The organism is Terrabacter sp. MAHUQ-38 (genome assembly GCF_014518425.1).
GTDB lineage: Bacteria > Actinomycetota > Actinomycetes > Actinomycetales > Dermatophilaceae > Terrabacter.
Map to the genome: position 1 here is coordinate 1 of NZ_JACVCU010000001.1, position 55,898 is coordinate 55,898.

At 68.7% G+C, this 55,898-nt stretch carries 55 protein-coding genes and 4 tRNA genes (1 of these 59 running past the window's edge); 30 read left to right on the forward strand and 29 right to left on the reverse strand.

The genetic code is table 11. From position 1 onward, the window contains the following. Positions 1-366: 366 nt before the first annotated feature. Positions 367-456: transfer RNA gene (locus H9I49_RS00010), tRNA-Ser, on the reverse strand. A gap of 10 nt (positions 457-466) precedes the next feature. Continuing rightward, positions 467-970: a nucleoside deaminase gene (locus H9I49_RS00015; protein ID WP_188028247.1), complete on the reverse strand. Its 504-nt coding sequence runs from the start codon at positions 968-970 to the stop codon at positions 467-469. A 17-nt stretch (positions 971-987) separates the two neighbouring features. Between H9I49_RS00015 and upp the strand changes: the two genes are divergently transcribed. Beyond that, positions 988-1,626 carry a uracil phosphoribosyltransferase gene (gene upp, locus H9I49_RS00020; RefSeq protein ID WP_188028248.1) on the forward strand — a complete coding sequence of 213 codons (639 nt, stop codon included), beginning with the start codon at positions 988-990 and terminating at the stop codon, positions 1,624-1,626. A 23-nt stretch (positions 1,627-1,649) separates the two neighbouring features. Here the strand turns inward: upp and H9I49_RS00025 are convergent, their stop codons facing one another. Beyond that, on the reverse strand, positions 1,650-2,630 hold the full coding sequence (locus H9I49_RS00025; RefSeq protein WP_370587370.1) for a small ribosomal subunit Rsm22 family protein: 981 nt from the start codon (positions 2,628-2,630) through the stop codon (positions 1,650-1,652). Positions 2,631-2,788: 158 nt separating this feature from the next. Between H9I49_RS00025 and H9I49_RS00030 the strand changes: the two genes are divergently transcribed. From H9I49_RS00030 to H9I49_RS00045, 4 genes are all read left to right on the forward strand, one after another. Beyond that, positions 2,789-2,959, forward strand: a complete 171-nt coding sequence (locus H9I49_RS00030) for a TcpD family membrane protein (protein ID WP_188028249.1) — start codon at positions 2,789-2,791, stop codon at positions 2,957-2,959. An 18-nt stretch (positions 2,960-2,977) separates the two neighbouring features. Further along, positions 2,978-3,784 (forward strand): PH domain-containing protein, encoded by an 807-nt coding sequence (locus H9I49_RS00035; RefSeq protein ID WP_188028250.1) that lies wholly within the window; start codon positions 2,978-2,980, stop codon positions 3,782-3,784. Between the two features lie 82 nt (positions 3,785-3,866). Next, positions 3,867-5,366 (forward strand): amino acid permease, encoded by a 1,500-nt coding sequence (locus H9I49_RS00040; protein WP_188028251.1) that lies wholly within the window; start codon positions 3,867-3,869, stop codon positions 5,364-5,366. A 156-nt stretch (positions 5,367-5,522) separates the two neighbouring features. After that, on the forward strand, positions 5,523-6,452 hold the full coding sequence (locus tag H9I49_RS00045) for a hypothetical protein (protein ID WP_188028252.1): 930 nt from the start codon (positions 5,523-5,525) through the stop codon (positions 6,450-6,452). 110 nt (positions 6,453-6,562) lie between these two features. Here H9I49_RS00045 and pntB read toward each other — a convergent pair whose 3' ends face one another. The 3 genes from pntB to H9I49_RS00060 all read right to left on the reverse strand — a co-directional run bounded on the left by pntB (position 6,563) and on the right by H9I49_RS00060 (position 10,664). Continuing rightward, entirely contained in the window at positions 6,563-7,963 is a 1,401-nt protein-coding gene (gene pntB, locus H9I49_RS00050; protein WP_223128201.1) for a Re/Si-specific NAD(P)(+) transhydrogenase subunit beta, read from the reverse strand. 6 nt (positions 7,964-7,969) lie between these two features. Continuing rightward, on the reverse strand, positions 7,970-9,541 hold the full coding sequence (locus H9I49_RS00055) for a Re/Si-specific NAD(P)(+) transhydrogenase subunit alpha (protein ID WP_188028253.1): 1,572 nt from the start codon (positions 9,539-9,541) through the stop codon (positions 7,970-7,972). A gap of 178 nt (positions 9,542-9,719) precedes the next feature. After that, positions 9,720-10,664, reverse strand: coding sequence for a sugar-binding transcriptional regulator (locus tag H9I49_RS00060; RefSeq protein ID WP_188028254.1), 945 nt, complete (start codon positions 10,662-10,664; stop codon positions 9,720-9,722). 206 nt (positions 10,665-10,870) lie between these two features. On the opposite strand from H9I49_RS00060, the gene H9I49_RS00065 reads away from it, so the two are divergent. Genes H9I49_RS00065 through xylB form a run of 5 tightly spaced genes read left to right on the forward strand, consistent with a single transcriptional unit; the run spans position 10,871 to position 16,980 of the window. After that, positions 10,871-12,214, forward strand: a complete 1,344-nt coding sequence (locus tag H9I49_RS00065; RefSeq protein ID WP_370587461.1) for a sugar ABC transporter substrate-binding protein — start codon at positions 10,871-10,873, stop codon at positions 12,212-12,214. After that, the gene (locus H9I49_RS00070) at positions 12,211-13,167 is read left to right on the forward strand and encodes a carbohydrate ABC transporter permease (protein ID WP_188028255.1); all 957 of its coding nucleotides are present in this window, start codon (positions 12,211-12,213) and stop codon (positions 13,165-13,167) included. Before H9I49_RS00065 ends, H9I49_RS00070 begins: the two co-directional genes overlap by 4 nt. Further along, positions 13,164-14,066 carry a carbohydrate ABC transporter permease gene (locus H9I49_RS00075; protein WP_223128202.1) on the forward strand — a complete coding sequence of 301 codons (903 nt, stop codon included), beginning with the start codon at positions 13,164-13,166 and terminating at the stop codon, positions 14,064-14,066. The genes H9I49_RS00070 and H9I49_RS00075 overlap by 4 nt, the downstream gene beginning before the upstream one ends. Beyond that, positions 14,063-15,562 carry a mannitol dehydrogenase family protein gene (locus tag H9I49_RS00080; RefSeq protein WP_188028256.1) on the forward strand — a complete coding sequence of 500 codons (1,500 nt, stop codon included), beginning with the start codon at positions 14,063-14,065 and terminating at the stop codon, positions 15,560-15,562. The genes H9I49_RS00075 and H9I49_RS00080 overlap by 4 nt, the downstream gene beginning before the upstream one ends. After that, entirely contained in the window at positions 15,538-16,980 is a 1,443-nt protein-coding gene (gene xylB, locus H9I49_RS00085; protein WP_188028257.1) for a xylulokinase, read from the forward strand. Before H9I49_RS00080 ends, xylB begins: the two co-directional genes overlap by 25 nt. A 64-nt stretch (positions 16,981-17,044) precedes the next feature. Here the strand turns inward: xylB and H9I49_RS00090 are convergent, their stop codons facing one another. The 9 genes from H9I49_RS00090 to H9I49_RS00130 form a co-directional block, all read right to left on the reverse strand. Beyond that, the gene (locus tag H9I49_RS00090) at positions 17,045-17,755 is read right to left on the reverse strand and encodes a flavodoxin family protein (RefSeq protein ID WP_188028258.1); all 711 of its coding nucleotides are present in this window, start codon (positions 17,753-17,755) and stop codon (positions 17,045-17,047) included. Positions 17,756-17,898: 143 nt separating this feature from the next. Beyond that, entirely contained in the window at positions 17,899-18,459 is a 561-nt protein-coding gene (locus tag H9I49_RS00095) for an OsmC family protein (protein ID WP_188028259.1), read from the reverse strand. 72 nt (positions 18,460-18,531) lie between these two features. Then, entirely contained in the window at positions 18,532-19,770 is a 1,239-nt protein-coding gene (locus tag H9I49_RS00100; protein ID WP_188028260.1) for an NAD(P)/FAD-dependent oxidoreductase, read from the reverse strand. Positions 19,771-19,831: 61 nt separating this feature from the next. After that, a complete protein-coding gene (locus H9I49_RS00105; RefSeq protein ID WP_188028261.1) occupies positions 19,832-21,073 on the reverse strand; it encodes an alpha/beta hydrolase in 1,242 nt (413 codons plus the stop codon). A 58-nt stretch (positions 21,074-21,131) separates the two neighbouring features. Continuing rightward, positions 21,132-22,892, reverse strand: coding sequence for an arginine--tRNA ligase (argS, locus tag H9I49_RS00110; RefSeq protein ID WP_188028262.1), 1,761 nt, complete (start codon positions 22,890-22,892; stop codon positions 21,132-21,134). Positions 22,893-22,976: 84 nt separating this feature from the next. Then, positions 22,977-24,647, reverse strand: coding sequence for a hypothetical protein (locus H9I49_RS00115; RefSeq protein ID WP_188028263.1), 1,671 nt, complete (start codon positions 24,645-24,647; stop codon positions 22,977-22,979). Positions 24,648-24,888: 241 nt separating this feature from the next. Next, positions 24,889-26,529, reverse strand: coding sequence for an AMP-binding protein (locus H9I49_RS00120; protein WP_188028264.1), 1,641 nt, complete (start codon positions 26,527-26,529; stop codon positions 24,889-24,891). 101 nt (positions 26,530-26,630) lie between these two features. Beyond that, entirely contained in the window at positions 26,631-27,314 is a 684-nt protein-coding gene (locus H9I49_RS00125) for a maleylpyruvate isomerase family mycothiol-dependent enzyme (RefSeq protein WP_188028265.1), read from the reverse strand. Between the two features lie 59 nt (positions 27,315-27,373). Beyond that, complete coding sequence (locus H9I49_RS00130) at positions 27,374-27,997, reverse strand: DsbA family protein (protein WP_188028266.1); 624 nt, start codon at positions 27,995-27,997, stop codon at positions 27,374-27,376. Between the two features lie 80 nt (positions 27,998-28,077). Between H9I49_RS00130 and H9I49_RS00135 the strand changes: the two genes are divergently transcribed. The 5 genes from H9I49_RS00135 to H9I49_RS00155 all read left to right on the forward strand — a co-directional run bounded on the left by H9I49_RS00135 (position 28,078) and on the right by H9I49_RS00155 (position 32,689). Next, a complete protein-coding gene (locus H9I49_RS00135; protein WP_188028267.1) occupies positions 28,078-28,527 on the forward strand; it encodes a MarR family winged helix-turn-helix transcriptional regulator in 450 nt (149 codons plus the stop codon). A 428-nt stretch (positions 28,528-28,955) separates the two neighbouring features. Then, positions 28,956-29,477, forward strand: coding sequence for an ANTAR domain-containing protein (locus tag H9I49_RS00140; RefSeq protein WP_188028268.1), 522 nt, complete (start codon positions 28,956-28,958; stop codon positions 29,475-29,477). Between the two features lie 691 nt (positions 29,478-30,168). Further along, positions 30,169-30,738 carry a GNAT family N-acetyltransferase gene (locus H9I49_RS00145; protein WP_188028269.1) on the forward strand — a complete coding sequence of 190 codons (570 nt, stop codon included), beginning with the start codon at positions 30,169-30,171 and terminating at the stop codon, positions 30,736-30,738. A 281-nt stretch (positions 30,739-31,019) separates the two neighbouring features. After that, positions 31,020-31,946, forward strand: a complete 927-nt coding sequence (locus tag H9I49_RS00150) for a methylenetetrahydrofolate reductase (protein ID WP_188028270.1) — start codon at positions 31,020-31,022, stop codon at positions 31,944-31,946. A gap of 125 nt (positions 31,947-32,071) precedes the next feature. Then, positions 32,072-32,689: a site-specific integrase gene (locus H9I49_RS00155; protein ID WP_188028271.1), complete on the forward strand. Its 618-nt coding sequence runs from the start codon at positions 32,072-32,074 to the stop codon at positions 32,687-32,689. 138 nt (positions 32,690-32,827) lie between these two features. Here H9I49_RS00155 and H9I49_RS00160 read toward each other — a convergent pair. Beyond that, positions 32,828-32,900, reverse strand: a tRNA-Arg gene (locus tag H9I49_RS00160). Between the two features lie 468 nt (positions 32,901-33,368). On the opposite strand from H9I49_RS00160, the gene H9I49_RS00165 reads away from it, so the two are divergent. Further along, complete coding sequence (locus tag H9I49_RS00165; RefSeq protein ID WP_188029536.1) at positions 33,369-35,228, forward strand: phosphoenolpyruvate carboxykinase (GTP); 1,860 nt, start codon at positions 33,369-33,371, stop codon at positions 35,226-35,228. A 175-nt stretch (positions 35,229-35,403) separates the two neighbouring features. Then, positions 35,404-35,910: a DUF6328 family protein gene (locus H9I49_RS00170; protein ID WP_188028272.1), complete on the forward strand. Its 507-nt coding sequence runs from the start codon at positions 35,404-35,406 to the stop codon at positions 35,908-35,910. A 218-nt stretch (positions 35,911-36,128) separates the two neighbouring features. Here H9I49_RS00170 and H9I49_RS00175 read toward each other — a convergent pair. Then, positions 36,129-36,215 (reverse strand) — tRNA-Ser (locus H9I49_RS00175). 190 nt (positions 36,216-36,405) lie between these two features. Between H9I49_RS00175 and H9I49_RS00180 the strand changes: the two genes are divergently transcribed. Next, the gene (locus tag H9I49_RS00180; RefSeq protein WP_188028273.1) at positions 36,406-37,917 is read left to right on the forward strand and encodes an LCP family protein; all 1,512 of its coding nucleotides are present in this window, start codon (positions 36,406-36,408) and stop codon (positions 37,915-37,917) included. A 116-nt stretch (positions 37,918-38,033) separates the two neighbouring features. Here the strand turns inward: H9I49_RS00180 and H9I49_RS00185 are convergent, their stop codons facing one another. From H9I49_RS00185 to H9I49_RS00195, 3 genes are all read right to left on the reverse strand, one after another. Beyond that, positions 38,034-38,237 carry a cold-shock protein gene (locus H9I49_RS00185; protein WP_013491183.1) on the reverse strand — a complete coding sequence of 68 codons (204 nt, stop codon included), beginning with the start codon at positions 38,235-38,237 and terminating at the stop codon, positions 38,034-38,036. A gap of 227 nt (positions 38,238-38,464) precedes the next feature. After that, positions 38,465-39,448 carry a dihydropteroate synthase gene (gene folP / locus H9I49_RS00190; RefSeq protein WP_370587371.1) on the reverse strand — a complete coding sequence of 328 codons (984 nt, stop codon included), beginning with the start codon at positions 39,446-39,448 and terminating at the stop codon, positions 38,465-38,467. Between the two features lie 232 nt (positions 39,449-39,680). Next, positions 39,681-39,779: transfer RNA gene (locus H9I49_RS00195), tRNA-Ser, on the reverse strand. Between the two features lie 840 nt (positions 39,780-40,619). Between H9I49_RS00195 and H9I49_RS00200 the strand changes: the two genes are divergently transcribed. Next, positions 40,620-40,802 (forward strand): hypothetical protein, encoded by a 183-nt coding sequence (locus H9I49_RS00200; protein WP_188028275.1) that lies wholly within the window; start codon positions 40,620-40,622, stop codon positions 40,800-40,802. Positions 40,803-40,967: 165 nt separating this feature from the next. Here the strand turns inward: H9I49_RS00200 and H9I49_RS00205 are convergent, their stop codons facing one another. The 5 genes from H9I49_RS00205 to H9I49_RS00225 form a co-directional block, all read right to left on the reverse strand. Further along, the gene (locus H9I49_RS00205; protein WP_188028276.1) at positions 40,968-41,273 is read right to left on the reverse strand and encodes a hypothetical protein; all 306 of its coding nucleotides are present in this window, start codon (positions 41,271-41,273) and stop codon (positions 40,968-40,970) included. 477 nt (positions 41,274-41,750) lie between these two features. Continuing rightward, a complete protein-coding gene (locus H9I49_RS00210; protein WP_188028277.1) occupies positions 41,751-42,173 on the reverse strand; it encodes a hypothetical protein in 423 nt (140 codons plus the stop codon). An 892-nt stretch (positions 42,174-43,065) separates the two neighbouring features. After that, positions 43,066-44,436 carry an IS110 family transposase gene (locus H9I49_RS00215; RefSeq protein WP_188028278.1) on the reverse strand — a complete coding sequence of 457 codons (1,371 nt, stop codon included), beginning with the start codon at positions 44,434-44,436 and terminating at the stop codon, positions 43,066-43,068. A gap of 155 nt (positions 44,437-44,591) precedes the next feature. Further along, positions 44,592-44,942, reverse strand: a complete 351-nt coding sequence (locus H9I49_RS00220) for a hypothetical protein (RefSeq protein ID WP_188028279.1) — start codon at positions 44,940-44,942, stop codon at positions 44,592-44,594. Positions 44,943-45,094: 152 nt separating this feature from the next. Next, positions 45,095-45,514: a hypothetical protein gene (locus H9I49_RS00225; RefSeq protein ID WP_188028280.1), complete on the reverse strand. Its 420-nt coding sequence runs from the start codon at positions 45,512-45,514 to the stop codon at positions 45,095-45,097. Between the two features lie 147 nt (positions 45,515-45,661). Here H9I49_RS00225 and H9I49_RS00230 point away from each other — a divergent pair, with 147 nt between their 5' ends. Further along, on the forward strand, positions 45,662-45,814 hold the full coding sequence (locus H9I49_RS00230; RefSeq protein ID WP_188028281.1) for a hypothetical protein: 153 nt from the start codon (positions 45,662-45,664) through the stop codon (positions 45,812-45,814). Between the two features lie 96 nt (positions 45,815-45,910). Beyond that, on the forward strand, positions 45,911-46,291 hold the full coding sequence (locus H9I49_RS00235; protein WP_188028282.1) for a hypothetical protein: 381 nt from the start codon (positions 45,911-45,913) through the stop codon (positions 46,289-46,291). 269 nt (positions 46,292-46,560) lie between these two features. Here the strand turns inward: H9I49_RS00235 and H9I49_RS00240 are convergent, their stop codons facing one another. Beyond that, positions 46,561-47,151, reverse strand: a complete 591-nt coding sequence (locus H9I49_RS00240; RefSeq protein WP_188028283.1) for a hypothetical protein — start codon at positions 47,149-47,151, stop codon at positions 46,561-46,563. Positions 47,152-47,202: 51 nt separating this feature from the next. On the opposite strand from H9I49_RS00240, the gene H9I49_RS00245 reads away from it, so the two are divergent. Beyond that, positions 47,203-47,883 carry a response regulator transcription factor gene (locus H9I49_RS00245; RefSeq protein WP_188028284.1) on the forward strand — a complete coding sequence of 227 codons (681 nt, stop codon included), beginning with the start codon at positions 47,203-47,205 and terminating at the stop codon, positions 47,881-47,883. 141 nt (positions 47,884-48,024) lie between these two features. Here the strand turns inward: H9I49_RS00245 and H9I49_RS00250 are convergent, their stop codons facing one another. After that, positions 48,025-48,312, reverse strand: coding sequence for a hypothetical protein (locus H9I49_RS00250; RefSeq protein ID WP_188028285.1), 288 nt, complete (start codon positions 48,310-48,312; stop codon positions 48,025-48,027). Between the two features lie 569 nt (positions 48,313-48,881). On the opposite strand from H9I49_RS00250, the gene H9I49_RS00255 reads away from it, so the two are divergent. Further along, positions 48,882-49,262, forward strand: a complete 381-nt coding sequence (locus H9I49_RS00255; RefSeq protein ID WP_188028286.1) for a hypothetical protein — start codon at positions 48,882-48,884, stop codon at positions 49,260-49,262. 266 nt (positions 49,263-49,528) lie between these two features. Continuing rightward, positions 49,529-50,434: a hypothetical protein gene (locus tag H9I49_RS00260; RefSeq protein WP_188028287.1), complete on the forward strand. Its 906-nt coding sequence runs from the start codon at positions 49,529-49,531 to the stop codon at positions 50,432-50,434. Here H9I49_RS00260 and H9I49_RS00265 read toward each other — a convergent pair. Further along, positions 50,415-51,311 (reverse strand): ATP-dependent DNA ligase, encoded by an 897-nt coding sequence (locus tag H9I49_RS00265; protein ID WP_188029537.1) that lies wholly within the window; start codon positions 51,309-51,311, stop codon positions 50,415-50,417. The genes H9I49_RS00260 and H9I49_RS00265 overlap by 20 nt on opposite strands. A gap of 147 nt (positions 51,312-51,458) precedes the next feature. Between H9I49_RS00265 and H9I49_RS00270 the strand changes: the two genes are divergently transcribed. Further along, positions 51,459-51,656, forward strand: coding sequence for a histone-like nucleoid-structuring protein Lsr2 (locus H9I49_RS00270; protein ID WP_188028288.1), 198 nt, complete (start codon positions 51,459-51,461; stop codon positions 51,654-51,656). A gap of 67 nt (positions 51,657-51,723) precedes the next feature. Further along, a complete protein-coding gene (locus H9I49_RS00275; RefSeq protein ID WP_188028289.1) occupies positions 51,724-51,879 on the forward strand; it encodes a hypothetical protein in 156 nt (51 codons plus the stop codon). A 56-nt stretch (positions 51,880-51,935) separates the two neighbouring features. On the opposite strand, the gene H9I49_RS00280 is transcribed toward H9I49_RS00275, so the two are convergent. Next, complete coding sequence (locus H9I49_RS00280) at positions 51,936-52,175, reverse strand: DUF2188 domain-containing protein (protein WP_188028290.1); 240 nt, start codon at positions 52,173-52,175, stop codon at positions 51,936-51,938. Positions 52,176-52,278: 103 nt separating this feature from the next. Between H9I49_RS00280 and H9I49_RS00285 the strand changes: the two genes are divergently transcribed. The 4 genes from H9I49_RS00285 to H9I49_RS00300 all read left to right on the forward strand — a co-directional run. Then, positions 52,279-52,836: a hypothetical protein gene (locus H9I49_RS00285; RefSeq protein WP_188028291.1), complete on the forward strand. Its 558-nt coding sequence runs from the start codon at positions 52,279-52,281 to the stop codon at positions 52,834-52,836. Positions 52,837-53,055: 219 nt separating this feature from the next. Then, on the forward strand, positions 53,056-53,352 hold the full coding sequence (locus H9I49_RS00290; RefSeq protein ID WP_188028292.1) for a hypothetical protein: 297 nt from the start codon (positions 53,056-53,058) through the stop codon (positions 53,350-53,352). A gap of 11 nt (positions 53,353-53,363) precedes the next feature. Then, complete coding sequence (locus tag H9I49_RS00295) at positions 53,364-53,840, forward strand: hypothetical protein (protein ID WP_188028293.1); 477 nt, start codon at positions 53,364-53,366, stop codon at positions 53,838-53,840. A gap of 16 nt (positions 53,841-53,856) precedes the next feature. Further along, positions 53,857-55,898, forward strand: the 5' portion of a protein-coding gene (locus tag H9I49_RS00300; RefSeq protein ID WP_188028294.1) for an ATP-binding protein. The gene runs 631 nt beyond the window's last position; the window shows 2,042 of its 2,673 coding nt (coding positions 1-2,042); its start codon is at positions 53,857-53,859; its stop codon lies beyond the right edge, outside the window.

Here is a 55,898-nt window from a genome sequence, read left to right on the forward strand (position 1 = left end):
AAGGCCAGACCGGTCAAGGCCGCGAGCTCATCCCCGCAGCCGGCTTCGTCACGATCATCGTGCCGGTCCTCGTCTTCCTCTCCCTACAGCGGTACTTCATCCGCGGCATGACCTCCGGAGCCGTCAAAGGCTAGACACTCGCCGCCCCACCCGGCACGCAGGAAGGCCGTGGCCCCCACCGGGAGACGCCGGCCGGAGCTCCAAGCTCCGACCGGCGTTTCCGCAGGTGACGGTGGTGGCGGTGGGATCCGTCGTTGGTGAGCCGCCTCGTTCCTCGGCGTCTCGCACACTCCTCCCAAATCCCGCAGCGTCCAACAAAAATGACTGAGGGACCCGACGAAAAGCGTGTCGGGTCCCTCAGTCATTTGGCGGTGGCGGTGGGATTTGAACCCACGGTGGAGTCACCCCCACACACGCTTTCGAGGCGTGCTCCTTAGGCCGCTCGGACACGCCACCGGGAGAGACCTTACCCGAGCCTCCGGCCCTCGAAGAAATCGACAAGCAAGGCCGCTGACTCCTCCGCCCGCACCCCGCCGACGACGTCCACGTTGTGCGTCGCGAGGGGGTCGCGGGTCAGGTCCCAGACCGAACCGCAGGCCCCCGCCTTGGGGTCCCAGGCCCCGAACACGACCCGCTCCAGCCGGGCCGCCATGGCCGCGCCGGCGCACATCACGCACGGCTCCAGCGTCACGACGAGCGTGCATCCCTCGAGCCGCCACGACCCGGTGGCAGCCGCCGCCTCCCGCACCGCGACCACCTCGGCGTGGCCGGTCGGGTCGCCAAGCTCCTCCCGCACGTTGCGCCCGCGACCGAGGACCGCGCCGTCCGGGTCGAGCACGAGCGCGCCGACCGGCACGTCCTGCGAGCCAACCGTCGCCGCCGCTAGGTCGAGCGCCTGGCCCAGCCAGGCGGCATACGTCTCCGGCGTCGGGTCGGAGCCGTTGATGGGGGTCTCGGATCGCTTGGCCACGCGCTAAGTTTCCACCCATGGACGTCCACGTCGCAGACCACCCGCTCATCGCCCACAAGCTGACCTACCTGCGCGACAAGCGGACCGACAGCCCCACCTTCCGACGCCTGGCCGAGGAGCTCATGACGCTGCTGGCATACGAGGCGACGCGCGACGTCCGCGTCGAGCCCTTCGAGATCGAGACGCCTGTGGCACCGACGACCGGCATCAAGCTCAGCAACCCCAAGCCGCTCATCGTCCCGATCCTCCGGGCCGGCCTCGGCATGCTCGAGGGCATGGTGCGGATGCTGCCGAGCGCCGAGGTCGGGTTCCTCGGCATGCAGCGCAACGAGGAGACCCTCGAGGCCGTCACCTACGCGAACCGGCTGCCCGACGACCTCACCGGCCGTCAGGTCTTCGTCTTGGACCCGATGCTCGCCACGGGTGGCTCGATGGCCGACGCCATCAAGTTCCTCGTCGAGCGCGGCGCCCGCGACATCACCGCGGTCTGCCTGCTCGCCGCCCCCGAGGGCGTCGCCCACCTCGAGGCCGAGACGAGCAAGCTCGACGTCCCCGTCAAGGTCGTGCTCGGCACGGTCGACGAGAAGCTCAACGAGAAGGGCTACATCGTCCCCGGGCTCGGCGACGCCGGCGACCGCCTCTACGGCCTGGTCTGACGTCTTCGGCGTATGCCGTCCGCTCAGGGCAGCGGGTCGCCCCACTCGGCGTCGCGCGCCTCGCGGTAGCGCTCCCCCGCCTTCTTCGACACGACCTCGCGCCCCGCGGTGCCGTCGGGTCGACACACCTGGAACTCGACGAAACCTTTGCGTTTCAACGGATGCCGCAGAATGCGGCCCGGGCTCGCCTGCGGTTCAACGGTTCCCGGCGCTGCAGCGGCGACCCACGAGAACTTCTCGTCCTCGTACGAGAGCTCCGCACCCTTGAGACGCCGGTGCTCGGCGGACCGGTTGACGCGCGCCGCAAAGTGACACCAGTCCCCTTTCGCGAGAGGACATTCCGTCGAGTGGGGGCACGGGCCGACGAGAGTCCAGCCCGCATCGATGAAGGTGTCCCGCGCCCTCAGCACGCGGCCGTAGCCGTCCGGCGTGCCCGGCTCGACGACGACGACGGTTTGCCCCCGCCGCATCGCGTCGGAGACGAGCCCCGCCTGCGCGCTCTCGTCGAGCTCGCTGAGGACATACGACACAGTCACCAGGTCCGCATCGACATCGGGCCAGGCGCCCGCGACCGCCCGTCGGAAGGAGGCCCCCACCAGCGCCGGAACGGGCGCATGGACCACGAGCTCGCGACCGAGCGCGAGCGCGTCCTCGACCTGGTCGAGCACCGTGATCGTCTCGATCGAGTCGAAGGCGCCCGCGGCAGCCCACGCCGCCGCACCCGTGCCGCCGCCGAGGTCGAGCAGGGTGCGCGGCGCCACTCCGCGACCTGCGACGTACCCGAGCACTCGCGAGAGCGCCGCGTGGGTCGCCGGCATACGGTAGGCGGCATACGCCGCGACGTGCACCCGCGACGCGAGGATCGGCGCCGAGGCCGGCGCCACCGAGCGGTAGCGCGAGACGAGGGCCTCCGTCGCCCGGGCCAGCTCACGCTCGTCCACGCCCCGCACTGCATGCCGCAGGGCAGCGCGCAGCTCGGCGGCATACGCTGGCGTTCGCGACACGCGAGGAGGATACGGCGCGCACAGGCCCCGCACGACCACCGCAACACGCGGGTGGGGTGCGCGGCCCCACCAGCCACGTACGGCACACTGGTCCCACCCCTGTGCCGGAGGGCTGTCAGGGCAGCCCGCCGCACCTTCCCTCCAAGGAGCGACACACCATGGGCCCCAAGGCCAAGAAGATCATCACGATCATCGTGCTCGCGTTCTTCGTCTACGCCGTGTTCACCTCCCCTGACAAGGCCGCCGACATCGTGAGCAACATCTGGGGCGTCCTCGTCGACGGCTTCAACGCGATACTCCAGTTCTTCAGCTCCTTGTTGAACCGATGATGCGAGCAGACTGAGCCCATGGCACTGCGACGGAGCACGGAGGTCCCGACAGGGCTCGCCCCGATCCTGCTCCCGGGCGAGAAGCTCGTCACGGCCGTCCACGCGCACTGGGCCAAGCTCGCCGAGCCGGTGGCCACGACAACCCTCGGCTTCGCGGCCGCGATCTGGGTCGACTCCAACGTCACCAAGGCCACCCAGGCGCTCGGCACGATCTTCTGGTGGCTCTTCTTCGCGCTCCTCGCGCGGCTCGTCTGGTGCTTCCTCGACTGGAGCCACAACTGGTTCGTCGCCACCGACAAGCGGCTCCTGCTGCGCTACGGGCTGATCACGCACAAGGTCGCGATGATGCCGCTCCTCAAGGTCACCGACATGAGCTACGTCCGGTCGATCCCCGGGCAGTTCCTCGGCTACGGCAAGTTCGTCCTCGAGAGCGCGGGCCAGGACCAGGCCATGCGTGAGGTCAAGTGGGTGCCCAACCCCGACCAGACCTACCGCGACATCTGCGCGGAGATCTTCCACATCGTGCCGCCTCCGGGCGACGAGGACTTCGAGGACCTCGGTGACCTCGGCGACGGCACAGGCGGCGCCCCCGGCAGCCCCGGTGGCCCCCTCCCGCCGGTCAGCCCGATCGTCTCCGCCGTCAGCGGTGACTACCCGGACGTGCACCGGACACACAACCCGATCCAGGACCGGCTGGACTCGTACTCGCGGGCCGTCCCGATCCAGCCGCCGTCCAAGCCCGAGACGGTCTACGAGAGCGACGACATCAAGCGTCGTCGGCGCGGCGCCGACACCGGGCCGATCTGGCCGCAGCACGAGGACTGACGGACAGGACTCGCAGGGCGGCCGCGCGCACCGATAGTTTGTCGTGATCCGCCTGTTTCCGACGACCCGCTCGGAGGTCCGCATGAGCCTGTTCCGCACGAAAACGGTCGAGCAGTCCATGGCCGCGGCTGATGAGGCCGACCACCACCTGAAGCGCCGCCTCACGGCGCTCGACCTCACCGTCTTCGGTATCGGCGTCATCATCGGTGCCGGCATCTTCACCGTGACCGGCAGGGCGGCCCAGCAGTACGCCGGCCCCGCGGTCGTCTACTCCTTCGTTCTCGGTGCGGTCGTCTGTGGCCTGGCCGCCCTCTGCTACGCGGAGTTCGCGTCGACCGTTCCCGTCTCGGGATCGGCCTACACGTTCTCCTACGCGACCCTCGGTGAGATCGTCGCCTGGGCGATCGGCTGGGACCTGCTGCTCGAGCTCATGCTCGGCGCCAGTGTCGTGGCCCAGGGCTGGTCGACCTACTTCGTCACCCTGCTCAAGCAGCTCGGCGTCACGTGGCCGGCTTCGCTCGGACCGGCAGAGGGCTGGCACTTCGACCTGCCGGCGTTCCTGCTCGTCGTGGCTCTCACGCTGCTCGTCGCCAAGGGCATCAAGGAGTCGCTCCGCGTCAACCTCGTGCTCGTGGGCGTCAAGCTCTTCATCGTGCTCTTCGTCATCATCGCGGGCATCGGCTTCGTCAACCGTGACAACTGGACTCCGTTCATCCCCGCGTCCGCGCCCGGCGCGAAGGGTTCCGAGGGGATCCACGCTCCCGTCCTCCAGCTCATCACGGGCATGACCCCGGCGACCTTCGGCGTGCTCGGCATCATGTCGGCGGCCGCGCTGGTCTTCTTCGCCTACATCGGGTTCGACGTCGTCGCGACGACGGCCGAGGAGGCCAAGAACCCACAGCGCGACCTCCCCCGAGGGATCATCGGCTCGCTCGTGATCTGCACGATCCTCTACGTCGCCGTCGCCCTCGTCATCACGGGAATGCAGAAGTACAGCGAGATCGACCCGAAGGCAGCTCTCGCGAACGCCTTCATCGTCGTCGGCAAGGACGGCTTCGCCACGCTGATCTCAGCGGGCGCCGTCGCGGGTCTGACGACCGTGGTCATGACCCTGATCATCGGCGCGACCCGCGTGACGTTCGCGATGAGCCGCGACAAGCTGCTGCCGTCGGGCCTCGGTGTCACCAACCCCAACACCGGCACACCGGTCAAGCTCACCCTCATCATCGGTGGCATCGTCGCAGTGGCAGCGAGCATCACCCCGATCGGCACGCTCGAGGAGATGGTCAACATCGGCACGCTCGCGGCGTTCATCCTCGTGTCGCTGGCCGTGCCGATCCTGCGCAAGCGCCGCCCGGACCTGCACCGGGCGTTCAAGGTGCCGGGCAACCCGTGGGTGCCGTGGCTCTCGGCGGCGTTCTGCTTCTACCTGATCCTCAATCTCAGCCTCGAGACGTGGATCCGCTTCCTCATCTGGATGGGCCTGGGATTCATCATCTACTTCGCCTACTCGCGCAGCCACAGCAAGCTCGCAACAGGCGAGGAGCAGCCCGCGGAGGACGCGCTCCTCGGCGAGCGCTGACTCACCCGCCCGCCTCTGCCGATCGCCTCACCGAACGCGGCGTTCGGTCTCGAACTCAGTGTTAGAACACAGTTTTCGAGACCGAAGGCCGCGTTCGGTTGTCGAAGGTGTGGTTGTCCACAGGCCTTCTGCAGGCGGGGGCCGCATGCAGTCAGCATGGGTCGCATGCACCTGCGCCAGCTCGCCAACTCCGGAGTCTTCTCCGCAGCCACCGCTCGCGAGAACGGCATCAGCAGCGCCCTTCTGCGCAGCCTGGTGTCGCGCGGTGAGTGCCATCCGCTGCACCGCGGGTGGTACTCGGTGTTGCGGCCGACGACGGACAAGCACCGCCACAAGCTCCGAGTCACCGCGCTCCTCCAGGAGTACGGCGACGCAGTCATGGCGTCGCACTGCTCGGCCGTCGCACTGCTGGGACTTCCAGACGAAGACATCGACTGGGGCACGGTGCACCTCATGTGGCGCGACCCAGAGCGTCCGTTCCGGGCATTCAGTCGGGTGCACGTCCATGAGCGGGTCGATGGTGCGGGCCTGGACCACCGAGGCGCGACCGTCGACGTCGGCCTGGCTGCCGTCCAGGTCGGGCTTCGCAGTCAGCTCGGCATGCTGGTCGTCGCGGACCACCTGCTGGGACGCAAGCTCACGACCCCGAGGCGCCTGGCGGCGGCTCTGGGTGCGCTCGCCGGACAGCGTGGTGTAACCCGGGCCAGGACCGCCCTCCCGTGGTGCGACGGTCGGCACGAGTCGCCCGGCGAGACGCTCACTGCCCATGTCCTGCGCAGCTTGGGGTATGCATTCACACCTCAGCACGAGGTGAGGCGACGTGAGCAGCCCGGCCGCGTGTTCTACGCCGACTTCCTCATCGAGGGCAGCAACGTGCTCGTCGAGTTCGACGGCAAGGTGAAGTACGACCCGGAGCTCAATCCGGAGGCGGCCCGCGCCAACTTCCAGGAAAAGCTTCGCGAGGACGAGCTGCGGCGCCTTGGCTACGTGGTTGTTCGGCTCACGCGGGCGGACCTGGCACGGCCCGCTCTGGTGAGAGCGCGGATCGAGGCCGCCCTCCGTGACTCGCGAGGTATTCCGGCCTGATCAGTAGCGCGCCACAGCCCCGATCCCGGCCCCCAACGCGGCGTTCGGTGGCCAACTCAGTGTCCTAACAGCGCGTTCGAGAACGAACGCGGCGTTCGGCGGGGAAGTGATCAGAGGGCCTTGATGATGTCCTCGACGCGTTCCTTGGCGTCGCCGAAGAGCATGGCCGAGTTGTCCCGGAAGAAGAGCGGGTTCTGGACCCCGGCGTAGCCCGCGTTCATCGAGCGCTTGAACACGACGACGTCCTTGGCGTTCCAGACCTGCAGCACCGGCATCCCGGCGATCGGGCTGGTGGGGTCCTCGGCCGCGGACGGGTTGACAGTGTCGTTGGCGCCGATGACGAGCACGACGTCGGTGCCGGGGAAGTCGTCGTTGATCTCGTCCATCTCGAGCACGATGTCGTAGGGCACCCGGGCCTCGGCGAGCAGGACGTTCATGTGCCCGGGCAGCCGGCCGGCGACCGGGTGGATGCCGAACCGGACGTCGACGCCCTTCTCGCGCAGCTTCGCCGTCAGCTCGGCGACGGGGTACTGCGCCTGCGCGACGGCCATGCCGTAGCCGGGCGTGATGACCACAGACCCGGCGTGCGTGAGAAGGTCGGCGACCTCCTCGGCGTTGGTCTCGCGGTGCTCGCCGTAGTCGACGTCGACGTCCGAGACGGCGCCGTCGGAGCCGAAGCCGCCGGCGATGACCGACACGAACGACCGGTTCATCGCCTTGCACATGATGTAGGACAGGTACGCACCGGAGGAGCCGACGAGCGCACCGGTGACGATGAGCAGGTCGTTGCCGAGCATGAACCCGGCTGCGGCGGCGGCCCACCCGGAGTAGCTGTTGAGCATCGACACGACGACGGGCATGTCGCCGCCGCCGATGGAGGCGACGAGGTGCCAGCCGAACGCGAGGGCGATCGCGGTCATGAACCCGAGCGGCACGATGGAGTGCGAGGCGACGAACCACACCAGCAGACCGAACGAGACGACCACGGCGGCGAGGTTCAGCCAGTGCCGCGCAGGCAGCATGAGCGGCTTGCTCGAGATCCGCGCGGACAGCTTGAGGAAGGCCACGATCGAGCCGGTGAACGTGACGGCGCCGATGAAGACGCCCAGGAAGATCTCGACGAGGTGCACCCCGTCGCCGCCACCTTCACCGGCACCCGACCCCGAGGCGAGGAACGTGTTGAAGCCGACGAGGACGGCCGCGGCCCCGACGAAGCTGTGCAGCATCGCGATGAGCTCGGGCATGCCGGTCATCTCGACCCGGCGGGCGCGCCAGATGCCGATGACGGCGCCGATGGCCATGGCCACCGCGATCCCGACCGCGTTGCCCCACGCGGCTCCCCGCAACGCGAGCCACAGCGTGGCCACGAGTGCGACGCCCATGCCGATCATGCCCAGGACGTTGCCGTCCTTGGCCGTCTCGTGCTTCGACAGGCCGGCGAGCGACAGGATGAACAGGATCGCCGCGATGATGTACGCGGCCTGGATGAGTGCGGTGTCCACCCCAGTCATGTGCGGTCAGCCCTTCCGGAACATCGTGAGCATGCGGCGGGTCACGAGGAACCCGCCGAAGATGTTGATGCTGGCCACGAGGCACGCCACGAACGACAGCACCGCCACGACCGCGCCGAGCCCGCCGCCCCACTGCCCCAGCTGGATCAGGGCACCGACGACGATGATCCCACTGATCGCGTTGGTCACCGACATCAGCGGCGTGTGCAGGGCGTGGTGCACGTGCCCGATGACGTAGTAGCCCACGACGACGGCCAGGGCGAACACCGTGAAGTGACCCAGGAAGCTCGACGGCGACACCGCGGCGATGGCCGCGAACACCAGCGCACCGATCGCCAGCCCCACGTACTTGCGCCGCGGGTCCTTCGGTGGCTCAGGCTCTTTCGTGACCTGCCTACCGGATGCCGCCGGGCTCGATGATGTGCTGGCGACGGGTGCCGCGCTGACCTGGATGGCCGGCGGGGGCCACAGCAGCTCACCGTCGCGGGCGACCGTCATGTTGCGCTGCACGACGTCGTCGAAGTCGAGGACGAGCTGCCCGTCCTTGCCCGGGGTGAGCAGCTTCATCAGGTTGACGAGGTTCGTGCCGTAGAGCTGGCTCGCCTGGGTCGGCAGCCGGGCCGCGAGGTCGGTGTACCCGATGATCTTGACGCCGCCCTCGGTGACGACGAGCTCGTCGGCGACCGCCCCCTCGACGTTGCCGCCGTTGGAGGCCGCCATGTCGACGATGACCGAGCCCGGCTTCATCGACGCGACCATCTCACCGGTGATCAGGCGAGGCGCGGGCCGTCCCGGGATGAGGGCCGTCGTGATGATGATGTCCACGTCCGGCGCCTGCGACGCGTAGAGCTCGGCGGCGCGGCGGTTGTACTCCTCACCCATCTCCCGCGCGTAGCCGTCGGAGGAGGCCTGGGCCGCGTCGCGCTCGGGCATCTCGACGGCGAGGAAGTCGGCGCCCATCGACTCGACCTGCTCGGCCACCTCGGCGCGAGCATCGGTCGCACGCACGATCGCGCCCAGCGACCGTGCCGTGCCGACCGCGGCCAGCCCAGCCACGCCGGCACCCGCGACGAGGACCTTCGCCGGTGGCACCTTGCCCGCCGCAGTGACCTGACCGGTGAAGAACGAGCCGAACTCGTGCGCGGCCTCCACCACCGCCCGGTAGCCGGCGATGTTGGCCATCGACGACAACACGTCGAGCGACTGGGCCCGGCTGATGCGCGGCACCGCGTCCATCGCCATCGCCGTCACGCCCGCGGCACGCAGCCTCTCGACGAGCTCGGGACTGATCGCCGGCGCCATCAGCGAGACGAGGACGGTGCCGGGCCGCAGCCGCGCGATCTCCTCGTCCGACGGCGCGTTGACCTTGTGCACGATCGACGAGCCCCACGCCTGCTCCGCGTCGACGATGCGAGCGCCGGCGGCGGCATACGCCTCGTCGGAGAAGCTCGCCCCCTCACCCGCGCCGCTCTCCACGGCTACGTCGTAGCCGAGCCCGACGAGCTGCTCGACGGTCTTGGGCGTCGCGGCGACGCGCGTCTCACGGGCACGGGTCTCGCGGGGGACACCGATCTGCACGTTGGGCTCCTTCGCGCTCGGGTCTGGGGCACTGGTTCACGAACCTAGAGCACGACGCGGGGGTAGCGGCGTCTCTGCCGAGCACATCACACCAAAGCGTGGTGGGCGACCCCGGGACGTCTCTGATGGTGGGCAGTTCGGCAACTGGTGGGCAGCCCGGCGACGCGTCGCCGAGCTGTCAGGCGGGGCGGAGCAGCTCGTCGCACAGCGCCGCGTCGGCGACGACAGCGTTGACCAGCCCACCCGCGAGCGCCGCCCGGACGGCCTCGCCCTTGCTCTTGCCGGACACGATCGCGATGACCTCGTCGATGCCGCGGAGCGCCTCGGCGCTGATCGTCACGATGCGCTGCGAGAGGGGTGGCTCGACGAGCCGGCCCTCGGCGTCGAAGAAGACGCCGGCGAGCTCGCCGATGATGCCGAGCGCCCGGATCTCGTCGCGGTCCGTGGACGACACGGCGTCGAAGACGGTCGACATGCCGGCGCCCCATGCGCCGACGCCCATGACGGCCTTGGTGACGCGTGCGGCCTGGCCGAGGACGCGGGCGACCTGCGGTTCACGCCTCAGCGTCGCGGCCCCGGTCGCGTCGTCGAGCAGGAGCGGCGCGTAGAAGATGGACGAGCCCCCGCCCGTCGCACGCGCCGCGCGGCGGACGATGTCGACGGCGCTGCTGTCGTGGCCCTCGACCTCCATCGCACCGCTCAGCTGCACGACGTCGATGGTGGGCAGGTCGCCGAGCGCGCGGGTCATCGTGTCGACCGAGCGTGACCACGGCAGGCCGAGGACGTCGTCGTCGGTGAGGATCTCGCTCAACAGGCGCGCGGCCGCGGCGCCGAGGTGAACGGTGAGCGCCGCCGCCTCGACCCGGCTCCCGTCGACGACCACTGCGTGCCGCAGGCCGTAGCGCTCCTGGAGCTGGGCGGACCGGTCGAGGTCGAGCTCGCCGTCGGCGACGATCTCGATGCGCACGATGCCCGAGTCGCGGGCGAACTCGATGAGGCGGGCGACCTTGAACCGGCTGAGGCCGAGCTCGTCGGCGATCTCGATCTTCGACTGGCCGGCGAGGTAGTGGCGGCGTGCGACGGCAGCCGCCAGCACGAGCTCGGCCGGACCTCGTCGCTCCATCCCCGTCTCCTTCACGCCTGAAGTCTGACGCCTGCGCGCCTCGCCCGTGACCGGACCCCCGGAGTTCGGACGGACGGTTGACAGCGCTGACGTCAGTCACTTTACTCATATGTGCGCAGCAGCGCTCAAACGAGCGAACTCAAGGAGGAGACGTGCGACGAGGCGAGGTCGGGCACCGACGACGAGGTGCCGGTCGGCGCGTGCTGGTGGTGGGGCTGACGACGGGTGTCGTCGCCGGCCTGTCGGCGTGCGCCGGATGGGGCGGGGGCGGCATCGGCGGGGGCGGGCCCGACAGCATCAGCGTGCTCATGGTCAACAACCCGCAGATGGTCGACCTGCAGCAGCTCACGGCGAAGTACTTCACGGCCAAGACGGGCATCACGGTGAACTTCACGGTGCTGCCCGAGAACGACGTCCGCGACAAGATCAGCCAGGAGTTCTCGAGCCAGGCGGGGCAGTACGACGTCGCCACCGTCTCCAACTTCGAGATCCCCATCTACGCCCAGGCGAAGTGGCTCAGCCCGCTCGACGGCTTCCTGGCCCAGGACACGCAGTTCGACCAGGCCGACATCCTCAAGCCGATGCAGGTCTCGCTGTCGCATGAGGGCAAGATCTACGGAGAGCCCTTCTACGGCGAGTCGTCCTTCCTCATGTACCGCAAGGACATCCTCGAGGCCAAGGGCGTGACGATGCCGGCCAAGCCGACGTGGCAGGAGGTCGCCGACATCGCGGCCAAGGTCGACGGCGCCCAGCCCGGCATGGCCGGGATCTGCCTGCGTGGCCAGCCCGGTTGGGGCCAGGTCTTCGCGCCGCTCACGACCGTCGTCAACACGTTCGGCGGCACGTGGTTCGAGAAGGACTGGACGCCCAAGGTGAACGCCCCCGAGTTCAAGGAGGCCGTGAACTTCTACGTCGACCTCGTCCGTGAGCACGGCGAGAACGGCGCACCGCAGGCCGGCTTCACCGAGTGCCTCAACAACCTCACCCAGGGCTCCGCCGCCATGTGGTACGACGCGACGTCCGCCGCGGGATCGCTCGAGGCCAAGGACTCCCCCGTCCGCGGCAAGCTCGGCTACGCGCCCGCGCCGGTCGTGAAGACCAAGAGCGCGGGCTGGCTCTACGCATGGTCGTGGGGCATCCAGGCCGCGAGCACCAAGCAGGAGAACGCCTGGAAGTTCGTGTCCTGGGCCTCGAGCAAGGAGTACGAGCAGCTCGTCGGACAGCAGCTCGGCTGGTCGCGCGTGCCCGCCGGCAAGCGCGCTTCGACCTACGAGAACCCTGAGTACCTCGCCGAGGCCAAGGCCTTCGCCGAACCGACGAAGGCCGCCATCGAGTCGGCCGACCCGGCCAACCCGGGCGTCCAGCCGCGCCCCGCCCTCGGCGTCCAGTTCGTCGACATCCCCGAGTTCCCCGACCTCGGCACGCAGGTGAGCCAGGAGATCAGCTCTGCCATCGCCGGCAAGACGAGTGTCGACGAGGCTCTCGACAACGGCCAGGCCCTCGCCGAGGACGTGGCAGAACGCTACAAGGCACGGGAGGGTGACCAGTGAGCACGACGACCCAGGCCCCCGAGGCCACGCCACCCACTCCGTCGACCGAGTCGCGCGAGCGCTCGACGTCCCTCGCGAAAGCCGGTGACTGGGCGCGGCGCGCACCGCTGCTGCCCGCACTGGTCTTCGTCATCATCCTGACCCAGCTGCCGTTCCTGGCGACGCTGGTCGTCTCGTTCATGAACTGGAACGCCTACTACCCGGACGAGCGCGGGTTCGCCGGTCTCGACAACTTCCGTCGCGTCTTCACCGACACGAACACCCGCCAGGCCGTCGTCGTGACCGTCCTGCTGACCGTCTCGGTCGTGGTGATCAGCCTGCTGCTCGGGCTCGGCATCGCGCTGCTGCTCGACCGGAAGTTCCGGGGCCGCGGCATCGTGCGCACGCTCATGATCACACCGTTCCTCATCGTGCCGGTCGCCGCGGCGCTGCTCTGGAAGCACGCGCTCTACAACCCGGAGTACGGCCTCTTCAACGGCCTGCTCAAGGCGGTCTTCGGCGAGAACGCGCCACAGCCCGACTGGATCACGAACAACCCGCTGTGGGCGATCATCGCGGCACTCGTGTGGCAGTGGACGCCGTTCATGATGCTGATCCTGCTCGCCGGACTGCAGAGCCGCCCGCTCGACGTCGTCGAGGCCGCCCGCATCGACGGCGCCAGCAACGTGCAGATCTTCAAGAGCATGACGCTCCCGCACCTGCGCCAGTACATCGAGCTGTCCGCGCTGCTCGGTGCGATCTACGTGGTGCAGAACTTCGACCACGTCTTCACGATCACGTCCGGTGGCCTCGGCACGGCCAACCTGCCGTACTTCATCTACCAGACCTTCTACACCGCCCAGGACTACGGGCGGGCCTCTGCCGCAGGCGTCGTCGTCGTGATCGGCACGATCATCATCGCGACGCTGGCCCTCCGCACCGCGTTCAGCCTGTTCAAGGAGGAGACCCGATGAGCGCCACGCAGACGTCCACCACCTCGCGTATGCCGTCCGCCCCCGCAGGCGCCCGCGGCGCGGCCGGCGCCCAGATCGTCCACCGCAGGCCCCCCAAGAAGGCGGCGCTGCTCGGCGTGCTCGCCTGGGTCATCGGCCTGCTCTTCGCGATGCCGGTGCTGTGGATGGCGCTCACGTCGTTCCACAAGGAGACCGACGCGGCGACGAACCCGCCGAGCGTCTTCGCACCGCTCAGCCTCGAGGGCTACCAGACCTTCTTCGACGCGGGACCGTGGCCGTCGCTGCTCAACTCGCTGACGGCGAGCGTCATCTCGACGATCCTCGTGCTGCTCCTCGCGTTCCCGGCGGCGTACGCGCTGTCGATCCGCCCGGTGCGCAAGTGGACCGACGTGCTGTTCTTCTTCCTCAGCACGAAGATGCTGCCGATCGTGGCCGGCATCCTGCCGATCTACCTCTTCGCCCAGCAGGTCCGCCTGCTCGACAACATCTGGCTGCTCATCGTCCTGTACACCTCGATGAACCTCCCGATCGCCGTGTGGATGCTTCGCTCGTTCCTCGCCGAGGTGCCGGTCGAGATGCTCGAGGCGGCCCAGGTCGACGGCGCGAGCCTCACCCGGACCCTGCGTGACGTCATCGCCCCCGTCGTGATGCCGGGCATCGCGTCGGCCGCGCTCATCTGCTTCATCTTCAGCTGGAACGAGCTGCTGCTGGCGCGCGTGCTCACCGGCACGACGGCCGGCACGGCGCCGGTCTTCCTCACCGGCTTCGTGACGAGCCAGGGCCTCTTCCTCGCCAAGGTCTGCGCGGCCTCCCTCGTCGTGTCCCTGCCCGTGCTCGTGGCCGGGTTCGCGGCGCAGGACAAGCTCGTGCAGGGCCTGTCGATGGGTGCCGTCCGATGAGCGGTGCCGGTGCGACCACCCTGTCCGCGGCGACGCTCGGGGACCTGCCCGCGCAGGTGGGCCGCCCGGCATACGACCGGGAAGCGGTCACCGCCGGCATCGTCCACTTCGGCGTCGGGGGCTTCCACCGGGCGCACCAGGCCATGTACGTCGACCGGCTCATGAACGACGGGCTCGCGCTCGACTGGGGCATCTGCGGGGTCGGGGCCCTGCCGCACGACCGGCGCATCATGGACACCCTGACCGCGCAGGACGGCCTCTACACCCTCGTCGTCAAGCACCCCGACGGGCGGCGCGAGCCCCGGGTCATCGGGAGCATCGTGGAGCTGATGTTCGCGCCCGACGACCCGCAGGCGGTCGTCGACCGGCTCGCCGACCCACGCACCCGCATCGTGTCGCTGACGATCACGGAGGGCGGCTACCTCGTCAACCAGGTGACCGGCGCGTTCGATGCCGACGACCCGTCGATCCGCGCCGACCTCGAGGAGGGCGCGCTCCCGCGTACCGTCTTCGGCTACGTCGTCGCGGGCCTCGCGGCTCGACGCGCGGCAGGTGCCAAGCCGTTCACGGTCATGTCGTGCGACAACCTCCCGGGCAACGGGGACGTCGCGCGCACGATGATGACGGCGTTCGCGCGCCTGAAGGACCCGTCGCTCGCCGACTGGATGGACGAGCACGTCTTCTTCCCGAACGGCATGGTCGACCGCATCACGCCGGTGACCGCACCGGAGGACGTCGGCCACCTCTCCGAGGAGTTCGGCGTCGACGACGCGTGGCCCGTCGTGTGCGAGCCGTTCACGCAGTGGGTGCTCGAGGACCACTTCAGCGACGGCCGACCGCCCTTCGAGCAGGCCGGTGTGCAGCTCGTCGATGACGTCGTGCCGTACGAGCTGATGAAGCTGCGCCTGCTCAACGCCAGCCACCAGGCGCTCTGCTACCTCGGCTACCTCGCGGGCTACCGCTACGCCCACGAGGTCTGCCAGGACCCGCTCTTCGTCGACTTCCTCCTCGGCTACATGGAGCATGAGGGCAGCCCGACGCTCCCGGAGGTGCCGGGAGTCGATCTCGACGCGTACCGGCACGAGCTCATCACGCGGTTCGCCAACCCGGAGGTCCGCGACACGCTGGCGCGACTGTGCGCCGAGAGCTCGGACCGCATCCCGAAGTGGCTCGTGCCGGTGATCAACCGCAACCTCGAGACGGGCGGCGAGATCGACCGGTCGGCTCTCGTCGTCGCGTCGTGGGCCCGCTACGCCGAGGGTGTCGACGAGCAGGGCGACCCGATCGAGGTCGTCGACCGGGTCAAGGACCGCGTCATGGCCGCCGCCGCCAAGCACGGCGACGACCCGCTCGCCTTCCTACGCGACCGCGACCTCTTCGGCGGCCTCGTCGACGACGAGCGGTTCACCGCGGTGTTCACGGACGCACTCTCGGCCTTGCATACGAAGGGCGCACGGGAGACTCTTCAGTCATGGAGCAGCCGGGTGGACACGTGACCGACAGCCAGACCCTCGTCGCAGGGGTCGACAGCTCGACCCAGTCGACGAAGATCGTCGTCTGTGACGCGGAGACGGGGCGGGTCGTCCGCACCGCCCGGGCACCGCACCCCGACGGCACGGAGGTGCATCCCGACCGATGGTGGGAGGCCTACCAGCAGGCCAGTGACGGCGGCATCCTCGACGGGGTGGCCGCCGTCGCCGTGGGCGGCCAGCAGCACGGCATGGTGACGCTCGACGAGGACGGCACGGTCGTGCGCGACGCGCTCCTCTGGAACGACACGCGAAGCGCCGGCGCTGCCCACGACCTCACGGAGGAGCTCGGCGGCGTGGGCGCGTGGGTTGACGCGGTGGGCCTGGTGCCGGTCGCGAGCTTCACGGTGACGAAGCTGCGCTGGCTCGCCGAGAACGAGCCGGAGCTGGCCGACCGGGTCGCCCGGGTCGTCCTCCCTCACGACTGGCTCACCGGCCGAATCCTCCAGCAGGGCAACGGTTTCGAGCGCTGGACCACGGACCGCGGCGACGCGTCCGGCACCGGCTACTGGTCGGCAGCCGACGGTGACTACCGCCTCGACCTGCTCGAGCGCGCCTTCGGCCGGGTCGTCGGCGTTCCAGACGTGCTGGCACCGGCCGAGGCCGCAGGAGCTACGTCCGAGGGTGTCCTCGTCGCGGCGGGCACCGGCGACAACATGGGCGCTGCCCTCGGCCTGACGCTCCACCCCGGGGACGTCGTCGTCTCATTGGGCACGAGCGGCACGGTCTTCACGCCGCATCGCTCGGCGATCCGCGACGAGACGGGGGCCATCGCGGGGTTCGCCGACGCGACCGGGCACCACCTGCCGCTGATGTGCACCCTCAACGCCGCACGCGTCCTGACGGCCGCTGCGTCGATGCTCGGGGTCGACCTCGGCGAGCTCGACCGCCTTGCGCTGCAGGCGAGCCCGGGCGCCGGGGGCCTCAGCCTCCTGCCCTACCTCGACGGCGAGCGGACGCCCGACCTGCCCGACGCGACGGGCACGCTGAGCGGACTGACCCGGTCGAACGCGACGCCGGAGAACCTCGCCCGGGCAGCCGTCGAGGGAATGCTGTGCAACCTCGTCGCCGGCGTCGACGCGCTGCGCGACCGCGACGTCGAGGTTCGGCGGGTCCTGCTCATCGGTGGCGCAGCCGCGTCACGCGCCGTCCGTGAGATCGCGCCCGGGCTCTTCCGCGCACCGGTCGTCGTGCCGGCCCCGGCCGAGTACGTCGGCGTCGGCGCCGCGCGCCAGGCGGCGTGGGCGTTGTCCCGAGAGGCCGAGCCGCCGACGTGGACGCTCGAGATCGACTCGGAGTATGCCGTCGAGCCGGGTGACGAGCAGGCGCACGCCGACGTCGTGGCGCGCTACCAGGCCCTCGTGTCGCGCACGCACGGACTCTGAGCGTCCGGGCGCGGCGGGCGAGGACGAGCGAGCACGGACGTCTGGTCCCGACGGCGGTCGGGCGTCAGCGGTACTCGGGGTTGTGCCAGCCGAAGTGCTCGCCCTCGTTCCACCTCGAGCGCTGGTTGCCGTACGCCGGCACGCCGCCCGCGTCCTTGAGCATCCGCGCCAGGTGCATGAGGTTCCACGTCATGAACGTGGTGTTGCGGTTCGTGAAGTCGTTGTCGGGCCCCCCGCTGCCGGGGTCGAGGTACGACGGTCCGGGCCCGGCCTCGCCGATCCATCCCGCGTCGGCGTTCGGCGGGATCGTGTAGCCGACGTGCTGCAGCGAGTAGAGGACGTTCTGAGCGCAGTGCTTGATGCCGTCCTCGTTGCCCGTGATGAGGCACCCGGCCACGCGTCCGTAGAAGAGGTACTGGCCCTGCTCGTTGAGCATCCCGGAGAGTGCGTAGATGCGTTCGATCAGCCGCTTGGTGATGCTCGAGTTGTCCCCGAGCCAGATGGGCCCGGCAACGACGAGGATCTCGCTCTCGAGGATGCCCGGGTAGAGCTCGGGCCAGGCGTCGGTCTCCCAGCCGTGCTCGCGCATGTCGGGGTACACGCCGGTCGCCACGTCGTGGTCGACGAACCGGATCTCGTCGACCTGCACGCCGTGCTCGCGCATGATCGCCGCGCTCGCGTCGACGAGTCCTTGTGTATGGCTCAGCTCGGGGCTCTTCTTGAGGGTGCAGTTGACGTAGGTGGCCTTGAGGTCGCTGAAGTCCCAGTCGGTCATGAGCCGACTGTCCTCCCCGTCGGACCTCGTCACAACGCTTTCGCACATGACGATGTGCTGACGGCTCGGTGACGCCGCCGGACGGCATGCCCCGCATGGAGCCCGGTCGAATGCCGTCCGGCGCGGCCGGGCACCGAGCGCCGTCAGGCGACCTCGACCTCGATGTCGACGGGCACGCCGTTCGTGATGACGTCGTAGACGGCCGACCGCTGCCGTGACTGCTCGACGATCTGGCGCAGCACGCCCTCCGGGGCGTCGCCCTTGACGACGAACCTGACGCTCACCTGCTCGTAGCCGTTTCGGACGTCCTGGAGCCCGAGGATGCCGTTGAGGTCGATGTCGCCGGTGACCGTCGAGCGGACCTCGGTGAGGGTGACCTTGCGGGCCGAGGCGATGTTCGCGATGCCGGCGGTCAGGCAGGCGGCGAGGGCGTGGAGCACGAACTCGACGGGCGTCGGGCCGCTGTCGCGGCCGACGAGCACGGCTGGGTGATCCGCGTCGAAGACGAACTCCCTCTCGTGCGAACGCTCCTCGCCGACGCCGAAGAAGTCGGAGATGGAGCCGCGGCTGTGGGTGCCCTCGACCCACTGGTTGTGCGCCCGGAACTGGAAGCGAGCGGCGGCGGGCATCTGCTTGACGGCGTCCAGCGTCGCGAACAGCGTCGCCGTGTCGACGCCGTTGCGGTGTGCGGTGTCCGTGGTCATGTCGTGTCTTCTTTCCTTCGTGGTGGTTGCTGCCGGTGCTTCCGGCTGGTCCTCGGTTCGAGGAGGTCTGGGTCAGGCCGCGGCGGTGACGGCCCGAGGGAGGCTGCGCGCGCTGAGCTCGGCGGCGAGGTCGTCGATGGCGCCGGCGAGCCGCTTCTGCAGCTCCACGAAGCGGGGCGGCTCGGGGAACGTGGCGAGCTCGCACGTGATGTCGAAGACGTCACCGGCCATCCGGTCCCGGTCGCGCTCGTAGGCCGTGAGTGCGTCGGTCTCGCACCCCGGGTCGCACAGTGCCTCGTCGAGGGCGACGGCGAGCAGCTCCGCGTCGCGGAAGGCGTCGCTGATCCCGTGACCGGTGATGGCGTCCCGGTGGTAGCCGGCGTCGCCGACCAGGGCCCAGCCCGGCCCTGCCGCGCGCCGGAGATGGTTCGGCATGCGCAGCATGCCGCGCACGGGCGAACGCCGCGCGGAGGGGTCGAGCCGGACAGCAAGTCCGGGCACGCCGTCGGCGAGGACTCGCGCGAACGCCTCCTCCGGTGAGGCAGCAGCCCTGCGGTGCGCTCGGGCGAGGCTCTCCGGGGTGCACGCCCAGATGCAGGCCTGCCCGTCGTGGGTCGGAAAGACCCCGGCGAACACGTCGTCACCCAGGTGGTGCTCGATGGCCGTCCAGTCGCCGGCGAAGTACGCGTACTGCGCAGCACCAGAGGCGGCGCGCTCGACCGTCAGGGGAGCATGCACGGACCTCGCCATGCGCGAGCCCAGCCCGTCTGCCCCGACGACGTACCGCGCATGGACGACAAGCGGTCCGTCGTCGTCGTGCGCCCGCACGCCGACCACGCGGCCGTGCCCGTCGCGCACGACGTCCTCGACCGCCACCCCGGAAAGCAGGCGCGCGCCGGAGCCGAGGGCTGCCTCCTGCAGGATGCGGTCGAGGACGGTGCGCCGCGGCGCCAGCAGGAAGTCGACGCCGTAGCGGTCCTTGACGTCGCGGGACAGGAACCCGAGCTCGCTGCTGAACTCGACCCGACGGATCGGAGGGGCGCCGCTCGCGACGACGGCGTCGAGCAGCCCCCAGCGGCGCAGCTGCACCATGCCCGAACGGGCGATGACGTGCGTCGAGACGGTGTCGCTCGGGAAGGTGGCACGGTCGAGAACGAGGACGTCGTGGCCGGCACGGGCGAGCAGCAGGGCAGTGCCCGCGCCGGCGCAGCGTGCACCCACGACGACGACGTCGGCCGTCAGGACTCGTTCGAGACCGTGGCCGGACGCGGCGGTGGCGCGACGCGCGACAGCGTGGGATGCGGTGCTCATCAGTGGTTCTCCTCATCGGATGTGCGTTGAGGACCACGGTGGCGTGTGGGGCGGGGCCGTCCTAGGAGACGCCGTGGACTTCCCGTGGACTCGGCGTGGACTCGTCGTCGGCGAGGAACACGTCGAGCTCGCGGAGCAGCTGACCCCACGCGGGCTCGTCGGGCATCAGCAGGTGGTTGCGGGTGTCGAGCGGCACGAGCCGGCTCCCGCGGATCCGGGTGGCGAGCTCCACGCCCTGGCTGAACGGGATGCGCATGTCGTGCCGGCCGTGCACGATGAGCGTCGGCACGCTGACCCGGGCCGCCGACTCCGTGACGTCCATCGCGATGGACACGTCGTTGAGACGAAGCGCGTTCTCCGTCGAGGTGGTCCGCCGCATCAGCTCGGCGAAGTCGCTCCAGAGCTGCGGGGGTGCGTCGGCCAGGAAGGTCGACGAGAAGTAGAGCCGGAACGACGGGTCGTCCCGCCCCCAGCCCACCTGGATCAGCTCGCGCTGCAGCTCGGCCTCGCGGAGCTCCTCCGGGGTGCGCGCCCGCGCGAGACGGCCCTTCATGAAGGCGCCCACGAGGACGAGTCGGGTGACCCGTTCGGGGTGGCGGACGGCATACTCGATGGCGACCGGGCCACCCTGTGACAGGCCCATGAGCGGGAAGCGCTCCAGGCCGAGCTCGTCGACGACCGTCTCGAGGTCGCTCACGAACGCGTCGAAGGACACGTCCGCAGGGTCGGCGTCGGACAGGCCGCAGCCGCGTTCGTCGTAACGCACGAGCATCCGGTGACGCGAGAGCCCCTCCATCCAGTGGCGCCAGACGGGGCTCTCCCACTCGTAGTCGAGGTGGGTCACCCAGTGAGCCGCGCGGACGAGCGGCGGACCGTCGCCGACCGTCGCGTAGGCGAGGCGGGCTCCGTCCGGGGTCGTGCAGAACCGGATGCGCTGCTCGAGGCGGCGTGCGGCTGGTCCCGGCGCCGGCTGGCTCGCCGTCGCCGGGCCCGGCTCGACCGTCACGTCCGCCACCCACCGGTAGCCGCGGCCGTGCACGGTCTTGATGACCGTCTGCAGGATGCCGTCGTCGCCGACCGCCTGCCGCGCCACCTTGATGCGACTGGTCAGCGTCGACTCGCTCACGAACCGGTCGCCCCACACCGTGTCGAGCAGCTCGGTCTTGGGCACGACGCGCTCACGGTTGAGCACGAGGTGGCTCAGGACGTCGAACACCTGCGGCTGGACGTGCAAGGTGTCGCCGCCGCGTTCGAGCAGGAACCTGTCGGTGTCGAGGACGATGTCCCCGAACGTGAACCGCACGTTCGATTGTCGCAGAGAGTCACCGGCCGGCGCTGGACTCCGGTGCCCTCCGCAACGGTCACATCTGCTCGGGTGACTCCAGTCCGAGCAGGTCGAGACCGGTGGTCATGACCCGGAAGACGAGCGCGCACAGCGTCAGGCGCGACTCCTTGACCTCGTCGCCATCGGCCTTGAGGACAGGGCAGTTCTCGTAGAAGGCCGAGAACGCCTGGGCGAGCTCGAAGAGGTAGCCGGCGAGGCGATGCGGCTCGTACGTGGCCCCGACCTCCGCGACGACGTCACCGAACCCCAGCAGGTGCGTGGCGAGAGCCCGCTCGTGCGGCTGGCCGAGGATGAGGGTGGCGTGCTGCGCGGCGGGGTCGAGCCCGACCTGACGGAAGATCGACCGGATGCGCGCGACGACGTACTGGAGGTACGGGCCGGTGTTGCCGGTGAGCGCGACCATCCGGTCGAGGTCGAAGACGTATTCGCTGTCGTGCGCGACAGACAGGTCGGCGTACTTCACGGCGCCGATGCCGATCTGCCGGGCGATGGTGGCCCGCGTCTGCTCGTCGAGGTCGGGGCGCGTGCCGTCGATGACCGTCCGCGCCTTGTCGACGGCCTCGTCGAGCAGGGCCATGAGCCGCAGCGGCTTGCCGGAGCGGGTCTTGAGGATCTTGCGGTCCTCGCCGAGCACGTTGCCGATCATGATGTGCACCGTCGCGACGTCGGCGGGAAGCCAGCCGGCCTTGCGCGCCGTCTCCCACACCATGTTGAGGTGCAGCGCCTGCGGGGCACCGATGACGTAGAGCACGCGGTCGGCCTTGAGGTCCTCGACCCGGTGCTTGATCGTGGCGAGGTCGGTCGTGCCGTAGTTGTAGCCGCCGTCGGACTTGCGGATGATGAGCGGCACCGGCTTGCCCTCGCGGCCTGTGTAGCCGTCGAGGAAGACGCAGAGCGCGCCGTCGGAGACCTCGGCGATGCCCTTGCTCTCGAGCTCGGCGCAGATGTCCGCGAGGACGTCGTTGTAGCTCGACTCTCCGGCGAGGTCGTCGTCGGTGAGCGTGATGCCGAGCGTCGAGTAGACCTTGTTGAAGTAGATCTTCGACAGGTCCACGAGCTTGTTCCACAGCCGGAGCGTCTCGGCGTCACCGGCCTGCAGCGCGACGACGCGGGTCCGGGCCCGGGTGTGGAAGTCGCCGTTGCTGCCGGGCGGGTCGGCCTTCTCGGACCGGTCGAACTTGACCCGCGCCGCCTGGTAGAAGGCGTTGGGGTCGGTCACCAGCAGATCGGCCTCCTGGGACTGCTCGCCGACCTCGAGCATGTGCTCGATGAGCATTCCGAAGTTCGTGCCCCAGTCTCCGATGTGGTTCTGCCGGATGACGTTGTGGCCGAGGTGCTCGAGGGTGCGGGCCAGCGAGTCGCCGACGACGGTCGTGCGCAGGTGGCCGACGTGCATCTCCTTGGCGACGTTGGGCGCCGAGTAGTCGATCGGGATGTTCTGCGCCGGCTGGAGGGCGACGCCGGTGCGCTCGTCGGCCTCGACGTCGTGGAGCAGGCCGGCGAGCCACGCGTCGGAGAACGTCAGGTTGATGAACCCCGGCCCGCTCACCTCGACCGTGTCGCAGACCCCATCGAGGTCGAGCGCGTCGACAATCCTGGCTGCGACCTCGCGCGGCGGCGCGCCGACCTTCTTGGCGAGGGCGAGCGCTGCGTTGACCTGCACGTCGGCGAACTGCGACGGGCGCAGCACCGGGTCCGCCTCGCGGAACTCGTCACCGAGGGCGGTGGCGATCGCGGACTGGACCTTGGGCGTGAGCGCGACGAGCGGGGAAACCATGCCGGCAAGTCTATTTGCGCCGGCAGGGTGCCCGCGCCAAGGTTTCAGCCCACCGCGGGCGTACGCGTCCCGTGGCGTGCCCGGTCAGTCCCCCTCGCGGTGGAAGCCGGCCCGGCGGGCGGCGTCCTCGTTGTAGAACCACACGTCGGGCTCGAGGTCGTCGTAGCCGGCGTCGTCGGGAGCGAGGAAGGTCTGGCCGTCACGTGTGCCCTTGACCGCGTGGCCGAGCGGCTGCGCGCCGTCCCCGATCGGCGCGGCCGAGCCGAGACCGAACCCGCCGTCGACGACCTCGTCGAACGCCGAGACGCGTCGTCCGGACGGGCTCGCGTCCTCAGCGGTCGCGGTCTCGTCGGCGTTCGTTGCCGAGTTCACGCTCGTTCCTGCACTCGCACCCGAGTCCCGGCTCGTCGCTGCGGCAGTGTCGCTCTCCGCGCCGGCGTCGGGGCTCGCATCGGGGGTGGTGTCGGGGCGGGTGTCCGTGTCGGGGCTGGTGTCGGTGCTGGCGTCCGTGTCGGGGTAAGCGGCCGCGGCAACGTCCGGGGCGGGCTCGGCCTCCTCACGGCGAGGCTCCTGCGCCGTTGAACCGACGGCCTCGTCGGGTTCGTCGGTCTCGTCGCTCTCGTGCGAGTGCGGAGCCATGTCCACGTCGATGCCCTCATCGGCCGGTTCGGCGCTGTCTCCGGGTCCCGGCGTGCCGGGTGTCGTGGCCCACGCCTGACCGCGGTGGTCGCCGGGGTCGTCGTCGGGAGTGCCGCCGTCGGCGAGCACGTCGTCCCGGTCCTCCAACGCCGGCACCCGCACCTGCGTGGCCTCCTCGTCGGGGCCCGCAGCCGAACCGGCCCCGGCCGAACCGACAGCCGCCGCGCCGTTGTCCTCGTCGTCGGCATCGAGGGCGCTGGAAAGGTTGTCGCTCACGTCGGTGTCCCTCTCGTATCGGGCTGACTGGTCCGTCTCCTCCCCTGTACCCAAAGACCCCTCGTCGCGCTGCACATCTCCGGCCTCGTCCCCGGCGACCTGTGCCTGGTCCCCGGCGACCTGTGCCTCTTCCTCGTCCGCACCTGCCTCCGAGTCGTCGGCAGTCTCGCTCGGTGCCCAGGCAGTCTCGGCAGACGTCGGGCCGCCGGTGACCTCAGGCTCCTCGGAGGCGTAGGAGGACTCGTCGCTCCCGTGGTCCGGGGCTTCGTCGGTCACGGACGACGTGGTCTCCATCGCGGGCGCGAACGGGTTCTCGGCGTCGGCGAGGTCGTCCTCCTCGTCGTCATGGGTGAACGCGGCGGCACCCACAGCCGCCGTGCCCGCAGCGCCAGCCGCCGCACCGGCAGCGGTGCCGGACCGTGACGGCTCCTGGCCGGGGAGCCGCTCACCGCGCTCGTCGAGTCGGTACCCCTCGGCGTCCGTGGGCACGTCGGGGTCGACCCGGTCGGCTTCGCGTTCCAGAGTGACGTGCTCGGCGCGGGCCTCCTCGGCGGACGCGCGGTGCTGCTCGGCCTGCTGCTCGAGGCGCTTCGCCTCGGCCGCCTTCTGCTCGGCCTCCACGCGTGCGTCGGCGGCCATCGCTGCGGTGACCGACGCGCGGTCCTCGCTGTCCTGCAGCCGCGGCAGCCGCTCCTCGACCTTGGCGCGCAGCTCGCCCGCCTCGAAGCGTCGGGCCTCCACCTCCCGGCGACGTCCCGCTGAGACGAACAACCAGATGACCACCGCGATGACGACGGCCGCCACCACGATCCAGAGAATCATCTTGCCTGTGTCGGACATGCCATTCCCCTTACGGACTACGGGCCCTCACGACCGCTTCCCCCGAAACCTACTGCGCGAGAGCCCGTGGCGCCGCCCAGCGCGCCGCCGTTGCTCCCGTGTTCACCTCCGTACCGCGACGCCGACCGCCCTGCCAACGCGCGTATGCCGTGTGGCGAGGCCAGACGGCATACCTCCTCGGTGCGCGGTGACGGGCGCGCGGGCAAACCGTCTCGCGAATCCCGTTGCGCGGTGGACCCGCTCAGCTGAGACCGAGCTTCTTCGCTGTCGTCTCCCGCATCTCGACCTTGCGGACCTTGCCGGTGACGGTCATCGGGAACTCGTCGACGATCTCGACGTAGCGCGGGATCTTGTAGTGCGCGAGCCGGCCCGTGCAGAACTCGCGGAGCGACTCGGCGGTCAGTGGGGCCGCGCCGTCCTTCATCCGGATCCAGGCGCACAGCTCCTCGCCGTACTTCTTGTCGGGGACGCCGATGACCTGGGCGTCCAGGATGTCGGGGTGCGTGTAGAGGAACTCCTCGATCTCGCGCGGGTACACGTTCTCGCCGCCGCGGATGACCATGTCCTTGATGCGGCCGGTGATCTCGACGTAGCCGTCGTCGTGCATGACGCCGAGGTCGCCGGTGTGCATCCAGCCGTCCACGATGGCCTCGGCCGTCTTGTCGGGCTGCTCCCAGTAGCCGAGCATCACGGAGTAGCCCTTCGTCATGAACTCGCCCGCCTGGCCGCGCGGCAGTGTCTCGCCGGTGACGGGATCGGCGATCTTGATCTGGAGGTGGGGCCCGACCCGGCCCACGGTGGCCACCTTCTGCTCGAAGGTGTCGTCGGTACGGTTCTGCGTCGACACCGGCGACGTCTCGGTCATGCCGTAACAGATCGTCATCTCCTCGATGCCGGCGGCGATGAGCTTCTTCATCAGCTCCGCGGGGCAGGGCGAGCCCGCCATGATGCCGGTGCGCACGGTCGACAGGTCGTAGGACGCGAAGTCGGGCAGGTTCCACTCCGCGATGAACATCGTCGGGACGCCGTAGAGGCTCGTGCACCGCTCGTCCTGGACGGCTTGGAGCGTTGCGGCCGGGTCGAACCCGGGCGCCGGGATGACCATGCAGGCGCCGTGCGACGTGCACGCGAGGTTGCCCATGACCATGCCGAAGCAGTGGTAGAAGGGCACCGGGATGCAGACGCGGTCGACCTCCGTGTAGCCGCACAGCTCGCCGACGAGGTAGCCGTTGTTGAGGATGTTGCGGTGGCTGAGGGTCGCCCCCTTGGGGAAGCCGGTCGTGCCCGAGGTGTACTGGATGTTGACCGGGTCGGTGTTGCTGAGGCCGGCCTGGACGCGGGCCAGCTCGTCGGGGGTGACGCCGTCGGCCATGGCCACGAGCTCGTCCCAGCTCGCCGTGCCGGTGTATACGACCCGCTCGAGGCCGTCCACCTGATCGCGGACCTCGTCGATCATCTCGCGGTAGTTGCTCGTCTTGAACGACTCGGCGGCGACGAGCGTCGAGACGCCGGCCTGGCCGAGGACGTACTTCAGCTCATGGGCGCGGTAGGCCGGGTTGATGTTGACGAGGATCGCGCCGAGCTTCGCCGTGGCGTACTGCACGAGCGTCCACTGCGAGCAGTTCGGCGCCCAGATGCCGACCCGGTCACCCGTCTTCACACCGGCGGCGAGGAGCGCGCGGGCGAGCCGGTCGACGTCGTCCCGCAGCTCGGTGTAGGTCCAGCGCCGGCCCTGGGTGACGTCGACGAGGGCCTCGCGGTCGCCGAAGCGGGCGACGGTGGCGTCGAAGTTGTCGCCGATCGTCTGCTCGATGAGGGCCGGCTCCGTCTCTCCGCGCGTGTGCGACAGCGTCGGGTCGGGGGTGTCGAGAGCGTCGGTCATCAGTGCCTCCGTGCGGCAGTGGACGGTTCATCCACACCCAACCCCCGCGCTCCTGCGCGCGCAAGGGCGGCAAGCCGTTGCCGCACCGAGCACGTATGCCGTCAGGCGGGCTGCGTCTGCATCGTCAGCTGGGCGGCGCCGTCGCCCTGCAGCCACGTGAGTGCGACCCGGCGACCGGTGACCAGGAGCAGGAGGGCGCCGACGGGTCCGGTGATCTCGGGACCCGTGCCGACCGACCAGCGCGCGTCCGTGGCGACGAGGCGGTAGCCCTCGAGAGGTAGCTGCCTGAAGACCGCCCCGGTCCAGCCTTTTCGCGTGGCCCAGATGTGGTCGACGGCGATCAACGCCGCGGTCGGCCGCATTTCGAGGTCCAGTCCGAGCGGGATCGCGATGTCCTGCGCGTGCACGAGGCTGTCGGACAGGGTGCCGGGCGGCGCGATGAACGAGTTGTGTCGCCGGGACCCGATCCCGGACCGGATCCGCGTGATGATCTCGTGGGTCGGCCGCGCCGCCTCGAGCACCGCAGAGTCGTGGATCATGCGGTTCAGGCCGTGACTGCGCAGCAGGCTCGGGTGGTGTGCGAGCAGCCGCACGACATCGGTCAGGTGCTGGCGCTGGAGCGTCAGGTGCGCCGCGACATGTCGCACCGTCCATCCCTCGCAGAGCGACGGCTGCTCCCACTGCTCGTCCGTGAGCCCCTCGAGCATCGCCGCCGTGCGGAGCCGCTGGTCGTCGATCTCCGACCAGACCACGTCGAGATCCGGTGTTCCGGCGTCAGATCTCATGTCGATCCCTTTCTGTCACAGATTCTCTCGCGTCCGCGCTGGTGGCGCAGGCGCCTGGCTCAGGTGAAGACGGGCGGCCGCAGCCGCGTCCGCTTCAGCTCGAAGAACTCGGGGTAGCCTCCGAGCAGCCGCGCCCCTTCGAACACGCGCACCGCATCCTCTCCGCGCGGGATCGCGTTGAGGACCGGGCCGTAGAAGGCGACGCCGTCGATGTGGGTGATCGGGGTGCCGACGTCTCCGCCGACCGGGGCGATGCCGGCGTCGTGGCTGCGCCGCAACGGCTCGTCGTACGCGGCGTCCTCCATCGCGTCCTCGAGGTCGGCAGGCAGGCCGACCGACGCGAGCGCCGAACGCACGGCGAGGTGGTACTCGGCGCTCGTGGGACGGCGCCAGACGTCGAAGACGACGGCGCCGAACGCGGTGTAGAAGCCGTCCAGCACGCCGCCGCCGCACCGCTCCACGGCGGCGATGGCCACGCGGGACGGTCCGCGGGAGTCATCCACGTTTCGGCGGTAGGCCGGCTCGACGTCGGTGCGGTGCTCGTTGACGAGATAGAGGCTCATGACGTGGTGCCGCACATCGAGCGGCACCCGGGCCGCGACCTCCTCGAGCCAGCGGGAGGCCGTCCACGAGTACGGGCAGACCGGGTCGAACCAGAAGTCGACGACGGGTCGGGCATTCATGGGTTGGCTCCTCTCGCTATGCTCTAGTTCGATAGTCTGACCAATATAGTTCGAACATAGGACTAGTTCAAGAGGTTTCCATGACATCCCAGCTCTCCGTCGGCGTCCTCATGTTCATCGCCGCTCGCGACGTCGAGAACCGCGTCATCGAGGCGATGCGGCGGGCCGGCGTCGACGACATCACGGTCGCGCAGGGCCGGGTCGCCGCCCGTATCGGCCCGCACGGCACGCGGCTGTCCGACCTCGCCGAGCAGGCCCAGGTCACGAAGCAGACGGCGACCGCGCTGGTCGACCGACTCGAGGCCGCGGGCTACGTCGAGCGCGTGCCCGACCCTCGCGACGGCCGCGCCCGCCTGGTGCGCTTCACCGCCAAGGGCGAGGCGATGCTGCCCGTCGCCCGCGCCGAGGAGCAGCAGGTCGAGCGCGAGTGGGAGCAGCACCTGGGCGCGCGCCGGATGCGCGACCTGCGCGAGTCGCTCACGTTGCTGCGCGAGATCACTGACCCGTACCAGGAGCCCGCCGACGTCTGACGGGCGTCTCCGCCGGTCGGGCCTCCTTCCCTCACCTCGACACAGGCGGCTTCTGGATTCGAACCCCAAACCTTCTGATCCGTCGTGCCGTGCAGGGCGTCCACCTGAACCGATGTTGAACCTTTCGAGCAGAGCACCCGACTCCGGTCAGTCTGTTTTGTCGCAGCCGTTCAACCGGGAACAGGCCACGCGTTGGCACAAGCGTCAGCAGCACGATCCTCCGTCGGGGTGGTGTCCAAGCGCGCTGGCGTCCGTTCGTGTCGAGCTTGCACCGTTTTGGCCGGGAGACGAGTGACACCGAGCCGCTTGTTGACCCGGCGCCCTCCCTAAACAACTACCCGTCTACGACCGCTTCGTGCACGCGCTGGCTCGCTGTCGACCGCATCGGACTTCCCCCGTCAGCGCACCCCGTCGGCCATACTTGCCGCATGACTGACGAGCAACCGGAGAGCGACTTCGAGTCGCAGCGGCGGTTCGAGGAACTGCGTGACCAGGTCGCCGCCAATCGAATCGACCTCGACGCTCTGCAGTCCCGCGCCGATAAGGCCAACCACCGGGCAGACGCGAGTGAACACCGCGCCGATGACGACCGTCGCCGGGTCGACAAGCTGGAAGCCCGCATCGATGTGGATGAAGCGATGATCGCCGAGCTGCAGGCCGACGGAGTGCTCAGCAGGGAGCACGCAGCACAGATGGAGGAAGCCCTGCGTTCATCACGCAGAATCGGCGCCGCAATCGGCATCGTCATGGCCAACGACAAGGTGCGCGAGCAAGCAGCGTTCGAAATCTTGAGCAAGGCCAGCCAACACACCAACCGCAAGCTGCGCCTCCTCGCGGACGAGCTCGTCGAGACGGGCGACGTGAACTGCCTGTCTCCGGCCGCAAGGCTCGCGCGACGCCACGCGCCCAACGAGTCTGAAGAGACGTCCGACGATCTGCAGGAGGGCTGACCGCGACCCCACGCCTGCACCGCCGGCCAGGGGGGAGTCACTGACCCGATAGCGGAGCACAAGAGCCTGACCAAGTGGGGGTGAAGGGTGGCCGGAGGCCATCATGCAGTGACGCGTAGCGCCGTTGACGCAGCCCGGAGTCGAGCGGATGCTCCTGCGACGGGTCGGCGGCTCGGTGGTCATGTGCCTCGTGAGGTGCCCACAGCGTGCTCCCCGGTTACCGGCCGGCGTGGCCGGCGAGTGGTGGGGGTGCGCGTACGCGCGAAGCGTGGGCCAAGCAGTCGCCCGGCAGGGTCGGCGCGCGCGCTGGTATGCGGTGTCCGACGAGCTCGTCTGGGTGGTCGAGCTGGATCGCGGCCGCGCTTGGACGCCGTGGACGATGATGGTCGGCGGCGCCGTTCGTGAGTGGCCTATGTGGACGGCATTCCGGCTGTGCCTGGCTGCCATGTCCAATCGAGTACGCGCTGATGCCCTTGGGCGTTCCGGGCGCCGCCATCGGAACGCCCTTCAGCTACCACCGCTCCTTCTTTAGGATGGTTTTCGATCACGAGCACGACCTTGCTCCGGATGACGTCAGGCGTGAAGCGTTTGAGTTCATGGCCGCTGATCTGCGGGAGCTGGCGGCTCGCGTGGTGACCCTTCGTTGCAGAGCGACGGACAGCCATGCTGGGCAGCAGAAGGGATCGAACCGATGACCACTGTGCGTGTGGTGCCGGCGACCGCTGAGACATGGCCGCAACTCGGACGGGTCTTCGGCCCCGGGGAGAAGAACCCCACATCGTGCTGGTGTCAACGCTTTCGCCGGCACGACGAGCCCACGAACCGGGACGCGTTGCAACGTGAGATCCAGCAAGCAGATCCTCCGGTCGGTCTGTTGGCCTACCTCGATGGCGACGTGGTCGGCTGGACGCGAGCGGTGCCGCGGTCGACGCTGCCCGGGATAGCCGAGCACCGGGCCCTTGCCCGCATCCTCGACGATGACCCTGACGCGTGGTGGGTCTCCTGCTTCGTGGTTCGCCGCGAGCACCGGGGCACCGGCATCGGAGTCGCTCTGCTCGAGGCTGCTGTGGACTGGGCGGCGCAGCACGGCGCGTCGGTCATCGACGGCCACCCCGTTGACAGCGACCGGCTCGCCCGCACCCCCTCCCCGTCCGCAGTCTTCACGGGAACCCTCGCCATGTTCCGACGAGCGGGCTTTGCCGAGATCGGACGTAGTTACCCGACCCGACCTGTGATGAGGCGCGAGCTCGTGCGCCGCTAGCCGGTGAGATGTCCAGCTCACACATTGCGCGACCGGTCGGGGGCATGAGCGTGCGCCCGCCGACGGGCTCGGCAGAAGACTCCGCGGACCGTTGGAGGTCAGCCTGCTCAACGCCCAGCGCTCGTATTGGGCGCAACTGAACCCAGGATGACGGCACCGTTCGAGTCGGGCCAGTCCCCAGCGGGCGCCGTTCAGCACGGGCGGCGACCGGAAAATGCGCACGGAGCGGCAGATCCGTCCGGTTCGGGACGAGCCAACGCTCAGTCCGTTACGGTCGCGGCGTGGATCTTCAGCGGCGCATCGTCGAACGTCGGGGCGAGTTCCTGTTCTTTGCGCTGACACCGCCGCGTCGAGCGACGTCGCCGGAGAAGAGCCAAGAGATCGCTGACGTCACGGCCAAGCGTCTTCAGGCGCTGGACCTGGACGGCCTGGTGCTCTACGACATCGACGACGAGAGCGACCGAAACCCAGAGGAGCGGCCCTTCCCGTTTCTGCCGACCATGGACCCGGCGGAGTATCTCTCCAGGCACCTCAACGACTGGGGCATGCCGGTCGTTGTCTACCGCGCGGTCGGCAAGTACGCCGAGCCCCAGCTCCGATCATGGCTCCACGCACAGGACCCCGATCGGGTCATGTCGGTCTTCGTCGGGACCTCGTCACGCGACAAGCCGGTGGCGACGTCCTTGAGGCGCGCCCAGGAGCTGCGGTCCCAGGTGAAGCCTGACCTGCTGCTCGGCGGGGTCGCGATCCCTGAGCGCCATACGCGCCATGGCGATGAGCATCTGCGACTGCTCGCCAAGCAGGCAGCCGGCTGCGCGTTCTTCGTCACCCAAGTGGTCTACGACGTCAACGCGGCGAAGAACCTGGTCTCGGACTATCGCTACGAATGTGCCGCTCAGGGCCTGGATCCGGTCCCGATCGTGTTCACCTTCTCGGTGTGCGGGTCGATGAAGACCCTGGAGTTCCTCAGCTGGCTCGGCGTCGACGTACCGCGTTGGATCCAGAACGAACTTCGGCACGCCGACGACACCCTTGACGCGTCCTTCGAGCAAGCGCTGGCGATGGCTCGTGAGCTGATTGCTTACTGCCGACGTCTCGGCGTCCCCTTCGGACTCAACGTCGAGAGCGTCTCGATCCGGCGTGCTGAGATCGCGTCGTCGGTGCATCTCGCCGCCCGCCTGCAGGCCGAACTGCGCCGGCCGGACTGACCCGTCATAGCCATCCGTGGCCGTCCACTGATGGCAATCCGGGACGCCGCCGAGCCTCGGGCGTCCCCGGCCGGGCGGATGGGGGCACGCCGGTCAAGGGTCCGCGCGTCGAGCGTCAGGAGGTCGTGCCCTGGATTCCCGACGAGGCGGGCCAGTTCCTCGAGTCATTGGCGGGTCATCGACTGCACGCGCTGTTCGCGGTCGGCGTGGCTCTCGGTCTGCCCGAGGGCGAGTTGCTGGCCCTGCGATGGGACGACGTCGACCTCAAGGCGGGCATCCTCCGCGTCCGGGCGACGGTCCAGCGGCTTGGTAAGGGGGTGGGCCTCGTGACCGGGTCGCCGAAGACCACTCGCAGTCGCCGGACCCTGCCGCGTCCCCGGGTCCTCGTCGACACGCTCGCCGCGCACCGGGCCGCGCAGAGCCGTGAGCGCGAGGCTGCTGGACCCAGATGGCAGGACGCCGGGCTGGTCTTCGCGACCTCGCGGGGGACGACGATCGAGCCGCGCAACCTGAACCGCTTCCTTGACGAGGCCATCGCTCGCGCTGGGTTGCGCCGCATCCGGTTCCACGACCTGCGCCACACCTGCGCCTCGCTCCTGCTCGCTCAGGGCGTGTCGGCTCGCGTCGTCATGGAGGTGCTCAGGCACACCCAGTTGAGCATGACAACCGACCTCTACGGGCACGTCATGCCGTCCTCCCTGAGGTCTGCGGCCGATGCGCTCGATGGGGTGTTCGGCAAGTGATGCGGGGCCCTCACCTGGCCCGGTTGCTGTCAGCGCTGCTGTCAGTGGCCCGCCTCGTCGGCGTCTGGCCGTGCAAAACAAAGCGGCCCGACCCGCGTCTCCGCTGGTCAGGCCGCTTCCTTCTGTCTCAACACAGAGCGCACCCGTAGGGATTCGAACCCCAAACCTTCTGATCCGTAGTCAGATGCTCTATCCGTTGAGCTACGGGTGCAGGTTCGGCCCGCGACATCTGTCGTGGTCGAACGAAGAGTTACCTTAGCGCCTCGGGTCGGCTTCACGAAATCGGCCGCCGCGGGCGCCGTCAGCCTGTGACCACCCCTTGTCGAACGGCCCTCAGGCGCTCACGCCTCCAGCCGTTACACCCGTCACGGCCAAGGCGTATGCCGGCCGGCAGCGTCCCCCGACTTCTCGCCGGGCGCCCTGGCTGAAAGTTCTGCAAGAAACCGTCAGGAATGGCGCGAAATCCTTGCGCGGCGGCATGCGTTGTGAGCCGTTTCACCGCTCGTGGCCCCGCAGGCGGTCTGTGGCACCCCATCCGGCGCGTACCTTGAAATCATCACGTCATCTGTTCAGCATGTGGACACCTGGCGGTCGGCCCCATCAGGGCTCACCGGCGACCACGTGCCGAGCAGCATCACACCGGCACGACGTGGTGCCGGGCGGCACCGCGCGCGAAGGGATGGGCCCCGAGTTGACCACCACACCCGAGAAGACCCACGAGAAACAGCAGACCCCCACGACGCACGCAGGCCTGGCGGCCTGGGTCGCAGAGGTCGCCGAGCTGACGCAGCCCCGTGACATCCGCTGGATCACCGGCTCCCCCGAGGAGTGGACCGAGCTGACCGACCAGCTCGTCGAGTCCGGCACGTTCGTCCGCCTCAACGAGAGCAAGAAGCCGAACTCGTTCTACTGCGCGAGCGACCCGAGCGACGTCGCCCGCGTCGAGGACCGGACCTACATCTGCTCCGTGGACGAGAAGGATGCCGGCCCCACCAACAACTGGATGGCGCCCGACGAGATGAAGGCTCGGATGACCGAGCTGTACCGCGGCAGCATGCAGGGTCGGACGATGTACGTCATCCCGTTCGTCATGGGTCACCTCGACGCCAAGGTCCCGATGTTCGGTGTCGAGATCACCGACTCCGCCTACGTCGTCGTCTCGATGCTCGTGATGGCCCGCTGCGGCGACAAGGTGCTGCGCAAGATCGAGGAGACCGACGCGGCATACGTCCCGGCCCTCCACTCCGTCGGCGCCCCGCTCGCCGAAGGCGAGGCCGACGTCCCGTGGCCGTGCTCCGACACGAAGTACATCGTCCACTTCCCCGAGGAGCGCACCATCTGGAGCTACGGCTCCGGCTACGGCGGCAACGCCCTCCTGGGCAAGAAGTGCTACTCGCTGCGCATCGCGAGCGCCATCGCGCGCGACGAAGGCTGGATGGCCGAGCACATGCTCATCCTCAAGCTCACGTCCCCGAAGGGCTCAGTCCACTACGTCGCGGCCGCGTTCCCCTCCGCCTGCGGCAAGACGAACCTCGCCATGATCACGCCCACCGTCCCCGGCTGGAGGGCCGAGATGGTCGGCGACGACATCGCCTGGATGCGTTTCGGTGAGGACGGGCGCCTCTACGCCGTCAACCCCGAGTTCGGCCTCTTCGGCGTCGCCCCCGGCACCGGTGAGTCGACCAACCCCAACGCCATGGCCACCATCGAAAAGGGCAACTCGGTCTTCACCAACGTCGCCCTGACCGACGACGGCGACGTGTGGTGGGAGGGCATGACCGACGAGCCGCCGGCCCACCTGACCGACTGGCACGGCAACGAGTGGACGCCCGAGGACGGCAAGAACGGCGTGCTCTCGAGCCACCCGAACAGCCGCTTCTGCACCCCGGCGTCGCAGTGCCCGATGATCGCGCCGGAGTACGACAACCCCGACGGCGTCCCGATCGACGCGATCCTCTTCGGCGGCCGTCGCAAGACGACCGTGCCGCTCGTCTACGAGTCGCGCGACTGGACCCACGGCACGTTCATCGGCGCGACGCTGTCGTCCGAGACCACCGCGGCGGCGACCGGCGCTGTCGGTGTCGTGCGCCGCGACCCGATGGCGATGCTGCCCTTCATCGGCTACCACGCCGGCGACTACATGAACCACTGGCTCGAGATCGGCAAGAGCGCGGACGCGTCCAAGCTGCCCCGCATCTTCGGCGTGAACTGGTTCCGTCGTGACGAGGAGGACGGCTCCTTCCTGTGGCCCGGGTTCGGCGAGAACAGCCGCGTCCTCAAGTGGGTCATCGAGCGCCTCGACGGCGAGGCCGACGCCGTGGAGACCCCGATCGGGTTCGTGCCGACCGAGGGCTCCATCGACATCGACGGCCTCGACATGACGCCCGAGCAGGTCGCCAAGGCCATCGCGGTCAACGCGTCCGACTGGGAGAAGGAGCTGCCCCTCATCCAGGAGTGGTTCGACAAGTTCGGCGAGCAGCTCCCCACCGAGTTGTGGGCCGAGTTCGACGGCCTCAAGGCTCGCGTCAGCGAGCACTGAGAGGACGGTCCACCGCCTGCTTGCCGGCAGGCCGTGGACGACGTGATGCAGGGCCCGGCACCCCAGCGGTGCCGGGCCCTCCGTCATACCCGCGGCCGTATGCCGTCCGGCCCGTTCGACGCGCCGGGCATCCCTTGCGCTGTCGTGTCCCCGCCGGGTGGGGTACATGTTGCCCATGAGCGACCCACAGCGTTACACCCGTGACGAGTCCGAGGCCCAACGGCTCGACCGCAACTTCGGCGAGCAGCTGCAGGAGCTCCGCATCGCCCAGGCCGGCGTCCAGATCCTCTTCGCCTTCCTGCTGAGCCTCCCCTTCCAGCAGCGCTTCACGACGCTCACCGATCTGCAGCGCAACATCTACGTCTGGACGTTGATGGCCGCCGCCGTCAGCGTCATCGTCTTCACGGCACCAGTCGCCCTGCACCGGACCCTGTTCCGCGACGGGCTCAAGGACTTCATCGTCGCCTACACCGACCGCCTGATAGGTGTCGGCCTCTTCACCCTCGGCATGGGCATCATCGGTGGCGTGATCCTCATCCTCGACGTGCTGATGTCGCACACGGTGGCGTTCGCGGTCGGTGCCGTGCTGCTGGTGCTCGGGATCGCGCTGTGGCTCGGTGTGCCGCTCTCCCAGAAGGGCCGGGCCCGCAGGCGCCGCGAGACCCACGACTCCACCCCCTGACGCCCTGAGCATCCCCACCCCGTCGAGTGGCCACTTCCGTACGCCGCGCCCTCCCGACCACACGTCGAGTGGTCACTTTCGTACGCCGCGCCCTCCCGACCACACGTCGAGTGGTCACCTTCGTATGCCGGTTTCGGCGGCGGGACGCCGTCGTGCCGCCTCCATGGAAGAACGCCGAATGCCCCCGAGCTCGCTCGGGGGCATTCGGCGTTCTGGAGCGGAGGCGGCGGGATTTGAACCCGCGAGAGGTTTTATCCTCAACCCGCTTAGCAGGCGGGCGCACTAGGCCACTATGCGACGCCTCCGTGCCCGGGACGAGGCCACCGGGGCGGCGTCGGATGCACGGGCGATCACAGGCTACCGGCACCGACCGGCCCGACCCAAACCGGGGTCGCCTGCCGTGGTGCGCACTCTCAGGTCGATGCGGTATCTAACAGATAGACAGGGCACAATGTGCTGTCGGCTCGTGCGCACGGGCCGATGAGAGAGGACTCCATGACGCACCCCCACCTGCGAGGTCCGGCTGCGCCCCCGACCCGCGAGGCGCTGCGACGCGACCTTCGCACGGGCTTTCGTCGCGCCGTCGGGCTCACCGCTCTTGGCACCGTCATACCCGGAGCAGGCCTGACTCGGACACGTAGTCGCAAGGTTGGCTGGGCCCTGCTGGTGCTCGCGATCGTCGGCCTCGGTGCCGGCACCTACTACGTCCTGCGCACGGGACTGACCGCCGCAGCCCTCTCGCTCGTCGCACGCCCCCATCTGCTCATGGTCCTCGCCGGCCTCTTCATCGTCGGCGGCATCCTCTGGTGCGGCTCCATCATTCTCACGGCCGTGCAGTCCCGCCCGACCCGCCTCGACCGCACCCGCACACGGCTGCTCGCGGCGTTCACCACCCTGATGGTGTTCCTCGTTGCGGCCTCGTCGTTCAAGTTCGCCGAGTACGCCTCGATCACGCAGAGCACTGTCTCGCAGGTCTTCGGCAACACGCCGGTCAAGCCTGGCTCGGGCGCCCAGGTCGCCGAGGGCGAGGACCCCTGGGCCGACCAGCAACGCGTCAACATCCTGCTCCTCGGGTCCGACGCCGGCGCCGACCGCATCGGCACGCGCACGGACTCGATGATCCTCGCGAGCATCGACACGAAGTCCGGCCGGACGGCGCTCATCTCGCTGCCCCGCAACCTGCTCAAGGCGCCGCTCTCCCCCGAGAGCCCGCTGCGCGCCATCTACCCGTCAGGACAGTTCGGCTCCCCTGACAGCACATGCGACCAAGGGCCGGGCCAGTGCATGCTGACAAACCTCTACGTCGACGCCGAGAACTACGCCAAGGCCCATCCCGGCGCCTACCCCGCCGGCGACGCCCCCGGCCGCGTCGAGCTGCGCGGCGCCGTGCAGGAGATCACGGGGCTCGATGTCGACCAGACGGTCGTCATCGACCTCAAGGGCTTCTCGCGGCTCATCGACGCCATGGGCGGACTGGACATCAACGTCAAGCTCAGCGGCTACGGCACGAAGCTGACCATCGGCGGCGAGCACGTTGGCGACCGCGTCGTCGGCGTCAAGGGCTACTTCGAGCCCGGTCGTCAGCACCTCGACGGCTACCACTCGCTCTGGTACGCCCGCACCCGCGCCGCCGACAGCGACACCTTCCGCCAGATGCGTCAGCGCTGCGTCGTCCAGGCAATCGTCCAGCAGGTCCACCCCGCGCAGATGGTCAGGAAGTACCCCGAGGTCGCGAGCATCCTCAAGGAGAACATCTACACCGACATCCCGGTGCAGAACCTCCCGGCCTTCGTCGAGCTCGTCGAGCGAGTGCAGAAGTCGAAGATCACCAGCGTCGCCCTGACCGCGAAGCAGGAGGTCTACTCGAACGACCCCGACTACGACCTCGTCCGCAAGCTCGTCCAGAAGGGCATTGCGCCGCCCAAGGCGACCCCGCAGCCGTCGACGTCGACGTCCAAGCCGACGAAGTCGACCAGCTCGACGACCGACTCGTACGAGGAGTGCTGACAACAGCAGCGCCAGGGCGTCGGCCCGCCTGCACACAACAAAGCCCCCGGCCATCGGCCGGGGGCTTTGTCACAAACGACTGGGTGGTGTCGCTCGTTGCGGTTGATCTCGAGTGATCAGAGCGGGCGAACTGCGTCGGCCTGCGGGCCCTTCGGACCCTGCGTGACCTCGAACTCGACTCGCTGCGCCTCGTCCAGCGAACGGTAGCCGTTCGACTGAATGGCCGAGTAGTGGACGAAAACGTCGGGGCCGCCGCCGTCCTGGGCAATGAAACCAAAGCCCTTTTCGGCGTTGAACCACTTGACGGTGCCCTGTGCCATACGGGTAACTCTTCCTTCTTTAGCGTGTGGGACGACGCACCTCGCGCATCCCAAGCTGCCGCTTTGACTCCACTCGACGGGCGAACCCACCGATGTCGAAAAGAAAACCCGTCACCGTTGCGGATGACGGGCACCTACTCGACTGCGAGGAACTGCAACTGCAACCGCGACGAACTTAGCAGACTACCGACCGGTCGGCCCGCTGGAAGGAACGCTTTTTACGTCGTTCACGCACCGTTTGCCGCCTCGTCGCGCCGAGTGCCGCGCAGCGCCAGCCGCGGGGGCCGGTTGCCACGGATCGTGGCGACCATGTCGACCACGCGTCGCGTCGCGCGGACGTCGTGCGCGCGGAACACCGTGGCACCCAGCCAGGCCGCGACCGCGGTCGCCGCGAGGGAGCCTTCGAGGCGCTCCGCCGGGGGTAGGTCGAGCGCCTCCCCGATGAAGTCCTTGCGTGACATCGCTTGCAGCACAGGGTAGTTCAGCGCGACGACGTCAGCCGTGTGGCGCAGGACCTCGAGCGAGTGCGCGGTCGTCTTGCCGAAGTCGAGCGTGGGATCCACGAGGATCCTTTCCCTGGGTATGCCGGCCCGCTCGGCCCCGCGGGCACCGTCGGCGAGGGTGCGCACGACGTCCCGCACCACGTCGAGCGGGTCATCGCCGTAGGTCACCTCGACGGGGTCGGTTCGTGGAGGCAGGCCGCCGGTATGTGAGATGACGTAGCCGGCCCCCACCGCCGAGGCGACGTGGACGAGGTCACGGTCGTGACCCGCCCAGGTGTCGTTGACGAGGTCGACGACGCCATCGGCCTCGCGGGCGACCTCTGCGCGCCACGTGTCGAGACTCAGGATGACGTCCGGGCGCTCGGTCCTGGCCCACTGCAGGAACGGGACGACTCGCCGGATCTCCTCGTCCGCGTCGACGACCTCGCCCTCCTGCCCGGCCCGCACGCCCCCGATGTCGACGAGGTCGGCGCCGAGCTCGACGGCGTCGACGAAAGCGGCCTTGGCCGACTCGAGGTCGGAGTGCCGGTTGCCGCTGAAGAAGGAGTCACGAGTGCGGTTGACGATCGCCATGACAGCCGGCGACGACGCGTCGAATCGCCTGCCGCGCAGGACGAGCGGGCTCGCGGTGGGGAGCTCGAGCGGAGCCAGCCGGCTCAGGATCTCGGCGGTCTCGGGCGCGGGATCCGGGCCGGTATGTCTGGTCACACTGTCGTATCTCATGAGGTTGTTCAAAGGTCAACATTCAGCCCGGGCATGGTTGCTGAACTGTTACCATTGCCACGCAACATCGTCCACGACCCGGCCACGCTCCCGGCCGGGTCGCGGATGGTCTTCCCGGTCCTGCGGCATCGCATCGGCTGAGGGCGTGGGACTCCGCGCCTCCGCATGTGCTCCGCCTCCGAAGTGCTCCGACGGCGCTCCGTGCCCACAGAGCAAATGGCGGAGGGCGTGGGATTCGAACCCACGATGGGCTATGAACCCATAGCGGTTTTCAAGAGGGCCACACGCGCGCCGCTGACCTGCAGAAACTCCCTCCGCGGGCCGGACCTTGACGTCAATTCGACGCGCGACGCTGAATCCCTCGCTGCCGGACGCCACTCGTGGTGCATCGCGCCCATCACGCGCCGCTGACCATGGTGCCGCGTGCCGAAGCGAGCCTCGAAGGATTCCGCTCGAGGCCTTTAGGCCAACCGTCCCGAGCGCGCCGAATCGCAAGGGCACCCGCTTGCGGGCGCTCATTCCATTGGTCTTCGTCTGCTGGGAGATGGTGTGCCTGGGGCCATCGCCCATGTGACGCTGTCTCACGGGCATACGCGGAGTATTGCGGAAGTCTCCTGTGCGCGACCGTCGAAGCCCCGACGCCGGCAAGCTCGGCAGGGCTGGCGCTGCTCCAGAAACGAACCCTTTAGGAGCACGCAGAGCGGGTCCGCTCGACGTGCTCGGGAACGTCCTCAACTGCCGAGTTGAGGACGTTGGCGAGCAGCCGATCCAATCGATGAGCGTTCTCCGGGGGTGGCCGCTCCGTCACACTGGCCGGTGGAACGGTCGAGGCGTATGGCGTGTCTGTAATTTCGTGAGGGCGAGCAGCCGGGAGGCGAATGTGGGCACTGCAACCGCAACCAGGGCGTCTGCAGGGCTCTTTGCGCTTGCGTTGGTGGCCTTTGCTGGGTGTTCAAGTACCAGCGGACTAGTGACGGAGGTCCCGGCTGCTGTCATCAGTTGGGCTCCCGGGGTGCCGGAGGACCTCATACGTGGGGCGGTGGATACGCCGCCGACCGCAAAGGGAGCGGCGCGGATCGCCGCAGGTTGGGGTCAACAGGCAGACCAGCTGCGGATCACCACGTGGGGCAGCTCGGGCTGCCCCAGCCTGCCCGACGTGGTCGAGCGAACCGGCAACCGCATCGAGGTCACAACAGTCGAGTACAACCCTCGTGATGACGGGTGCAACGCGGACGCCAGTCCTGCCACGAGTGTCATCAAGGTCCCGGCCGGAACGGACCGATCCACAGACGTCACAGTCGTCGTCGACGGGACCGAGGTCGTGGTGGCAAGGCGTTGATTGTCGAGGTGGCCTGCAATGAGCCGTCACTGCGCCGTCGGCGGAGGGCTTGGGTGCGCGTCTTCCGCCTCTCGACGTCAGCGGCGTGGGCGAGCCCAACGTCCTCGCCTGCCGCGATGGGCACCGACCCCGGCGGCTGATCAGGAAGGGCTCGGGGGTCGTCGTTCAGATTGAGGGTCGCTGGAGCTCTTCGCGGTTGCGACCTTCGTAGACCCACCACCGTGTGGCGGGCTGCTCCAACGCCCACGCGATCGCCTCGTCGCGGGTCAGGCCTCGTGGGCTGTCGTAGCAGCGAGCCTCGGTCTGCCACGACGCCTCCCACGTGCCATCCGAGTTGGCGATCACAAAGACCGCTCCGGTTCCGGGCTCGGGAGCCCCCTGGGGGCGCTTAGCGGACGGCTCGTTGGGCGGACGGGTGAGATGCTCGTACGAGTAGTCGCCCGGGTCCCCGTCGAGTCCAACGTCGCTCATGAGCCCATGATGCTCCTTACTTCAGCCAGCAGGAGAGCCGGAATCAAACGTCCGCTACTGCCGCTGGGTGCTTATGGGTCGACGCGCGCGCGGTAGATCCAGATCACGCCGTCGTGAGGGTCGAGTCTCGGCTCACTGACGATCTCCGCCTCCCAATCCACCGAGACCGCTGGCCCGAGGAGGTCCTCCAAATCACTCGCGATGTCGGACATATCCTGTAGATCCGACGCAGTCGTGCTGGACAGTCGGAAGCGAAGCACAACCCTCTCTTGGTCCACCGTAACGCCCACAGCCAACGCACTGGCGGCACCAAACCCAGCAAGGCTTGTGTCGCCTGCGCGGAAACGTAGTTGTCCCAGACGGGAGCATTGGCCAAATCGTCCGGGGACGGGAACCTCATGCCGTCAGTCTGCTGGACGGCGCAAGAAGAACGTCCGGAATTGCCGCACATGGTCCGATGGCCGCGCGCACGAGGAGCTACGAGACGCGGCCCTTGCGGACGAACTGCGCCTGGTCCACCGCAGTCGCCATGAACAGGGCGCACCCGGGCCAGAACCACGGGTCGGTATCGATGGCCAAGACAGCGCAGCTGATCCCTCCCAGCGCGCACACCACGGCATCGGTAAGGAGATCGCCCCTACCGGTCTGCCGAATCTGCGCCACGTCCAGACGAGCTAACGCCGATGCGTACACGCCGCGGCCAAGGCTTAGGCAGGAGACGACCGACGCGGCGACGACAACGGAGCGCTGATTCTCTGACAGCGGGATCTCGAATCCCCGTACCGCGGTGATGACCGCCACCGTCACTGCTGCGATCGCAGCGCCCCACGCGGCCACCCGTTCCTTCGTTATCGGGAATGGGTCTTCGATGGGCCGATCCGCCCGCCACTTCACAGCCACGAACGGTTCCTCTGCACGCCTGGATCGTAGAGGCGATCGGCCCCGGCTCGTGGGGAATCGCCCGCCGTAGTGAACGACGTCCGATCATGCCGCGCTGAGGGCGGCTCCGCATGGGTTGCGGTCGCGTCACGATCGCGGCGACCGCCGCCACCAGGCGTCGTTCCGGGACGATGCTCGCTGCACACGGCTTGATGAGACAGGGGTACTGCTATGCGGCCGACTAGAGCGCTGGTCCTACTCACCATCGGCGGCCTAACTCTGGCCCTCGCGGGTTGCACATCCGAGCAGCCGTCGCCAATCCCGTCGGCACGTGGAGGCACGACGGTGGACCTCTACACCCACTGCGGCATCCGTTACCTGCAGGTCGGGGTCGACTGGTTCGAGCGAGTAGGCGGCCCTTTGGTGAACGAGGGCAACCCGCCCTCCGGCTGGGGGAATCCGAGTCAGCCTGGCCGGGTGGCGGTAAGTGGCGACCTCGCGACCTTCACGGATGACGCTGGGCACAAGGAGTCGTTCAGGAAACTCGACAAGCCGCCATCGTCCGCAACTAATTGCGCCTGACATCCTCGGGCCGAGGAGGCGTTCCGACGGAGCCAGCCTGCGCGCCCCCGGCCCGACCGGAGCCCCAGGTGCGATGAGCAACGCGCGCTCATCAGCGTGAGGTGTTTAGCGTCAAGGGCTGGTCGGGTAGCCCGGGCCTCGTCGTCGGTCCCTGCATAGCGGTAATCGAGCTGGTGCTCGGCAGCGTGTGATCGGGTTGTGTCGACGACGGGACGGGGCGGCCTGTGATGAGCGACGAGATACCGCAAGGGTTCTCAATGCCGCGGAAGGCTCACCCCGCCCCAGCTCCTGACGGGTCGCACCTCGTGATGACGGCTCAGCGTGGATCTCGTTATGCCGCGGTCACTTCGACGAGGGTCTTGGTGCCGTGGGTGGCGATGACCGGGTCCCACGCCCGCTGCTGGACGACGACGGCGTACAGCTGGCGCAGGATCGCGCCGGCGACCGCGGTCTGGGCCTGGGTCGGGGTGAGCCGGTTGTGCTCACGACCGGTCAGGTGTCGGTAGCGGGCGGCGTACACCCGGTTGGTCTGTAGGCATCCCCACACGGCACGCCAAGCGGCGACCTGCAGCCCGGGACGTCCGGCGCCGGTGACGCGGGCGCGGCCGGTAAACGTTCCTGACTTCCGTTCCCGGGGTGCAAGGCCGGCGTGTTTGACCACGGCCCGGGCGGAGGTGAACCGGGTCAGGTCTCCGGTCTGGGCGAGGATCGCCGCCGCGCCGACCGGTGACAGCCCGTCGATGCTCGTGACCAGCCTCGTGAGGCCGAGCTCGTCGAGCACGCCCGTCATCCGCGCCTCGGTCTCCTCGAGCTTGGCTCGGGCGGCGTCCCAGTCGGCCAGCGTCCACTCGATGCGTTCGAACACCGCGGGCCGGTGCGCCAGGACCCCGGCGCCATCCGTCAGGGCCGCGAACAGCCGCCGCAGGATCCGCAGGCATGGCCGGACCCCGCCGCGTCGGGTGACCTCGGCGCGGACGGCACGCTCGAACCGAGCGCAGCCCAGGCGCCGGGTCCGGGCCAGGTCACCGCCGTCACGGCCGCGCGCCTGTCCTACGACGACGGCCAAAGCGGCGACGAACGTGGTCGACTTGAACGGCTGCCTCGCCGCCTCGAGCGCGGCCGGCCACACGCACTCGAGCAGGTCCCGGAGAGTCTGCACGGCTGCCACGTGCTGCTCGAGCAGCTGTTCCCGTCGGGCGCCGAGGTGGCGCAGCCGAGCCCACGCTGCGCTGCCCGCATCGACCGGCTCTGGCAGGTAGCAGCGCAGCTGCCCGGTCAACCGTGCGATGAGCACCGCGTCCTTGTCGTCGGTCTTGTCGCTCGTGAGGTCCTCGGTCTTCCGTGCCCACGAGGAGGCGGCCGGTTGTACGCACACGAACGACATCCCGCGTTCGGCCGCGAGCTGAGCCAGCACCATCCACCGGTGACCGGTCGGCTCACACGCCACCGTCACCCCACCGAACCCGGCACGCGAGGCACGCTGACTCGCCCAGTCCAGTGCCGCGCCGAGGTCCCACGCCTTGCACCGGAACGTCCGACGCGCCAGCACCTTCGAGTCATGGTCGGTCACGACCACCATCTGCTTGCGGTCGGCCATGTCGATCCCCACGATCGCATTCGTGACCGGGACCGCCGCCCGCAGCCTGCTCAGCTTCGCGTTGCGGTTGCGATCTCCACGAGACACGCCACTACCGTTGTTCATGAACGTCCTCCTTTTCGCGCTGGGACACCAAGCCCGACAAGCGCATCAGGAGGACGTTCCCCACGCCAGACCCGACCGCGCAGAACGCCTTTCTATGCCGCCAAGCGCGAAAGGCATGGCCGAGGATGGGCGTTGCTCGAAGCCCAGAGCCTCTCTCACGGGGGGCCGTACCGCTCCCAAAGTTCGTCACGGACACTGCCTTGGAGTGGCTTGGCGTCAAACGTGCCGCCCGTGTCGTATCCGCTCTCAAACTTGCCCTGTTCTAGCTCCTCAACGGTGTACCACTCGGGCCCGAGGTCTTCCTCAGGTGGAGACGAGCGCCCATCTGGCCAGCAGACTCTGCAGAACAGCCGTTCGCGGCGTTCGCGGCCGAACGGCCAGTAGCGGAAGTGCTCCACCGAAGTGACGAGGTGGGCTTCCACTCTGCCGTTTCTGCTCAATTCCCAGACGGCGTCACGGTAGGGATCCAGTCTTGGATCGCGTGGCCCAGCGTCTTCGGGGGACATGGGTTCCTGTCTACAGGACGCCGGCGGTAACGCCGGTGATTGCACGCATAACGCCAACGCCCTCAACTGCCGCGACCCGAGCGATCGTGCCGAATAGCGGACGTGTGCTGCATTGCTCGACGCCAGATCGTAGGTGTCGGCAACGCGACCGTTCAGCGTCGCTGGGTGCGACGGATCAGCCATGGAGCTGCGACGGCTCCAGCAACTGTCACGGCGGCGACAGCGAGCAACACCCTCTCCAGCGGCCAGTCGGCGCGTGCCGTCGACTCGATGTATGCGATGGTCGCGCCCAAGGCACCTCCGAACAGCGAGCACACCCAGACGGGCGTCATCGCAACCATCCGTTCTTGGCGTTCGAGCACGCGGAAGAACCAAGGAATGAGCGCCGCGCCGGCCACGAGAGGCACCGCGTACCCCCATCCGCGCCCGTAGTCGTGCTGCCCCTTTGCGCTTAGCAAGAGAATGACGACCCAAGCGAGAGTGCCAAGGCGCTGGAACGAGATCCAGCGCCCGAGACCTCGGCTCCGCTCACCGCCGCTCCGAGCAGCGCCGGCGGCGCGTGTCACGTTCATGACGCTCATCGTGCCGCATAAAGGCAATCCGCGAATTGGGTCACCGGTGCGTTTCAACGTCCCTCAGCTACCCCTCGGAGGATTGCCACGCTCGTCCTATATTTCCGTGTCGAGTTCGCGCCCTGCCCCGGCAGATATGGTCGTCGTATGGGCATGGTGTTCGTCGGAGCGGGTCTCCTCCTCCTGGCGTTCTTCGCCTTCACCGGGGGTGCGCTGGCCATGACCATCGTCCTCGCTGTCGCCGGGCTCGTCCTCTTGGTGACCGGGGCCCTCCTGCATGCCCGTTCGTTGGATGGCTGACTAGCCCGCTAAGGCCTTCCGCTGATGCCGCCAGCAGTCGGTTGCGTCTGCCAAGGTGAGGTCCGTGAACGGCTCTACGGCACCTGCGGTCGCACCATGAACGTGATTCGACCGCCCGAGGGCGAGGAGGAGGGCCCGATCCCCCTGGCTTGGCGGCCAACGCTAACCGCGATCGTGGACTCCCTGGTTCGACGGGATCCCGTCGTCGCTCAGCATCTGCAGGACGTGGAACGCGTGTCAGATGCCGTCAGGGACCAGTGCGTGGAGGCCCTCGCGGCCTACGGCGACATTGAGTTCGTCCGCCTACCGAAGTCGAGCTGGGACTCTTCTGTGTGCCAGAAGTGGGGCGACTACTGGCGCTGCTACATCGACCTGTGGACGGCACAAGAGGGCCGCTCGGATCTGGTCCTGGAAGTAACCGCACGCGTCACCCCTAACGGATTTCGATTTGCCGTCGGCTCGGCGTACGTGCCCTGAGGCAAACGTCCGGTCAACCTGCACTGAGTGCATATCCGGACGGGTGGCACGGCGCGTGTCGCACTGGCGCGGTCCAGGCTATGGAAGCGCCCCTCGCGGGGCGCCTCCCGGACGCGGCCCTGCTCGAACGGGCGGCCTCCCTCTCCGAAGGGGATGCGATCGTCCGGAGCCATCGCACCTGGGGCCGGGACGCATTTAGGCTAGGCGCCGGGGGCCGCCGTCGTCGAGACAGTTCCCGTCGAGCGACATCCGGATATGCCGCTGGGTACTCAGAAGGAGGGCGTCGCACACCCTGCTGCGAACGACTCGAGCTCGCTCGCCCACAACTCAAGGAATCCCGCGAAGGTGGTCGACAGCCTTCGGATTTGGTCCTCGGTGGCGGCGCGAAGGACTCCATCCGTGACGGCACCTTCTTCGACGCGAAAGACCGCTCCATCCTCGTCAGTTCCCACAACATAGAGTGCGCCGCCGCCATCGGAGCCGATAACCAAGATCTCGACCTGGCGGCCGTCGAGCATGAGCCACCGCGGGGCTCTTTCGGCGTGAGTGGCGATGAGCCGGCTCACCGGTCCCAGGAAGTAACCGTTCCACACGTCGGGGAGGCTGACCTCCTCGATCGCGTCGAAGAACTCGAGCACGGAGGGCGGGGCGACGGCGTCGTGCTTGAGTTGCCCGCTGAGCCGGGACCCGTCTCGCCCAGGCGCGGTGATGACGACGTTGCGGTCCGGGGGGTAGCCGAGGCGCTCCTCGAAACCCTCCAAGAGCTGGCTGGTTGAATGCCGCACCCGATCGACCCACGCATCGAGATCAGTCACCCGCTCAGCATGCCCAACCCCGAGTGAAACGCAACGCGCGGACATGCCGCGGTGAGGATCTGTCTGGCCAAGCACAAGGTGAGCAAGGATGGGCGAGTGAAACCGTCCGACGCGATCCGGGTCCTCATCGTCGACGACCACGCCCTCTATCGACGGGGGCTACAGACGGTGCTTGCCATCGAGGACGGCATCGAGGTGGTGGCAGAAGCCGCCGACGGTGTCGAGGCGGTCGAGCGCGCAGAACAGGCCCTGCCGGACGTCATTGTCATGGACGTCGGCATGCCCAAACGCGGCGGGATCCACGCCTGCCGCCTCATCAAACAGCGAGTCCCCTCGGCACGGATCATCATGCTCACAGGTTCGGACGACGACGGGGACCTGTTCGAAGCGCTTCAGGCTGGCGCCAGTGGCTACCTGCTCAAGCAGGCGACGGAAGAGATAGCCGACGGCATCCGCAACGTCTTCGGCGGCCACTCCCCACTGTCGCCGGTAATGGCCACCAAGTTGATTCTCGAGTTCAACCAGGTCAGCCGACGAGCTGAGGCGCCCACGACCACGCCGGCGATCGAGTCAGCCCGGTTGACCGACCGAGAACTCGAGGTCCTTGACCACGTCGCCCGAGGGCGCACGAATCAGCAGATCGCGGCCGAGCTGCACATCTCGGAGAACACGGTGCGGAACCATATCCGCAACATCCTCGACAAGCTCCATATGCACTCGCGGATGGAAGCGGCGCTGTACGCGGTGCGCCGACAACTCATAGACCCCGCCAAATGACGAGGCCCTGCTCTGAGCAAGGCTCCCAAGCCCGCCGGCACCATTTCGCGCTCAGTTAGGCCGACATGTTTCGCGTCGTCGACGACGTCCGAACATGCCGCTGACGGCGCCTAGGTCCTGCCGATGGGTCGGACGTCTGTGTCACGTACCCGTCGAGGCAGAACCTCCGTCGCCACGCTCGTTGGCCGGCCCTTCTGCCAGCATCAAGGATGAGAGGAATCGGAACAACGCGGCGAAGGCAGCGACGACGGCCGCCGCACCCAGATCGATCAGCCCGGTCTCGTTCTCTCCGGACAAGAAGCTCGCCGCGCTGAGGACGACCAGGCCGGCGGCCACGGCGAAGCCCACATATGAGGCGACCCGATAGCTGCGGCCGACATGCTCTCCGCCCTTGTCGAGTGCACGCTCGAACTCCTTCGGAACGTCCACACCACAGATTATGTCGCGCCACGCTGACTCGCGGACGAGCCCGCGGCCGGCCGCCCGCTTCTGCCGCGAACGGCGCGATCGTGCCGACGAGTTGAGGACTGGACGGTGCGCGTGACGTTGACGGATCGACGTCTGAAGCGGACAGCCTCTTGGTACGTTCAAGCAAACGAGGGAGGCGCTCGATGACCTCGCAGAACGCACCGACGATCCGCGCACGGTCAACAGCCGCGTTCCTGCTGTTCAGTGCCTTGGCAGTCGTTTGTGCGTCCGTCTTGCTGTACGCCACGTCTCTGAGTCGAGCCACCGCGGTGTGGATCAGCCCGCTGGGTGCAGCACTCTTGGTGACAGGGCTCTGGACGGTACGGACCGGCCGGCGGCCTCACCGTTGGGTCCTGTTCGTTCTACGCCTTGTGGCACTGGCCTTGATCGTGCTCGGACTGTGTACCCTCACCATCGCCCTTCTGGCTGAGGACCAACCGGCCTGACTTAAGTTCGTCAGCGCGTCGAGGGGTCACCGGCACGGCCGCTCATGCCGCAGATCGCGCGATCTATACGGCCATGCTGAGGGCATGACACCCGCTCGGGCCATCTTCGTGTTCACGGCCGATAACGACCTACTCATCTTTACCGGCCTCGACGAGGCTTCCTCCTGGATGGAAGCCGTCGACGTGGACGACGGCGAGTACCCAGCGATCTACACCGACGAGGGCAGCGTCGTAAAGGCCTCGCTGAACTCTGAGACCGTGGTCCTGGCTGACTCCGGTCGCCGCGACCTCGACGATCTCTCGAACCGCCTCGCGAGATACGCCGAGATGGTCGATCTACCGGCACCGACGGACAGACTCGCCTTCGCGAACACCATGCTCAAGCGGGAGTGGGACAGACAGCGATCCCGCCGCCCCCGTTGGCTCTTCAAGCGCATCTACGGCGAAACGCCACCTTTCGTCTGATTGCAGCCTTCGTTGGTTGACGCGTCCGGACCGTCCTGTCATGCCGCGGACCGTGCGCGGCCGGCGTCGATTCGAGCTCCAGAAACGCCCGTTTGTGGAGCGCGCGGCAACGGAACGTTTCTGAGGCGCGCCGATGGAGCTCGCATGGCTTCCTGCGTCGTGCTCGGTAAGACGCCTCGGCGCGGCGAGTCCGTCGCTTGAAGGCGGCCGGCCCTACCGTCGGTTCAGGCGCAAGGACCAGGCCGAGCTCCAGATAGGTGATGAGCATGAACGAACGACAGGTCTCCCGGCACATCATGGGCACCTCGGCCGAGGCGTTGCTTCTCGCGGCCGACGAGGCCGGAGGGCAGCTCCTGCCTTCCGCCTTTGAGGCCGCGGTGGGTGACGAGCGCGAGGGCCACGCCGCCGCCGCGGCTTTGCGTGAGCTCAGCCTCGCGGAGGGCGAGCCCTCCGCCGTCGCGGAGGTGACACTGACCTACATCGGCAAGAAGGTTGCCGCGGTCTCGCGGAAGTCTCGAACGAATGGGTTGGCCCGCATGGAGGCAGTCCAGCGAGGCCTGTTGGAGTGGCTCGAGGATGCCGGTCATCCCGCCGACGTCTCGGTGTATCTGCGAGACGAGCGCGCGACCGCGTTCGGAGTTCCATTCACCAAGACCGAGGTGGACCAGGCCACGGCCTACCTAGTCGAGCAGGGGCTCATGAAAGTCCTCGGGAGCAATGCCTCGTGGGCACTGCGGCCGGAGTTGACGCCGCGAGGCCGCAACGCCCTTCACAGTGACGGCACGGTGCAGGACTACGCAGAGGGCAGCGGCGGAGACACCACCGTGAACGATCAGCGCTACTCGTGGAGCGTCTCCGGTGGCACCGTCACCGGCGTCCAGCAGGGCGGGAGCCACAACACCCAGCACGTCGCCCTGCACCTGACCCATGATGAGCGCACACAGGTCCTCCAGGTCGTCGACAAGGCCCTCTCTGGGCTGCCGGCCGCGGATGACGTGCGCCCGCTGCGCCAAGCGTTGGAGAGCATTCGAGACGACGCGGAGACCGGCGCCGCCCCAAAGCCGCGACTCCTAGAGCGGGCACGCGACGCCCTCGTAATGGCGACTGCCACCGAGGGCGGGCGATCGGTCATCGAGTGGCTGGGGCAGCTCGTCACGTCCCTGTCCGGCTGACGTCGCCGATGCCCAGATCCGGTCGTAATCGAACGAGCCTGACTGGATGACGAAAGGCGCCGCCCTGGAGTGCCGTGTCGGCAAGGATCTCGACGACGACGACCGGCTTCACCGTCGTCAGCACAGCCTTGTCCCGCCCGGATCCAAACCTGCGCGAGGAGATTTCGTCAGGCCACGGATGGTCGGCGCCGGCGGGCTCCAGCACAGCCGCCAGCGTGGCGGCCTGTGCTCGGGAGAGCGGGACGCTTTGACCCACCACCCGGAGGACCCCTGCGACGTCGAGGCCCACGACGACGGAGTGCGGCCGACCCAGCGGGCCAATGACCGCCCCAACGATGACCTCGCTGGTCTTGCGGCCCTTCACCTTGACCCACCCGTCGGAATGTCGACCTGGCCGGTAGCGGCCGGCCGCGGGCTTGACCACGAGGCCTTCGATGCCCGCCGGGCGGTAGTCGACGAACCAGCTGCGGGCAACGACCTCATCCATCGTCATCGGGCACAGCTGCAGCGGCGGCACCCAAGAGGCGGCGACCGTCTCGAGGACGTCGCGTCGGGCGCGGGCCGCCAACTCGCGCAGGTCCCGCCCCTCGAGGGCGAGTAGATCGAACACCACATACGAGGCCGCCGGCCCGACCCTAGTTCGCGCCGGGGTCCGCGACAGGAGCCGGCGAAGGAGCAGGTCGAAGTTGAGCCGGGAACCGTTCCACATCACCAGCTCGCCGTCGAGGACGGTGCCGGCCGGCACCTGGGCGGCCACGGCGGCAGCGACGTCGTCGAACTGGCTCGTCAGCTCCTTCCCCTGGCGAGACCACAACCGCGCCCCGCGCTCGTCTCGGACTGCGACGCAACGGAATCCGTCCCACTTCAACTCGTACATCGCCCCGCCGGCCAGCGACGTTGCGCCGGGGATGCTCTCCTGACCTGTGGCTAGGGCAACCGCCACCGGCCCTCGAAGGTCACCCGGAAGCCCGCCCACCTTGAAGACCTACCCTGCCGCACCGTTGTTGCTCATAGGGTTACGGCCATGGCACGCCAGACCGTCATCCACCTCGTCGACGACGTCGACGGAGAACCCGCCGACGAGACCGTCCGCCTCGAGCTCGACCGACGCGGCTACGAGATCGACTTGTCACGAGAGAACGCGGCCCGGCTGCGCGCCCAGCTCGAGCCCTGGATCGCCGCCGCCCGACGCACGTCCGGTCGTCGCCGAAGGTCCAGGTAGGTTCGCGATGGTTGACGAAGACAACTGGAGAAGCGGAAGACCACACCCGACTGGCGGATACGACAAGGTGATCGTCACCCGAGGGGACACACTGTACTTCATCGCTGCAAGGCTGCACCGGCTCGACGGGCCGGCCGTCGAGGCCGAGGACGGCTCCGTGCAGTTCTGGATCCAGGGCACACGCCTCGCCGAACACGAGTTCATCCAGCGCACCACGCACTGACTCCCTCGCCCAAACCGCTGGGCGCGCCTCGCCGATCGCGCCGGCGACCCCGCGGCTCAGCTAGCTAGCGGGCGTCTCGGGCGGGAAGGATCCCTTCCGTAGGAGTTCTTCTGCCCGATCGTGCCGTCCTTGTTCTTGATGACGTGTTCGAGCCCACGGTTCTTGGCGATTCGACGTCCTGCGGCCTGCGCCTCCGCCTTGGTGGCCGCCGTGCTTGACGCGCGCGTGTTGCCACCGACTCTGTTCTTCCTGCGCCCACCTTCGAGGTACGTCTCGACGGTCCCGTCCTTGGACATCGTTCCCTCCTGATCGTGCAAGAGCTTGCACCCGACCCGTACCCAAGGCCCGCATCATTCAGAAGCAGCTCTCGCTGTCGGTCCCGTCGCGGATGATCACGCCATGACGAAGCTGGCTAAGTACTGGCACGGCGGGCCCCCAGGGCTCCGGCCCGGCGACACGATCCGCCCAGCGGCATCGTTGCCCACCCTGCCTCTGCCCTACACGATGCCCAACTACCCCACCGATCCCACCAAGGTCTATGTCACCACCGACAGAACCCTCGCCCGCGCATATGCCGCCAAGGCAATCCACCCGCTCGGGATCAGCGGAGATCTCTACAACGTCCGGCCCCGCGGCGATCTGGAGCATGACCCCGACTACCGCGACGACGTCACCAGCTGCTTCACCTGCTCCTCGGCGAAGATCATCAGCGTCGTGGAGCGCAACATCACGATGACCGTTGCTCTCGAGGTCTACGCCCACCGGCACACGTCCTGGGATGACGGCACTCCGATGTACACCCGAGACGGCTTCGCGCTGCCCAGCGTGAAGATGCGCCAGCTGGGCTTGGCCGACGAGGACCTGAGAGCCCTCGGCATGGTCCCGCCGTTCGAGGTGATCGACCAACACGCTCGCAGCTGGGTTCTCGATCGCGGGATCCCACTGCCCGTCCAGTGATCCTCGGCTTGGCCCGAGCGCAGAGTGGCCCCGAGACGTACAGGGGATGACGTCTCGGGGCGTTTTCTCGAGCGCGCGCGAGGGATGAGCATGGGCCAGGTAAAGGCGCAGTAAAGAGTGGCGTATCGCGTTGCACTTCTCGGAGCGATCGGCCAAACTCAGAGCGTCACGCACACAAGTTCGCGCGACTTTCATTCGCAGTCAGGGAAGGAAACCCCAATGCAGGCAACGACTTTCCTCGCGGCCAAGGCGACGGCACTGCCCGCAGCCGGTGAGGCCCCGAGCGTCTTCAAGCTCGACGCGATCAGCGCCTTCGCGGCGGCAGTTTTCGGGATCATCTGCATCTTCGTTGCCGTGTTTATGGCGTGGCGGGCGAAGAAGGCGAAGATCAGCGAGAACGGCACGATCCTCGGCAACATCGGGCTCGCCGCGGTCGCGTTCGTCATCGGCGCGGGCTCGCTCGCACTGCCGTTCGCCAAGAGCATCGTCGGCTTCTTCACCAACACGTCGCTCTGAGGTCGGCGGCCGTGCGACTCATCGAGACCGACGACGCTGCCGCCCGGCAGTCCTACATCTACCTCGGGCCCGCCGACACGCCGTTCCCGGTGTCGGCGCGCCTGTCGTCCCAGGTCGCGGGGCTCGCGCTGTCGATCTTCCTGAGCTTCGTGGTTTACGTGGCGACGCCGTTCATCGACTTCGTCGGTTTCCCCGGCATCGTCGCCTGGGCTGCACATGCGGCCATCGCGACGATTGCCGGGGTGGCAGGCGCAGTCCTCATCACCCGCAAGCTCGCCAAGCACGTCACGCCCTACATGCCGTGGTCTCACCACTTCGCCACGATGCAGGCCGAGATAGCCGTCCCGCGACCGAACACGGAGACCGTCGAGGCCGTGCTCGCAGTCCCCCCGCACCTATGGATCGAGGACCGGCCCGAGAGCCGACAAGTCAGAGTCGCAACTGTCCCCCACTTCGTCGACGACGTCGACGAGAACCCCACTCACTGAGGCAAGGGACCCCAAGATGAGCTTCTGGAAGCGCAACCAGCGCGGTGCCGCCACCGATGACACCGAGACCACCCCCGACCTGACCGGCGAGCCGGAGGGCGCACGCACCCCCCACGCGAACGAGCTGCACATGACCGCCGCTCACCGCAACCTCGTCGTCGACTCCGACGGCACGTGGGCCTACTACTTGCTCGAGGACGAGAACTGGCTCTACACAACCCCGGGCCACCGCGCCACGGTCATGCGCCAGCAGACGTTCCGCTGGGCCGAGCTCGTCGGCAGCCGCGTGAAGATGTACGGCGCCACATCGCCGCTCAACACCAAGGCCGCGGCCGCCACCCTCGACGCCGAGCACCCGCTCACCGACGCTGCCAACGTCGCCCGCGCCCGCTCGTTCCGCCTCCCGGCCATCGACGGGGCATGGTCCTTCCCCGACTACCTCATCGACATGCAGGTGCGCATGAAGGACTACGAGGCGCGCCGGTCAGTCGTGCTGCTCGCGGTGCGCGTCACAGAGGCCAAGGTCAAGGCCGACGAACTGCCCCACCTGCTCTCGTCCCGCCCGCTCGGTGACTCCCGCGGCGTCCTCGAGACCTACCGGCAGAAGCTCCGTCAGGTCACCGCCTCGGTGGCCGGCGACAGCTGGCAGGCGCGCCCAGCGCGTCCGCGGGTCATCGCGTGGTTCATGCACTCCGCGCTCGGCCTCGGCTCGCCCGTCCCGTCGCTGCTCCTCGACGCCTGCGCGGACGGCTGGGACGGCGACGACCTGCCCGGCTTCACGAACCCGGTCTACGCGACCCACAATCCGTATGCCGCCTCGACGACGGTCCGCGTCGTGCGCAACGTCACGGACCATACGAGCCACGTCGTGATGCTGCACGCGTCGAAGTTCGGCCGTCGCGACCTCGACAACCAGGGCCTCGAGCCGTGGCTGTCTTGGCTGTCCAACAGCGCCCCGTGCCCGACGCGCTGGGTGCTCGACTTCGACGTGGTCCCCGGCGAGGACCTCAAGGAGCAGGCCGACTACTGGCGCCGTCTCGGTATCGACCAGGACGAGCACTTCCGCTCCCACGGGGAGGAGCCGCCCGCCGAGGTCGGTCGCGCGATCGCTCGCTCCCGCGAGGTCCTCGACGAGGTCTCCACCGGTGACGTCGCCATGGCCCCGCGCGCCCGAGGCGTCGTGCTCGTCGGCGTCGTCGGCGACACCGAGGACGAGGCGCGCGAGCACGCCCGGAAGCTCATGTCGGCGGCCGCGGAGAAGCAGCAGATCATCCTCACGCACGACTATGCGCAGTGGGAGTCCTACCGGAGCCTGTGCCCTGGTGAGCCCGTGCGTCGCACGGGCCACGTCACTCGGCAGCCGTGCTACTTCGTCGGGCCCGCGGTGCCCAACGCGTCGCCGTCATTCGGTGACTCTTCCGGCATGTACGTCGGTCCGATCGCCGGAGGGCACGACGTGTTCCTGTTCGATCCGCACGGCGGCACGCGCCGCGGCGGCTCCGGCATGTTCGCAATCGGCGGCGACCAGGGCGCCGGCAAGTCGACGCTCATGGGCGCGATCGCGCACCACAGCGCGATGCTCGGCATGCGCACCGTCCTGAGCGACCCGGCCGGGCACCTGTTCAAGCTCACCCAGATGCCGACACTCAAGGCGAACGCGCGGCACCTGGACCTGCAGCACGTCAAGCCCGGGACGCTCTCGCCGACGCTCGACCCCGAGCCGAGCCGGGAGGCGTACTCCACCGCCGAGGACTTCCAAGCGGCCATCATCGCGGCGAAGCAGGAGCGTCGGAGCCTGCTCGTCGAGACGTTCCGGTCGCTCCTGCCGCACGAGATGATCGCCTACGACGCCGGTGGCGCCGTGGCCCGTGCGATCACCGGCGCAATCGGCAGGGTTGGTGGCGACTTCGGCGAGGATCCGTGGCGTTACCTCGCGGTCATGCGCGAGCACTATGGCGAGGCCGGGCGGGACGTCGCCGACGCCCTCGAGTCCCGAGCCGAGTTCCGCGACGGAGCGCTCGTGTTCCAGCCCAAGGGGCAGGACGTCGACCCGGACTA

What these genes read in the sequence shown, in the direction of transcription:
- upp (WP_188028248.1), top strand. Translation starts at nt 988, where the DNA reads ATGGACGTCCACGTCGCAGACCACCCGCTCATCGCCCACAAGCTGACC.
- H9I49_RS00030 (WP_188028249.1), top strand. Translation starts at nt 2,789, where the DNA reads ATGGGCCCCAAGGCCAAGAAGATCATCACGATCATCGTGCTCGCGTTC.
- H9I49_RS00035 (WP_188028250.1), top strand. Translation starts at nt 2,978, where the DNA reads ATGGCACTGCGACGGAGCACGGAGGTCCCGACAGGGCTCGCCCCGATC.
- H9I49_RS00040 (WP_188028251.1), top strand. Translation starts at nt 3,867, where the DNA reads ATGAGCCTGTTCCGCACGAAAACGGTCGAGCAGTCCATGGCCGCGGCT.
- H9I49_RS00045 (WP_188028252.1), top strand. Translation starts at nt 5,523, where the DNA reads ATGGGTCGCATGCACCTGCGCCAGCTCGCCAACTCCGGAGTCTTCTCC.
- pntB (WP_223128201.1), bottom strand. Translation starts at nt 7,963, where the DNA reads ATGACTGGGGTGGACACCGCACTCATCCAGGCCGCGTACATCATCGCG.
- H9I49_RS00060 (WP_188028254.1), bottom strand. Translation starts at nt 10,664, where the DNA reads ATGGAGCGACGAGGTCCGGCCGAGCTCGTGCTGGCGGCTGCCGTCGCA.
- H9I49_RS00075 (WP_223128202.1), top strand. Translation starts at nt 13,164, where the DNA reads ATGAGCGCCACGCAGACGTCCACCACCTCGCGTATGCCGTCCGCCCCC.
- H9I49_RS00080 (WP_188028256.1), top strand. Translation starts at nt 14,063, where the DNA reads ATGAGCGGTGCCGGTGCGACCACCCTGTCCGCGGCGACGCTCGGGGAC.
- xylB (WP_188028257.1), top strand. Translation starts at nt 15,538, where the DNA reads ATGGAGCAGCCGGGTGGACACGTGACCGACAGCCAGACCCTCGTCGCA.
- H9I49_RS00090 (WP_188028258.1), bottom strand. Translation starts at nt 17,755, where the DNA reads ATGACCGACTGGGACTTCAGCGACCTCAAGGCCACCTACGTCAACTGC.
- H9I49_RS00095 (WP_188028259.1), bottom strand. Translation starts at nt 18,459, where the DNA reads ATGACCACGGACACCGCACACCGCAACGGCGTCGACACGGCGACGCTG.
- H9I49_RS00100 (WP_188028260.1), bottom strand. Translation starts at nt 19,770, where the DNA reads ATGAGCACCGCATCCCACGCTGTCGCGCGTCGCGCCACCGCCGCGTCC.
- argS (WP_188028262.1), bottom strand. Translation starts at nt 22,892, where the DNA reads ATGGTTTCCCCGCTCGTCGCGCTCACGCCCAAGGTCCAGTCCGCGATC.
- H9I49_RS00115 (WP_188028263.1), bottom strand. Translation starts at nt 24,647, where the DNA reads ATGTCCGACACAGGCAAGATGATTCTCTGGATCGTGGTGGCGGCCGTC.
- H9I49_RS00120 (WP_188028264.1), bottom strand. Translation starts at nt 26,529, where the DNA reads ATGACCGACGCTCTCGACACCCCCGACCCGACGCTGTCGCACACGCGC.
- H9I49_RS00125 (WP_188028265.1), bottom strand. Translation starts at nt 27,314, where the DNA reads ATGAGATCTGACGCCGGAACACCGGATCTCGACGTGGTCTGGTCGGAG.
- H9I49_RS00130 (WP_188028266.1), bottom strand. Translation starts at nt 27,997, where the DNA reads ATGAATGCCCGACCCGTCGTCGACTTCTGGTTCGACCCGGTCTGCCCG.
- H9I49_RS00135 (WP_188028267.1), top strand. Translation starts at nt 28,078, where the DNA reads ATGACATCCCAGCTCTCCGTCGGCGTCCTCATGTTCATCGCCGCTCGC.
- H9I49_RS00140 (WP_188028268.1), top strand. Translation starts at nt 28,956, where the DNA reads ATGACTGACGAGCAACCGGAGAGCGACTTCGAGTCGCAGCGGCGGTTC.
- H9I49_RS00145 (WP_188028269.1), top strand. Translation starts at nt 30,169, where the DNA reads ATGACCACTGTGCGTGTGGTGCCGGCGACCGCTGAGACATGGCCGCAA.
- H9I49_RS00165 (WP_188029536.1), top strand. Translation starts at nt 33,369, where the DNA reads ATGGGCCCCGAGTTGACCACCACACCCGAGAAGACCCACGAGAAACAG.
- H9I49_RS00170 (WP_188028272.1), top strand. Translation starts at nt 35,404, where the DNA reads ATGAGCGACCCACAGCGTTACACCCGTGACGAGTCCGAGGCCCAACGG.
- H9I49_RS00180 (WP_188028273.1), top strand. Translation starts at nt 36,406, where the DNA reads ATGACGCACCCCCACCTGCGAGGTCCGGCTGCGCCCCCGACCCGCGAG.
- H9I49_RS00185 (WP_013491183.1), bottom strand. Translation starts at nt 38,237, where the DNA reads ATGGCACAGGGCACCGTCAAGTGGTTCAACGCCGAAAAGGGCTTTGGT.
- H9I49_RS00205 (WP_188028276.1), bottom strand. Translation starts at nt 41,273, where the DNA reads ATGAGCGACGTTGGACTCGACGGGGACCCGGGCGACTACTCGTACGAG.
- H9I49_RS00215 (WP_188028278.1), bottom strand. Translation starts at nt 44,436, where the DNA reads ATGAACAACGGTAGTGGCGTGTCTCGTGGAGATCGCAACCGCAACGCG.
- H9I49_RS00220 (WP_188028279.1), bottom strand. Translation starts at nt 44,942, where the DNA reads ATGTCCCCCGAAGACGCTGGGCCACGCGATCCAAGACTGGATCCCTAC.
- H9I49_RS00225 (WP_188028280.1), bottom strand. Translation starts at nt 45,514, where the DNA reads ATGAACGTGACACGCGCCGCCGGCGCTGCTCGGAGCGGCGGTGAGCGG.
- H9I49_RS00230 (WP_188028281.1), top strand. Translation starts at nt 45,662, where the DNA reads ATGGGCATGGTGTTCGTCGGAGCGGGTCTCCTCCTCCTGGCGTTCTTC.
- H9I49_RS00235 (WP_188028282.1), top strand. Translation starts at nt 45,911, where the DNA reads ATGAACGTGATTCGACCGCCCGAGGGCGAGGAGGAGGGCCCGATCCCC.
- H9I49_RS00240 (WP_188028283.1), bottom strand. Translation starts at nt 47,151, where the DNA reads ATGTCCGCGCGTTGCGTTTCACTCGGGGTTGGGCATGCTGAGCGGGTG.
- H9I49_RS00255 (WP_188028286.1), top strand. Translation starts at nt 48,882, where the DNA reads ATGACACCCGCTCGGGCCATCTTCGTGTTCACGGCCGATAACGACCTA.
- H9I49_RS00260 (WP_188028287.1), top strand. Translation starts at nt 49,529, where the DNA reads ATGAACGAACGACAGGTCTCCCGGCACATCATGGGCACCTCGGCCGAG.
- H9I49_RS00265 (WP_188029537.1), bottom strand. Translation starts at nt 51,311, where the DNA reads ATGTACGAGTTGAAGTGGGACGGATTCCGTTGCGTCGCAGTCCGAGAC.
- H9I49_RS00270 (WP_188028288.1), top strand. Translation starts at nt 51,459, where the DNA reads ATGGCACGCCAGACCGTCATCCACCTCGTCGACGACGTCGACGGAGAA.
- H9I49_RS00280 (WP_188028290.1), bottom strand. Translation starts at nt 52,175, where the DNA reads ATGTCCAAGGACGGGACCGTCGAGACGTACCTCGAAGGTGGGCGCAGG.
- H9I49_RS00285 (WP_188028291.1), top strand. Translation starts at nt 52,279, where the DNA reads ATGACGAAGCTGGCTAAGTACTGGCACGGCGGGCCCCCAGGGCTCCGG.
- H9I49_RS00290 (WP_188028292.1), top strand. Translation starts at nt 53,056, where the DNA reads ATGCAGGCAACGACTTTCCTCGCGGCCAAGGCGACGGCACTGCCCGCA.